Raw genomic sequence first — 53,742 nt, 5'->3', positions numbered from 1 at the left:
AATGGTTCGCATGGTAATCTCAAGACAGGCATTCTCGCCGGGCCACTTGGATGGATCACCGAGCACGGCCGGTCCATCCAGAAGCATGACGCGCTGAATTTCAGGATCGAGCGCCATCTCGATATAGGCGGTCCCCTCTGCAAGCAGTCCTTGCCACAAGCTCGGCGCTTGCTCGCGGGCCGTGCGGAGCCGTTCCGCCATTTCGCTGTCGATCTGCTCAACGACGGCCCAGAGCAGCCCCTTCTTGTCTTCGAAGTTGTGATACAGCGCGCCCCGCGTCAGTCCGACGGAAGCAGTCAGCTCGTCCATCGACGCGGCTGCATAGCCTTGAGTGGCAAACGCCCTGCGCGCGGCCCGGATGAGCTTGGCCCGACTTTCCGCCATCGCCTCGGCGCGCTTCCCCTTCGCCATGCTTCCCAACTCCATTTGCCGACTCTATTGACATACGGTCCGTATGTGATCCATATTCCACATACGCTACGTATATGAACAGCTCGTGGAAATCCAGTGGCAGGCCCTGCCCACCACAGCTGCGACCGCCATCCATCAATCAAGGATCCAGACATGCCCAAGCGCGACGCAATCTTCCCGGCCGGCCGCCACGCCCTCTATGAAGCGCACCGCTATTCGGCCGCGATCCGGTCCGGCGACCTGCTCTTCGTCTCCGGGCAGGTTGGAAGTCGCGAGGACGGCTCGCCCGAACCGGTGTTTGAGGACCAGGTCCGACGCGCGTTTGCCAATCTGCGTGCCGTTCTCGCAGCGGCCGGATGCACGCTGGACGATGTGGTGGACGTCACCACGTTCCATACCGATCCGGCCACGCAGATCGAGAAGGTGATGGCAATTCGCGCTGCGGAGATCGGGCAGGCACCCTATCCGAACTGGACGGCAGTCGGAGTGAATTGGCTTGCCGGGTTCGACTTCGAGATCAAGGTGATCGCCCGCATTCCTGCTGCGGGGTAAAGCGTTCTCGGTGGCGATGATGCCAACGCTCAGGAGTCTCGCGTTATTACTTGGCGTCGTCGGCCAGCATCTTGCGGTACTTCTCGACGTCGCGCGTCACGAGCTTTTGCAGCACCTCGGGCGTGTGCTCGTCGGGATCGGGGGCAACGGTCGAGAGGTCGGCGAACCGTTTCTTCACCGCGCTGGTTTCCACGGCCGTACGCGCGGCGGCATTCAGCTTGGCAATGACCGCCGGCGGAGTACCCTTGGGCGCGAACAGACCATTCCAGCCCTGTGCCTCGAATTCGGGCAGGCCGGCTTCGGCCGACGTCGGCAGATCCGGCAGGGTCGCGAGCCGCACGGTCGAGCCGACCACGAGCCCGCGCGCCAGCTTCTCGTTGATCGACTGCGAGACGGAGGCTGCCGCATCGCAGACGCCGTCGATCTGGCCGCCGATCGCATCGGTGAGCGCGGGGGCGGCGCCGCGATAGCCGACCAGCGTCGCGTCGATCCCGGCGGCTGTGACGAAGCTCTTGCAGATCAGGTAGTTCGAAGAGCCGACGCCGGCATGGCCGAGATTGATCTTACCGGGATTGGCCTTGGCGTAGGCGATGAATTCTTTCAGGTCCTTTGCCGGAAAATCCTTGCGCACGGCGATGATGCCGAACGTCTTCGCCACCATGGCGATCGGCACGAAGGAGTCCGGCGTGAACGGCAGCTTTGGATAGATCGTATAGGTCGCGGCGTTGGTGCCGGCATTGCCGATCGCAACGGTGTAGCCGTCGGGCTCGGCGCGGGAGGCGCGCGCCAGTGCGGTCGATCCGCCGGCGCCGGCGACATTCTCGATCACGATGGTCTGGCCGAGCGCGATGCCCATCTGCTCGGCAACCGTGCGCGCGATCACGTCGGACGTGCCGCCGGCCGCGAACGGCACGATCATGGTGACGGGACGCTTGGGGAAATCCTGTGCGAACGCGGCCGTCGCGAACGCAACGACGGCGACAGCGGCCGGCAGCCGCTTCAGCACGAACGCAATCACGCGGCTTTTTCCAGATGCGCGGTGAGGCCGGCGAACAGGCCGCGACCGTCGGTGCAGCCCATGATGTCTTCGACGTGGTTTTCCGGATGCGGCATCATGCCGAGCACGTTGCCCTTGTCGTTGACGATGCCGGCGATGGATTGCGCGGCGCCGTTGATGTTGCTGATATCGTCGATCGCGCCGTCAGCCGAGCAATAGCGGTAAAGGACGCGACCCTCGCCTTCGAGCCGCTTGATGGTCTCCGCGTCCGCCGCATAATTGCCCTCGCCATGCGCGATGGGCACGCGGATCACCTGCCCGGCATTGTAGCCGCGCGTGAATGGCGTGTCGGAGCGCTCCACGCGCAGATGCACGTCGTGGCAGATGAATCTCAGCCGCGCATTGCGCATCAGGACGCCAGGCAAGAGGCCGGACTCGCAGAGGATCTGAAAACCGTTGCAGACGCCGAGCACGAGGCCGCCCTTGGCCGCATAGTCGCGCACCGCGTCCATCACCGGCGCCCGCGCCGCAATCGCGCCGCAGCGCAGATAATCGCCATAGGAGAACCCGCCGGGCACCACCACGAGGTCGGTGCCATCAGGCAGCGACGTCTCGGCATGCCACACCATCGCGGGCTCGCTGCCCGAGATCAGCCTCAAGGCACGCGCCATGTCGCGCTCGCGGTTGATTCCGGGAAAGACGAGGATGGCGGCTTTCATGGCAGAGGTTCCGAACGAAGATTGAATGGGGCTGGCACGGCTGCCAAATCGTGAGCAGACATATCCATTTGACGGGGATTTTACCAGTGCTAGCCTCGGCCGCGAGCGTTGTGCACAGGCCATAGCCCGCCATCGGCCGATCGATTCGCCCGGGATTAAAGCCATGAATGTCCCCTCGCTGCCCGCATCCCTCTCCGAGCCGGTGTCCACCGAGGGCGTGATCGCCGCCGGTGCCTATGTCGACGGCCGGCGCGTCGCCAATATTGCCATCAGCGAGGCCTCGAGCTGGCGGGCGAAGCCCGGCCACGTGGTCTGGATCGGGCTGCACGAGCCCGACATGGCGCTGCTCAGCGCGGTGCAGAAGCAGTTCGACCTGCACGAGCTTGCCATCGAGGACGCCAACCACGCCCATCAGAGACCGAAGATCGAGCAATATGGCGAGGCCCTGTTCATCGTGGCGCGAACCGCGCAACTGATCGAGGGCCGGATCGCCTTCGGCGAGACGCACATCTTCGTTGGCGAAGGCTATCTGGTCTCGGTGCGCCACGGCGCGTCGACATCCTACACGCCGGTGCGCGAACGTTGCGAAAGCTGCCCGCGAGCGCTCGCGCGCGGCGAGGACTACATCCTCTACGCCATCCTCGATTTCATCGTCGACAACTACTCGCCCGTGCTCGAGAGCATTCACGAAGAGGTCGAGAGCATCGAGGACGACGTGCTCTCCAAGGCGATCAGCAAGGCGCAGATCGAGCGGCTCTATATGCTGCGCCGCGACCTCTTGCGGCTCAGGACCGCGATCGGGCCGCTGGTGGAGGTCTGCCGCCGTCTGGAGCACGACGAGCTTGCGATGGTGCGCGCGACGATGCAGCCGCTGTTCCGCGACGTCACCGACCACGTCCGCAACATCCAGGAGCGGATCGATTCCATGCGCGAGGTGCTGGCCTTCGCCTTCGAAGCGAGCCTGCTGGTCGGCCAGGCCCAGGAGACGGCGGTCTCCAAGAAACTTGCCTCCTGGCTCGCGATCATCGCGATCCCGACCGCGCTTGCCGGCATCTACGGCATGAACTTCAAGCACATGCCGGAGCTGGACTGGGAGTACGGCTATTACACGCTGCTCGGCGTGATGCTGACGGCTTGCGGCGCGCTGTATTGGCGTTTTCGTCGGGTCGGATGGCTGTGAGCCATCCCGTTCACCCGATCAGCTCGACCCGATAATTCTCGATCACGGTGTTCGCCAGCAGCTTGTCGGCGGCGTCCTTCAACGCCGCCTCCGCCTTGGCCTTGTCCGCGCCGGCGAGCTCGATGTCGAACACCTTGCCTTGGCGAACGCTGGCGATGCCGTCGACGCCGAGCGACTTCAACGCACCCTCGATCGCCTTACCCTGCGGATCGAGGATGCCCGTTTTCAACGTAACGGTGACACGTGCCTTCACGTCAGATCCCTCTTAGCTCTTCACCAGCACCGGGCCTGAGCCCGCCGGACGCTCGTTCTCCATGAGAATGCCGAGACGCTTGGCGACTTCGGTATAGGCCTCGAGCAGCCCACCGAGATCCCTGCGGAAACGGTCCTTGTCGAGCTTCTCGTTCGACTTGATGTCCCACAGGCGGCAGCTATCCGGCGAGATCTCGTCGGCGACGATGATCCGCATCATCTCGTTCTCGAACAGCCGGCCGCACTCCATCTTGAAGTCGACGAGGCGGATGCCGATGCCGAGGAAGAGACCGGTGAGGAAGTCGTTGACACGGATGGCAAGTGCCATGATGTCGTCGATCTCCTGCGGTGTCGCCCACCCGAAAGCGGTGATGTGCTCTTCCGACACCATGGGGTCGTTGAGCTGGTCGTTCTTGTAGTAGAACTCGATGATCGAACGGGGCAGCTGCGTGCCCTCCTCGATGCCGAGGCGCTGCGACAGCGAGCCGGCGGCAACGTTCCGCACCACCACTTCCAGCGGCACGATCTCGACTTCGCGGATCAACTGCTCGCGCATGTTGAGGCGGCGGATGAAATGAGTCGGCACCCCGATGTCGTTGAGGTGCTGAAACAGGTACTCCGAGATCCGGTTGTTGAGGACACCCTTGCCCTCGATCACCTGATGCTTTTTCGCATTGAACGCGGTGGCGTCATCCTTGAAGTGCTGGATCAGGGTACCGGGCTCCGGGCCTTCGTAAAGAACCTTTGCCTTGCCTTCATAAATGCGACGCCGACGGCTCATGGGGATGTACCGTGTTTTGTTGAAATCCATGTATTTGGTGTGCTCCGGTTGACGAGACTACGACCCACAGCGGAGCTGCCGTGAACGGCCCGGACCCCTAGAAACAGAACGGGAACCCAGCCTGAGGCAACCTATCCGATTGGCTGTCCCAGCACAATCGATCCGGCCGTCCGGCATCAAACTTATACCGCCTTGCCTGCGGCTTAACGGCTCGTTGTTTTGCCGATTCCTGCCCCCTATCTAGGCATGCACCGGGGCTCTCGCAACGAGGGCCAGCCGGGTCCAGTCAGCAGGGAATTGGAAAAGGCATGAGCACGTTGGACAAGCGCGAGGAAGGCTTCGAGAAGAAGTTTGCCCTCGACGAGGAGCAGAAATTCAAGGCGGAAGCCCGCCGCAACCGGCTGCTCGGTCTGTGGGCGGCCGAAAAGCTCGGCATTACCGGCGATGCCGCCACGGCCTATGCCAAGGAGGTGGTCGCGGCCGATTTCGAGGAAGCCGGTGACGCCGACGTCCTGCGCAAGGTCATGGCCGACTTCGCCGCCAAGAACGTCGCCATCACCGAACAGGCGATTCGGGCCAAGATGAACGAGCTGATCGCGGTGGCGGCGGCCGAGGTGAAGGCCGGGAAATAAGGCGAAGCATCATTCCGGGGCCACGTCTGCGACGCGCCCCCGGAATGCCAACCAGCTATCCCTCCTTGAACCCATATTCCGGCACGTTGCCGCTGGCGCCGTAATATTTGTACGGCAGGAATTTGCCGCTCATCGTGAACTTGACGCGGTCGCCCTTCGGGTTCGCCACGCGTTCGATCGCCATGTCGAAGTCGATCGCGGACATGATGCCGTCGCCGAACTCCTCCTCGATCAGCGCCTTCCAGGCCGGGCCGTTGACCATCACCATCTCGTAAAATCGGTAGATCAGCGGGTCGGTCGGCGGCATCGGCGTGCCGGTGCCGCGCATCGGCACTTCGTTCAGCATGGCGGTCTCCGCCTTCGACAGGCCGAACAACTCGCCGGCGTTGGCCGCCTGCGGCTTCGTCAGTTTCATCTGGCCGAGGATCGCGCCTGTTATCAGCACCTCGGAATAGCCGCCGATCTTTTCGCAGATATAATTCCAGCTCCAGCCCTTCTCGCGCTTGATGTCGAGCAGCTTCTCGGTGAGGTCTTCGCGTTTCATGTCAGGGTCTCCTTGGCTAAGACTATGTCGCGCCGGCTCATTTCCTCGAGGCAGCGGATAGACGCGACGCTTTTTTGTGCCACTTTGGCAGGCACGAAACGTGCCAATGACCGAGGCTCGGATTTACGTGCCTCGCCTCATCGCCTCGGCAATCCTTCCGTAAATCCCCTGATCGCATCGAGCACCGGCCTCTGATCACCCGCGAAGAACCAGTGATCGTTGCCGTCGAGCTCGACGAATTGCGCACCTTTGATCCGGCTCGCCACATCGCGGCCGGCCGCGATCCGTACGGCCTTGTCGTCACGACGATGCAGCACCAGTGTCGGCATGGCAATTTGCGGCAAAAGCTGCCGCACGTCGGCGTCGCGAAACGCCTCGAGCACGGCCGAGATGCCGCCGGGACTGGAGGCCGCGCGCAATAGCCCCGCCCACCAGGCGCGGGCCTGGGGATCGCCGGCAAGGCTGGGTGCGAAGGTCTCAATCCCCACCGGACCTCCCCATTGTGCGATGAGGTGCTTGCTCCAGGCGTCGTACTGGCTGGCGCGCAACGCGTGCGGATAATCCTGCGACCAGCAGCCCTTGGCCAATGCACCGAACAGGATGAGTCCGGCCACGAGACGCGGCTCGTCGACGGCGAATTTGATGCAGGCCGGTCCGCACTCGGATGCGCCGAACAGCACGACGCGGCGCGCATCCGCGGCGCGCAGCACGGTGCCGATATCCTCCGCGGTGACGTCGATATCAGGCGCCGACCCAACCCGGTCGGACAACCCGATCCCGCGACGATCGAACACGATCAGACGCCCCAGCTTCGTCAGTGAGGCCAGAAAGGTTCGGCTCGCCGGATGCTCCCAGGCGCGTTCCACATGCGATACGAAGCCGGGCATGACCAGGATGTCGAGCGGACCGCTGCCATAGGTCTGATACGCCAGATGCACACCGGCGCCCTTGACGTAGCGCGTCGCTGGTACGGAGTGTGCCGCCACAGGACTCATCAACGCCGCGGTCTCGGCTTCCGGCGTAACACCAAGCTCGTCACGCAGCCGCTGCCTCAGTGCCGCATGGTGCCGCTCTGCCGCGCTGCGGTCGCCCGCCAGCAGCAGGCTGCGGATCAGATGCCGGCCATAGACCTCGCTCAAAGGATCGAGCTCGGCCAGACGGGTCGCATGCGTGGCCGCGGCGAAGTAGTCTCCGGCAGCGGTCTTGTCCTGCACCAGACGCTCCAGCGCGTGCATCAGCCGTCCCCGCAGCGCCTCGCGGCGGAAGAACGCCCAGTCGTCGAATTCCGGACAATCCTCTGGCGAGAAGCCTGCGAGGAAATCTCCCCGATAAATCTGGCAGGCCTCGTCAAAGTCACCGCGATCGCAGGCGCTCTCGAACAGATGTGCATCGACCTGCAGCGCGGCTGCCGGAGACCATCGCAGACTGGTCCGATCGGTCTCGAACACTTGCTGGCCGAGCGTCAGCTCGATGCGGTGAAGCAGCCGCCGCAATCGCGCAAGCCCGGTCTCGCGCTCGGCCTCGGGCCACAGCAGCGTGGCCAGGACGTCCCGGGCCACAGCACCCTTGGCCTCCGCGAGATAGACCAGCAGCGCCAGGCCCTTGCGCAAGGCCAACTTGATCGGGCGGCCGTCGGCGTGGACCTCAGGGAACCCGAATGTCCCCAGCGAGAAAGTCGTCATGAAAGTCCTCCCTCCCCTTGCGGCGCCCCGGGGGACGCACAGGGGACGGTCCAGCAATAGCAGTCGGGGCAGATCGAGCCTGCTCGCCAGCGAGCAATTCAGGCTCCTGCATGCGGCACGGCTGCACCAGGCACAATAGGAAAAAACATGATCTCGCGCTTCCTGATCTTGCTCTACGCGATCGTGAGCTACGTCATCTTCACGGTCTCATTTCTCTATGCGCTCGGTTTCGTCGGCAATTATGTCGTGCCCAAGTCGATCGACATGTCGATCGATAAGTCGATCGATGTCGGCAACCCCACGGACCTGAGCTTCGCCATCGTCGTCAACCTGCTGCTGATGAGCCTGTTTGCGATCCAGCACAGCGTCATGGCGCGCCCGGCCTTTAAGCGATGGTCGGCCAAATTCCTTCCCCTCGCCTGCCAGCGCAGCACCTATGTGCTGCTCTCCAGCCTGATCTTGTTGCTGCTGTTCTGGCAGTGGCGTCCGATCCCGACGCCGGTCTGGCAAGCGAGCGGAATAGCGGCCTGGTTGCTGATCGGCGTGCATTGGCTTGGCTGGCTCATCGCGTTCGCCTCGACCCACATGATCGATCATTTCGATCTGTTCGGCCTCCGCCAGGCCTTCGTCGCGTTCCGCGGGAGCGCGATACCAGGTCAATCGTTCAGGACGCCGCTGCTCTACAAGATCGTGCGCCATCCCATCATGCTCGGCTTTCTGCTCGCGTTCTGGGCCACGCCCGAGATGACTGTTGGCCACCTCCTGTTTGCGCTCGCAAACACCGCCTACATCCTGGCCGCGCTTCAGTTCGAGGAGCGCGACCTGATCGCCGAGTTCGGCGCGACCTACCAGGATTATCGCCGGCGCGTTCCCATGCTGCTGCCCCGTCTTTTCGGTCGTCGGCGGGAAGATCGCCAGCCGCCTCGGCCCGCTGGAGCGTCGCAATGAATACAATATCAGCTATTCCCCGGATGTCGGCGGAGGCCGCCACGTTTGCCGATACGCTCGATGGGCTTGACGTCGGTCTTTGTCTCGTTGACGCGGAGGCGCGTCTCATTCACGCCAATACTGCCGGGCAGGACATGATCGAAGCGCGCGACATCCTGCACGAAATCCGCGGGCACCTCGCGGCTTGCGATCCGACGATCAACCGGACCCTGCAGCATTTCTTCGCCGCCGCCGGGAAGGAAAACGCGTTCCTCGGCGCCGACGGGATCGCGGTGCCGATGATCGGGCGGGATGGGAAGCGCCACGTCGCCCATGCTCTGCCGTTGACTTCCGGCGCACGCCGACGTGGGGGTGTCGCCTACAGCGCCGTCGCAGCGCTGTTCGTCCGCAGGGCGGCGCTGATGCTACCGTCTCGTTCCGAAGTGATCGGCAAGGCATTCAAACTGACGCCGACCGAGTTGCGTGTGATGCTCGCGATCGTCGAACTCGGCGGCGTTCCCGAAGTGGCGGCGGCACTCGGCGTCGCCAATACGACGATCAAGACGCATGTCCGGCGCCTGTTTGAAAAGACCGGTGCAGCGCGACAGGCAGATTTCGTCAAGCTTGTCGCGGGATATGCGACGCCGTTACGCAAACCTGCCGAATGCAGACAATCCGTTGGAGCGACACGATGAGAGCAATTCTATGCAGCTCATTCACTGGCCCCGCCGATTTGCGCCTCGGCGATATCGACGAGCCGAAGCCGGCCCGCGACGAGATCCTGATCGACGTCCATGCGGCCTCCGTCAGTTTCATGGACCAGTTGGTGGTCTCGGGTCTCTATCAGATGCGGCCGCCGACGCCCTTCGTGCCCGGCACGGAAGCATCCGGTGTCGTCGTCGCCGTCGGCGACAAGGTCACGGGATTCGCGCCCGGTGACCGCGTGGCGTGCAGCGCCTGGACCGGCGATTACGCCGAACGGATGATAGCGAAGGAATCGAAAACCGTGCGACTGCCGGATGGCGTCGCATTCGAAGCCGCGGCGACGGTGCTGCACAATTACGGCACGGCCTATTATGCGCTGGTCGAGCGGGCCCGGGCGCAGCGCGACGAAACGCTGTTCGTCACCGGTGCGGCCGGCGGAGTTGGCCTTGCCGCGGTCGACCTTGGCCGCCACCTGGGCCTGCGCGTCGTCGCCGGTATCGGCTCCGATGACAAGGCGAACCTGGTGCGCGCCTACGGTGCCAGCGAGGTCATCAACTATCGCACGGAGAATCTGCGCGACCGGATCAAGGCGATCACCGGTGGCGAAGGGATCGATATCGGCTTCGACAATGTCGGCGGCGCGATATTCGAGCAGATGGCCCGGTCGATGAAGTGGGGCGGACGGCTGATGCCGATCGGCTTCACCAGCGGCGAAATTCCACAGCTCCCGATGAACCTCCCGCTGCTGAAGAACTATTCCATCCTCGGCGTCTTCGTCGGCGTCTGGGCGGAGAAATTCTCAGCTGAAGCCGCCCGTATGAACGCCACGCTGATGCAACTGCTGGCCGGCGGAAAAATCCGCCCGCACATCGATCGCGTCCTCCCTTTGGAGGATGCCAGCGACGCCATGCGTGCCGTGGCCAACCGAACGGTTCAGGGGCGAATTGTCCTAAAGATCAGGTAAAGTACACCGGGAAGAGAGAACAAACCGGATGACACAGATCATCATCGACAAACGCTTTTGCGGTCCTCCGAACTCCGGCAACGGCGGCTATGTCTGCGGCCGGCTCGCCCGCCACATTCCCGGCGCCGCGGAGATAACGCTGCGCGCACCGCCGCCGCTGGACACACCGCTCGATGCGGCCGCAACCGACGACGGCACATGGGAGCTTCGCGACGGCGACAAGATCGTCGCGACCGGGCAGCCGGCAAGCGTCGAGCTCAAGCGGCTGGAGACAGCCAGCTTCGAGGAAGCCTGCGCCGCCGAACTGCTGACCCCGGTGAAGCCGCACGAGCATCCATTGCCGACATGTTTCGTCTGCGGTCCGGCAAGGGCGAAAGGCGACGGCTTGCGCATTTTTGCCGGCTCGCTCCGTGGTCACAACGCCGTTCTCGCGGCGAGCTGGACGCCGGATCAGAATCTCGCCGCCGACGACGGCCTCGTCGCGCCGGAATTCCTCTGGTCGGCGCTCGACTGCCCCACCGGTTTTGCCTGCAATTGCGACCCACAGAGCGGCGGCTTCGACAAGGCACCGCTGCTGCTGGGGCGAATGTCAGCACGGATCGAAGCCCGCCCGCGCCCGGGAGAACGCTGCATCATCACGGCCTGGCCCATCGGCCGCGACGGCCGCAAACGCGCGGCCGAAGCTGCGCTTCACGATGAAGCCGGGAGATTGCTGGCGGTGGCGCGAGCGACATGGATTGCGGTCCAGCGCGAAGTGCAGCTCGGACGTCCTTCGTAGAGGGGACATGGGTGCCCGGTACCAGGAGGGCCAGCTTTCCAGCTAACCACGGGAGCACTCCACTTTGGCCACCGTGCGACGCTGCCAAGCCTCGAGAAGCGTTGAACCCACGTTTAATCAAAGATACTCTTGCAGTTGTCGCCAAGCAAAAAAGATCCAAGAGGGTACGCGATGGTCCGCAAGTTAAAGGCATTTGCAATCCTTGCTACGGGCATGTTCATCGCTGGCGTCGCAAATGCCGAGGCACAGCAGCCGGAGCTTAATGCGCCTGACCTGGTCCTCGTTAATGGCAAGGTTCTGACCTTAGACGACCGATCGACCGTCACGGAGGCAGTCGCCGTCGCGGATGGAAAGATCATCGCGACCGGAACCAGTGCTTCGATCAAGGCGCTTGCAGGCGCCCGGACCCGCGTGCTCGATGTGTCTGGCAAGACCGTCATCCCCGGATTGATCGATACACACGCTCACTTCAAGGCCGCTGGTCTGGGCGACTATGTCGTAACCCTGGGCCGAGCCAAGACCGTTGCGGACGCGCTCGAGGCCATCAAATCGTTCGTCACCAAGAAGAAGCCGGGTGAGTGGATTGTAGGTGGCGCGTGGCACCCGCCCTCGCAATTGGCCGAGAAGCGCTATCTCACGAGGCAGGAGATCGATAGCGTTGCTCCGAACAACCCGGTCTATCTTCGCACCGTCGGGCATTTCTCGATGGCGAACACCATGGCTCTACAAGTGGTCGGTGTCGACAAGACCACCTCGGATCCGAGTGGTGGAAAGTTTGAACGCGACGCAGCCGGTGAATTGACCGGCGTGCTCGTGGAGACGGCGATCGATCGGGTCGAGAAGGCCGTACCACCCTGGACAGAAGACGACGAAATGCGGCAATTCACCATCGCCGAAGGTGTGCTGAACAGCTTCGGCATCACCAGTGTGATCGAAGGCGCAACAGAGCCGCGCGATGTCCGCACGCTGCAGAAGCTTGTCGCAGCCGGGAAAGCCACTTTGCGCACCGGCGTGATGTTTCGACCGGAGCCCCCAGCCGATGTGACGGCATGGGAAGCGATCATGTCAGGCAATGGGGCCTCATCAGGCTTCGGCGACGATTGGCTCAAGTTCGCGGGCATCAAGATCTTTTACGACGGCGGCATGACGCTGAAGACAGCGCTCATGCGTGACGTGTATCCCGATTCACACGACAACTATCACGGCATCACGCAGCAGACTCCCGAGCGGCTGAAGCAACTCATCTCCGTCTGCAACCGTTATGACTGGCGTGTCGGTGTCCACGTGGTGGGCGATCTGGGTATTGACCAGGTGCTCGATGCCTTCGAGGCAGCGGATAAAGAAAAATCGATCCGCGACCGTCGCTTCGTCCTCATCCACGCCAGCCTGATCCGGCCAGAACAGATGGAGCGTGCGCAAAGACTGGGAGTCCGCATAGATTTCCAGAACGTTTTCATGTGGGATAAGGCAGCGACCGTCGAACGATTTCTCGGGAAAGCAACCGCCGACCGCGCCGTGCCGACTAGGACGTTGATCGAAAAAATGGGGCTCAACAGCCTCGGCGCCGGGACGGATTTTCCGGTCAACCCGATCAACCCCTTCCTCAACATGTACATCATGGTCACCAGGAAGGACCCCAACGGAAACGTCTACGGCTCGGCAGAAACCATCACGCGCGAGCAGGCCCTCCGGCTCTACAGCAGCGCGGCTTCGCGTTATACGTTCGATGAAGCGCGCAAAGGGACCATTGAGCCCGGAAAGCTGGCGGACATCGTGGTGCTCTCTGCTGACTACGCGGCCGTGCCGGAGGAGCAGATCAAGGACATCAAGGTGGACCTGACCCTGGTCGGCGGCAAGGTGGTCCTCCAGCGCTGAACCGGCCCTGATCGGCCAAGGTGAGCGACAGAGACCATTCGCTCTGCTTCCCGACGAAATCTACACGCTCTCCTCGATCATCCCCTGCAACCGTACCAGCTCCGCCTCGAGATCCCGCTCCACGTCCGCAGCCCGCATCTCGATCACGCGATAATCGCGCGCCTCGAGCCACGCCCGCCGCGACGCGCGATCCGCGACGATCGTCTCGTTCTCGCCCGTGTTCACCAGTTCGATCGCGATCCGGTGCGGGAACGAGACGAAGTCCGGGATATGCCGCCCCACAGGAGTCTGGCGCTTGAACTGGCCTGCGAAGCGGCGGTCGCGTGTAAGGGCCTGCCACAGCAGCCGCTCGGCATCGGTTGGGTTGCGGCGGAGCAGACGGGCGAGGCCGCGCACGGTGGAGCCGCTGTCGGGCACGCCGCCACCCTGCCCGTGCTCGGCCAACAGCGCGCGCAGGCGCGTTGCCTGCTCGCCGTCGAGCACGCCGCCCTTGGCCGGTCCTTTCCGTCCCTCCGCGATCGCCATCACCACGCCGTGCAGGGTGTGCATGTCCTGTTTGGTCGGCTCCATCCGGGTGAAGATGTTGCGCAGGTTCACCAGCATGGTGTCGCGCTTCTCGGCCGGGCGCAGAAATTCGACCCGGTCGAGTTCGCGGATGAGATTGTCGAAGAAGGCCTGCATCTGGTGCTGCGAGGCGCGCTCGGAGCGCTCCGGCATGGCGTGCGGCAGCTCGCCGGAGGTCGCCCGCTTGAACCATTCGTAGCCGACCAGCAGCACCGCTTGGGCGAGGTTGAGCGAGGCAAAGCCCGGATTGACCGGGAAGGTAATGATGCGGTTGGCGAGCCCGACCTCCTCATTGGTCAGGCCCCAGCGCTCCCGGCCGAACAGGATACCGGCCTTGCCGCCGGCGGCGGCGTGCCCGGAAATCTCGCTAGCTGCGGCTTCCGGTCCCACCACCGGCTTGGCCTGGTCGTGGGGACGCGCGGTGGTGGCGAACAGCAGGTCGAGGTCGGCGACGGCCTCACCGACCGTGTCAAACAATTCGACCTTGTCCAGAATATAGTCGGCCCCGGCGGCGGCGCGCTGGGCGGCGATGTTGGGCCAGCCGTCGCGAGGGTTGACGATGCGCAATCGGCTCAGCGCGAAATTGCCCATGGCGCGCGCGGCCATGCCGATGTTTTCGCCCAGCTGCGGCTCGACCAGGATCACGATGGGACCGTCGAGGGAAAGGCCCGCCTTGCTCTTGTCAGTCCCGGACATCTCGTTTCGCTTTCACACTGGTTCTCAAGGTCTTGGACAGGCGCTCTTCATGAACTGATTCAAGGCCGGTCCTGACCTGGTCTTGACTTCGGTCTTGGGCCGGCTGCCCGTTCGCCTGTCGTTTGCCTGTCCTGACAAAATTCTCAAGGGAAATAACGGGTTGGATTCGACTTTTGAATCTCGCCTGATACCTCAGCCCGGTCCCCGCGGCAGGGCTGCTCCCGCCCCCCATCTGCGGAGGCTGGATGAGCTAAAAGTGCATAATCCCTTGGCTTTCGCCGGCCGCGTCCCGGTGCTAAGAGGCGGCGGATATTCCCGTGGCGCGCCACAAGCGCCGTTCCCAAGAGGCTTCCCCGATCATGGCAAAAATCAAGGTGTCCAACCCCGTCGTCGAACTCGATGGCGACGAGATGACCCGGATCATCTGGCAGTACATCAAGGACAAGCTGATCAACCCGTTCCTGGATGTCGAGCTGCAATATTTCGACCTGGGAATGGAGTACCGCGACCACACCAACGATCAGGTCACGATCGACGCCGCCGAGGCGATCAAGAAGGTCGGCGTCGGCGTCAAGTGCGCCACCATCACCCCGGACGAAGCCCGGGTGAAGGAGTTCAACCTCAAGCAGATGTGGAAGTCGCCGAACGGCACCATCCGCAACATCCTCGGCGGCGTGATCTTCCGCGAGCCGATCATCTGCAAGAACGTGCCGCGCCTGGTTCCCGGCTGGACCAAGCCGATCATCATCGGCCGCCACGCCTATGGCGACCAGTATCGCGCCACCGACATCAAGTTCCCGGGCAAGGGTACGCTGACGATGAAGTTCGTCGGCGAGGACGGCACCGTCATCGAGAAGGAAGTGTTCAAGACCCCGGGCGCCGGCGTCGCGATGCAGATGTACAATCTCGACGACTCCATCATCGACTTCGCCCGCGCATCGTTGAATTACGGCCTGCTGCGCAACTACCCGGTCTATCTCTCGACCAAGAACACGATCATGAAGGTCTATGACGGCCGCTTCAAGGACATCTTCCAGGACATCTACGAGCGCGAGTTCAAGAAGGAGTTCGACGCCAAGGGCTTGACCTACGAGCACCGCCTGATCGACGACATGGTCGCCTCCGCGCTGAAATGGTCCGGCGGCTATGTCTGGGCCTGTAAGAACTACGACGGCGACGTGCAGTCCGACACGGTGGCGCAGGGCTACGGCTCGCTCGGCCTGATGACCTCGGTCCTCCTCACTCCCGACGGCAAGACGGTGGAAGCCGAAGCCGCCCACGGCACTGTGACCCGCCACTATCGCGAGCACCAGAAGGGCAAGGAGACCTCGACCAACTCGATCGCGTCGATCTTCGCCTGGACCCGCGGCCTGTCGCACCGCGCCAAGCTCGACAACAATGCCGAGCTCGCCAAGTTCGCCAACACCCTGGAGAAGGTCTGCGTCGACACTGTCGAGGAAGGCTACATGACCAAGGACCTCGCGCTCCTGGTCGGCGCCGACCAGCGCTGGCTCTCGACCACCGGCTTCCTCGACAAGGTCGCCGAGAACCTCGGCAAGGCGCTGGCGGCGTAAGCCGTCCGCAATTTCGCCCGACTGGGCCGGACATCATCACGGGCCGCGTCGCAAGCGCGGCCCGTTCGCTTATTTGGACCTTTGCGCGGAGATGCGACCATGTCGATCAAGCTTGCCGTCCCCTGCCTGTTGCTGCTCGCTGGACCGGCTGTGGCCGCCGACCCGCTTCCCGACGCCATCGCCGCGCCCGGCGAGAGCATCGTGCTCAGCGTCCACGCCGAGGGCGCGCAGGTCTATGAATGCAAGGCCGGCACCGACGGCAAGCTCGCCTGGGCTTTTCGTGAACCGATCGCCACCCTGCTCGCCGAGGGCAAGACGATCGGCCGGCACTATGCCGGACCGAACTGGGAGCATGCCGACGGCAGCGCCGTGGCCGCCAAGGCCGCCGGCAATGCGCCGGGTACCACTGCCGCCGACATTCCCTGGCTTAAGCTGGGAGTGACCGCCCACCGCGGCAGCGGCGTCCTCACGCCCGTTACCACGGTTCAGCGCATCAACACCCATGGCGGCAAGCTCGACGGCGCGTGCGACAAGGCCGGCGACTTCAAGAGCGCGCCCTATTCGGCCGACTACGTCTTCCTGAAGAAGGGCTGAGCCCTCAGCGGTCGGTGCCGTCGCGCTCCACCTGCGCCAGCTCCGCCACTGCAAGGTCGCCGCTGCCCTCCAGCCGCGCCTTTGCCGTCTTGTGGACGTGCGCGGCGAGCGTCGGCATGCGTTCGATCAAGGCGTGAAAGTCCTGGGCGTCGAGCACCAGCAGCCGGGTCTTGCGTGTCGCCGTCACCGTGCCGCTGCGTTTTGTCTTATGCAGCAGCGCGATCTCGCCGAAGAACGTGCCATCCGCGAGCCGCACCTGCTGGTTCGGCAGCGCGATCTCGACCTCGCCGGCGGTGATGAAATACATCGACGAGGCCGCATCGCCCCGCCGCACCAGGATCTCGCCCTGCTCGATCGTGCGCGCCCGCAGCAGCCGCATGATGTCGGCGATCTCGGATGCGCTGAGATGCGAGAACAGCGGCACCCGCGCCAGCATGCCCCAGGTGACCACGAAGTCGCGCCGCTTCAGCTCTTCCGCAAAGGCGGTCGAGATGATCGCGACCGGCAGCGCGATCATGGCAAAGCCGCTGATGATGGTGAAGACGGAGATGAATTTACCGAGCGCCGTCACCGGCACGACGTCGCCGTAGCCGACGGTGCCGAGCGTCACGATCGCCCACCACATCGCCTGCGGAATGGTGCCGAGCTTGTCCGGCTGCACGTCGCGCTCGATGGCGTAGAGCAGCGAGGCAAACGTCAGAACCGCGCCGATCAGGATGACGATGCAGCCGATCAGCGCCCGCCGCTCGGCGTGCACGGCCGCAAGCAGCGAACGCATCGCCGGCGAGTAGCGCACCAGCTTGAAGAACGGCAGCACGCCGAGCGCTGCCAGCGTGGCATGCCGGCCCGTGGCGAGCACGACCGCAGCCGGCAGGAACGCGAGGAGATCGATGATGCCGAGTGCGGAGAAGACATAGCCGAGCCGGTCGGACAGCGCGGACGCCGGGCGCTGGGTATGGCCCGCCACCGTCCACAGCCGCGCCGCATATTCCAGCGCGAACACGATCACGGACAGGATGGTGATGGCCGCGAACAGCGCGCCGAATTGCGCGTCCAGCTCCGGCACCGAGGCAAGGATCATCGCGATCACGTCGAGCACGATGACGCCAATGATCAGCTGGATGAAGCGCGACCCGACCGAGTAGGCCAGCGGATCGTGCTCCAGCAATTCGTAGAGGCGATCCCTCAGATTGGGATCAGTTGAGCCACGTCCTCGCGGAACGGGGCGCACCTGCTTACGCGCCGGCCGATTTTTGTTCAGCCATGGCTTTTTCGATCGCCGTGAGCGCCGCGGCCGCATTGGTGCCATCAGGGCCGCCGGCCTGCGCCATGTCGGGCCGCCCGCCGCCGCCCTTGCCGCCGAGCGCTTCGGAGGCGACCTTCACCAGATTGACCGCATTGAAACGCGAAGTGAGGTCCGCGGTGACGCCGACCACGACGCCGGCCTTGCCATCCTCGGTGACGCCGACGATAGCGACGACGCCGGAGCCGATCTGCTTCTTGCCGTCGTCGGCAAGGCTCTTGAGATCCTTCATCTCGATGCCCTCGACCGCGCGCGCCATCAGCTTGACGTCGCCGACTTCGCGCACACCTGAGGCCGCGCCGTTGCTCGAAGCTGCACCGCTGCCCATCGCCAGCTTCTTGCGGGCGTCGGAGAGTTCGCGCTCGAGCTTCTTGCGCTCCTCCATCAGAGCGGCAATGCGCGCCGGGACGTCGTCGATCGAGGTGCGCAGCTCGTGGGCCGCGGTCTTCGCCAGCGCCATGGTGTCGTTGGCGTGTTTTCGCGCGTAGTTGCCGGTTAAAGCCTCGATGCGGCGCACGCCGGAGGCGACCGCGCTCTCGCCCGTCAGCGTGATCAGCCCGATGTCGCCGGTCCGCCTGACATGCGTGCCGCCGCAAAGTTCGACCGACCAGCCGGGTGCGTTGGCGCCGCGCTCGCGCGCGGTCCGGCCCATCGAGACGACGCGAACCTCGTCGCCATATTTCTCGCCGAACAGGGCGCGTGCGCCGGCCTCACGGGCCTCGTCCACGCCCATGACGCGGGTCGAGACTTCGTCATTCTCCAGCACCACCTCGTTGGCGATGTCCTCGACGCGCGCGAGCTCTTCCGCCGTGATCGGCTTCGGATGCACGAAGTCAAAACGTAAACGATCCGGCGCGACCATCGAGCCGCGCTGGGCGATGTGGTCGCCGAGCACCTGGCGCAGCGCCTCGTGGATGAGATGGGTCGCCGAATGATGCGCGCGGATCGAAAAGCGCCTGCCGTGATCCACTTCGAGCTGCAGCGCGGTGCCGAGCTTCAGCTCGCCGCTCTCCAATGTGCCGACGTGAACGAAGAAATCACCGAGCTTCTTCTGGGTGTCGGTGACGCGGAAGTTGATGCCGCCCTCGCCGGTCAATACGCCGGTGTCGCCGACCTGGCCGCCGGACTCCGCGTAGAACGGCGTCTGGTTCAGCACGATCGCGCCCGTCTCGCCGGCCTTGAGGCTCGTGGCTTCCTTGCCGTCCTTGACCAGCGCAGTCACCACGCCTTCGGCAGTCTCGGTCTCGTAACCCAGGAATTCGGTTGCGCCCAGCTTCTCACGCAGCGGGAACCAGATCGCCTCGGAAGCCGCTTCGCCAGACCCCTTCCAGGACTCGCGCGCCTTGGCCTTCTGACGCTCCATCGCGTCAGTGAAGGAGGCCTGATCGACGCTGATGCCGCGCGACTTCAGCGCGTCCTGCGTCAAATCGAGCGGGAAGCCGTAGGTGTCGTACAGCGTGAAGGCGACGTCGCCGTCGAACATGTCGCCCTTCTTCAAGGACGCGCTCTTCTCGTCGAGAATGGCGAGGCCGCGCGTCAGCGTCTTGCGGAAGCGGGTTTCTTCCAGCCGCAGCGTTTCCTCGATCAGGTTTTCCGCGCGCATCAAATCCGGATAGGCCTGGCCCATCTCGCGCACCAGCGCCCAGACCAGCCGATGCATCAGCGGCTCTTGCGCACCGAGCAGCTGCGCATGGCGCATCGCGCGGCGCATGATCCGGCGCAGCACATAGCCGCGGCCCTCGTTCGAGGGCAGCACGCCGTCGGCGACGAGGAAGGCCGACGAACGCAGATGGTCGGCGATGACGCGGAACGAGGCCACGGTCTTCTCGTCCGGTCCGCTTCCCAGAGCCGACGCGGTCGCGTCGATCAAATGACGGAACAGGTCGGTCTCGAACACGCTGTCGACGCCCTGCATGATGCAGGCCATGCGCTCCAGCCCCATGCCGGTGTCGATCGAGGGACGCGGCAGCGCCACGCGCTCCTCCTTCGTGACCTGCTCATACTGCATGAAGACGAGATTCCAGAATTCGAGGAAGCGATCGCCATCCTCCTCAGGCGAGCCCGGAGGCCCGCCCCAGATGTGCTCGCCGCGATCGATGAAGATCTCCGAGCACGGCCCGCACGGCCCGGTGTCGCCCATCGCCCAGAAATTGTCCGAGGTCGGGATGCGGATGATGCGGTCCTCGGAGAAGCCCGCGATCTTCTTCCACAGCCCGGCCGCCTCGTCGTCGGTGTGGTAGACCGTGACGAGCAGCTTGTCTTTCTTGAGCCCGAATTCCTTCGTGATCAGCGTCCAGGCCAGCTCGATCGCGCGCTCCTTGAAATAGTCGCCGAAGGAGAAGTTGCCGAGCATCTCGAAGAAGGTGAGATGGCGCGCGGTGTAGCCGACATTGTCGAGGTCATTGTGCTTGCCGCCGGCGCGCACGCATTTCTGCGAGGTGGTGGCGCGCTGATAGGGCCGCTTCTCGACGCCGGTGAAGACGTTCTTGAACTGCACCATGCCGGCATTGGTGAACATCAACGTCGGATCGTTGCGCGGCACCAATGGCGAGGACGACACGATCTCGTGGCCGTTCTCGGCAAAGAAATTCAGAAAGGTCGACCTGATCTCGTTGACGCCGCTCATGTTCATCCAATCGGGTGTGCTTGCACCCGCCTTCCAGCCATCCAAACCGCAAGTTTGGGCTGATATCTGCGGGCCAATGCGCTTTTAGACAAGGCCAGCTTCGCTGTCCAGAAACTGTGCAGCCAGATCAAGGCGTTGCCGCAGTCGCGTAATCCGTTGGAAAGCCGCCGATGCCGCGTTGACAGGCTTGGCCGGCCTGTGGTCTTTACCTATCTGTATCGTACGGCCACGTCGGGAGAGACCGGCAATGGTAGCCGGCGCCGAAGGAGCAACCGCCCCGGAAACTCTCAGGCAAAAGGACCGCGTGGCTTTGACAGCATCTGGAAAGAGGCGCCGACGGGCCAAGACCTTTTAAAGGGTAGGTTCGGACAGCGTCCGCCGACGGGATAATACTCTCAGGCACAGCGACAGATGGGGCTTCGACTGGTGTCCACGGGAAATCGTTCCCGGGGAACCGCCGAGGGCCCCCCGATGCTTGCACGTGACGACAAAGATTCCCTGAAACGTACCCCCCTTTACGATCTTCATGTCTCGCTCGGCGGCAAGATGGTGCCGTTCGCGGGCTATGACATGCCCGTGCAATATTTGGCCGGAGTCCTGAAGGAGCACCTTCATACCCGCAACGCAGCCGGCCTGTTCGATGTGTCCCACATGGGCCAGATCGCACTCAGGCCGAAATCCGGCAAGGTCGAGGACGCCGCCCGCGCGCTGGAACGGCTGGTGCCGCAGGATATCTTGGCGATCGCGCCGGGCCGGCAGCGCTACGCCCAGTTCACCAATGCCGAGGGCGGGATTCTGGACGATCTGATGGTCGCCAATTTCGGCGATCACCTCTTCCTGGTCGTCAACGCCGCCTGCAAGGCCGAGGACGAGGCGCATCTGCGCGCGAATCTCTCGGACGATTGCGTCATCGAGCAGCTGACTGACCGCGCGCTGATCGCGCTTCAGGGGCCGAAGGCGGAATCGGCGCTGGCGAAATTGTGTGCAGAAGCACCCGCCATGAAATTCATGGATTCCGGCCCGCACAGGGTTGCCGGCCTCGACTGCTTCGTCTCGCGCTCAGGCTATACCGGCGAGGACGGCTTTGAGATTTCGGTTCCTGCCGGCGATGCCAAACGGCTCGCCAAGGCCCTGCTGGACAATCCGGACGTCATGCCGATCGGGCTCGGCGCCCGTGACAGCCTGCGGCTCGAGGCCGGGCTTTGTCTTTACGGCCACGACATCGACACCGCGACCACGCCGGTCGAGGCCGCACTGGAATGGTCGGTGCAGAAGAGCCGCCGCACCGGCGGCGCGCGTGCCGGGGGCTTCCCCGGCGCGGCAAAGATTCTCGCCCATTTCGACCATGGCGCATCCCGCCGCCGCGTCGGCCTGCGCACCGAGGGCCGCGCGCCGGTGCGCGAAGGCGCGCTGCTGTTTGCGGATGCGACCTCCGCCGAGCCGATCGGAAAGGTCACCTCGGGCGGTTTCGGCCCGAGCCTGAATGCGCCGGTCGCGATGGGCTATGTGCCGACAGCATCGAGCGCGATCGACACAAAACTCTTCGCCGAGGTGCGCGGCCAACGCCTGGCCGTGCAAATCGCCGCCATGCCCTTCGTGAAAAACACCTACAAACGCTGAGGACTGAGAAAATGACCACGACGCTCTACACCTCCGACCACGAATGGCTCGCGATCGACGGCGATGTCGCCACCGTCGGGATCACCGACTACGCGCAATCGCAGCTCGGCGACGTCGTGTTCGTCGAATTGCCCAAGCTCGGCCGCGTGCTGAAGAAGGCGGAAGCCGCCGCTGTCGTGGAATCGGTCAAGGCCGCATCGGACGTCTACGCGCCTGTTAGCGGTGAGGTGCTCGAGACCAACCCCGAGCTCGCGAGCGAGCCGGCGCTGGTGAACTCGGACGCGCAGGGCAATGCGTGGTTCTTCAAGATCAAGATGGCCGACAAGAGCGAGCTCGGCGGCCTCATGGATGAAGCGGCGTACAAGGCCCACACGGCGTGAAGATATGAGCCGAGCCGTCTCCCCATACTCACTGTCATGCCCCGCGAAGGCGGGGCATCGAGTAAACGCAGCCGCTTCGGCTAGAGCCGAGAGGCCGCGGCGTACTGGATCGCCCGCCTTCGCGGGCGATGACAGCAACTCCTAGCGAGGACCCATGATGACCGCGCACCGCAAATCCAACGGCGATACCACGAGCTTCGTTCGCCGCCACATCGGCCCCTCCACGCGCGACGTCACCGCGATGCTCGAGGCCGTCGGCGCAAACAGCGTCGACGCGCTGATGGCGCAGACGCTGCCGGCTTCGATCCGGCAGACTGCTCCACTCGATCTCGGCAAGCCCTTGAGCGAGACCGAGGCGATCGCGCATATGGCCGAACTCGCCGCCCAGAACCAGGTCTTCACCTCGTTGATTGGCCAGGGCTATTCTGGCACGATCCTGCCCGCGGTGATCCAGCGCAACATCTTGGAGAGCCCGGCCTGGTACACGGCCTACACGCCCTACCAGCCCGAGATCAGCCAGGGCCGGCTGGAGGCGCTGCTCAACTTCCAGACCATGATCTGTGACCTCACCGGGCTCGACGTCGCCAACGCCTCGCTGCTCGACGAAGCCACCGCGGCCGCCGAAGCGATGGCACTCGCCGAGCGGCACTCGCGGGTCGAAGCAAAGGCCTTCTTCGTCGACAAGGACGTGCATCCGCAGACGCTCGCCGTGATGCGCACCCGCGCGGAGCCGCTGGGCTGGACCCTGGTCGTCGGCGACCCCCTCACCGATCTCGACAAGACGGACGTGCTTGGCGCGCTGCTGCAATACCCGGGCTCGTCAGGCGCTGTGCGCGACCTCAGGCCCGCGATCGCCAGCCTGAAGGCCAAGGGCGCACTCGCGATCATTGCCGCCGATCTGCTGGCGCTGACACTGCTCGCCTCGCCCGGCGAGCTCGGCGCGGACATCGCCATCGGCTCGGCGCAACGTTTTGGCGTGCCGATGGGGTATGGCGGGCCGCACGCAGCCTATATGGCGGTGCGCGATGCGCTGAAGCGTTCGCTGCCCGGCCGCATCGTCGGCCTCTCCGTGGATTCGCGCGGAATGCCGGCCTATCGCCTCGCGCTGCAGACCCGCGAGCAGCACATCCGCCGCGAGAAGGCGACCTCCAACATCTGCACCGCGCAGGTGCTGCTCGCCGTGATCGCCTCGATGTATGCGGTCTATCACGGCCCCGAAGGCCTTTCGCAGATCGCGCGCAATGTGCATCGCCGCACGGCGGTGCTGGCTGCCGGCCTGCGCAAGCTCGGCTTTGCGCTGCAGTCCGACAGTTTCTTCGACACGCTCAGCGTGGATGCAGGTGGCAAACGCGCCGAGATCGTCGCCCGCGCCTCTGCCGAGAAGATCAATCTCGGTATTGGTGAGAGCGCTCTGCGCATCGCGCTCGACGAGACCACCACGCCCGCGACGGTCGAAGCGGTCTGGCGCGCCTTCGGCGGCCAGCTTGCCTATGCCGAGATCGACGCCACCACGCGCGAGGCGCTGCCGGAGACGCTCAAGCGCGCGACCTCTTTCCTCACTCACCCCGTGTTCCACGCGCATCGCTCGGAAACCGAGATGCTGCGCTACATGCGCAAGCTCAGCGATCGCGACCTCGCGCTCGACCGCGCGATGATCCCGCTCGGCTCGTGCACCATGAAGCTGAACGCGACCACCGAGATGATGCCGCTGACCTGGCCGGAATTCGGCAGCCTGCATCCGTTCGCCCCGCCTGAGCAGGCGAAGGGCTACTACGCGCTGTTCGCGCGGCTGGAAAAATGGCTGTGCGACATCACCGGCTATGACGCGATCTCGCTGCAGCCGAACTCGGGCGCGCAAGGAGAATATGCCGGGCTGCTCGCGATCCGCGGCTATCACGCGGCGCGTGGCGAGACGCATCGCAAGATCTGCCTGATCCCCTCCTCCGCGCACGGCACCAACCCGGCCTCGGCCGCGATGGTCGGCATGGACGTGGTGGTGGTCGCCTGCGAGAAGAACGGCGACGTCGACGTCAATGATCTCCGCGCCAAGGCCGAGAAGCATTCGAACGACCTCGCCGCGGTCATGATCACCTATCCCTCGACCCATGGCGTGTTCGAGGAGCACATCCGCGAGATCTGCGAGATCGTGCATGGCCATGGCGGGCAGGTCTATCTCGACGGCGCCAACCTCAACGCGCAGGTCGGCCTTAGCAGGCCCGGCGATTACGGCGCCGATGTCAGCCATCTCAACCTGCACAAGACCTTCTGCATCCCGCATGGCGGCGGCGGCCCGGGCATGGGCCCGATCGGCGTCAAGGCGCACCTCAAGCCGTTCCTGCCCGGTCATCCCGCGACGGATGGGAAAGCGCCTGTGGGGCCGGTCTCGGCCGCGCCGTTCGGCTCGGCTTCGATCCTCACCATCTCCTACATCTACATCCTGATGATGGGCGGCGAAGGCCTCAAGCGCGCCACCGAGATCGCGATCCTCAACGCCAACTACGTGGCTGCAAGGCTCGATGCGCATTTCCCAGTGCTCTACAAGAACGAGAAAGGCCGCGTCGCGCATGAGTGCATCGTCGATCCCCGCGCGTTGAAGACGACCTCAGGCGTCACCGTCGACGACATCGCCAAGCGCCTGATCGATTACGGCTTCCACGCGCCCACCATGAGCTTTCCGGTGCCGGGCACGCTGATGATCGAGCCGACCGAATCGGAATCCAGGGCGGAGCTCGATCGTTTCTGCGATGCCATGATCGCGATCCGGAAGGAAATCGCCGAGGTCGAGGCCGGCCGCTTCAAGATCGAGGCGTCGCCGCTCCGCCACGCCCCGCACACCGTGCACGACATCGCGGATGACGACTGGAAGCGCGCCTACACCCGCGCCGAGGGCTGCTTCCCCGCGGGCACCTCGCGCACCGACAAATACTGGAGCCCGGTCGGGCGCGTCGACAACGTCTATGGCGACCGCAACCTGGTGTGCTCCTGCCCGCCGGTGAGCGATTACGCGGAGGCGGCGGAGTAACCGTTTTGTAGGGTGGGTTAGCCACCGGCTGCGCGAAGCGCAGTCGCTGGCGTAACCCACCACTTCTGTCTCTGGCGAAATGGAAGAGGTGGGCTACACTTCGCTAACCCACCCTCCGGCACGGAACACGCATTTAGGGCGCAACCAACGAGCGGGTCTCGGGGTCCCACCGCCAGAGTCGCTCGTTGGTCAGGTGAGTGCCGCCCCACCAGCGATCAATCCGGTTGTGCCGGCGAAAATCCTGGTCGCCTCCCAACACCGCCTTTCCGAACTCGGTCAGCGTCAATTGCGACCGCTCGTACCGATCGAACTGACTTGAATCGTCGTGCATCTCTAGCGAAAACGGACCTTGATCCAGTCCCGACACGGCCGGCCTCTCGCACCGCGCAAGGCCGTCAAGCAGCGCTCCAACTTCCCAATAACCATACACATCCAGCCCGTTGCACTTCTGATGGCCCGGAAAGACATCGAAAGGCTGCATGCCGCCTCGCGCGATGAGCTGGAGTATCCGCGCTTCCGTGGCTCCAAGGCCTGAGGCGGGACGCGGAAGTTCGTTGAGCAGAGCCCTCACGTGAGGGGCGAGTTGTGGCAACCAGCTCAAATTGGTCTTGAAGAGATCCCTCCAACTTTGCGGGGTCGGCGCGCGATAGGCCCGCCATGCACGCTTGGCCGATTTGAGTTGACGAGGTGTGATCGCAACAGCCGGCGGGTAGAGTTCGCTTCGCGGTGGGTCGACATCCCTGACACCCAAGAACAGGGAGCGCACGACAAAGTCGGGATTTGCATCGTGTTGGCGGCCCCAATGATCGAGCAGCCAGAGCAGGATCAATTGCGCATTTGGCTCCGGCCCTCGCCAAAACTCGACCGTGTCATATTCCGCGAGCAGTTCAATCAGTCCTCGATCCTTCACGCCTGATTCCTCGAGACGCCAGGACGGCGTATCGTCGAGCCAGTGAAGCCCGCGGGGCTGTGTCGTACGCGGCGCAAAGAATGCGTCCAGCTCTGCATCGGCTGGCAACGGTCCCCAGACCAGCCGGCGCTCGATGGCAATCACGAGGTCGGCAAGGCCCGCCTGTTGAATAGCGCCGGCGATGGACGAGTCGGTCGTGACAATGAGCCGCGTCATGCCGTGGCCTCAAGGCTTCGTCAAAACATTACCGTAACGCCACAGCCGATCATTGGTCAGGTGCGTGCCGCCCCACCAGCGGTCGATCGGATTGTGGCGACTGAAATCTTCCTGATGGGCCAGGACGGCCCTGCCGAACTCGGTCAACGACAACCGGCTGCGGAGATAGACCTCGTGCCGAGCTCTTAAATTTTCGCGATCGATCGTGCGCAGTTCGTCGCCCAACCCGGCCACTACGGGCTTGGGGCCGAGCGCGAGCCCCTCGAGCAACGAACCCAACTCAAATTCTCCGAACCCATATGTGCGCCGTTGCGAGCGCAGGTGAAACAACGCATTCGTGTTTGCAAACCCTCTGGCAAGGAGCTCCAGAAATCGCATCTCGGTCGCACCGAGACCCGTGAAAGGCGACGGCAGTTCTGCCAAGAGATCGAGCAAGGCCGGGCGCAGCATCAGCAATGCACTGAGATCCTGGTGAAGGAGATCGACGCACGCCTCAGGGGTCATCGCGTGGTAGGCCGACCACGCCAACCGGGCAGTCTCGAACTCCTGGGCCCTAACAGGCACGGCATGAATGTGCGGCTCGGACGCAGCGAGATCCTCACCGTGTGCTGTCGTCAGCTCGGATCAGACAAGTCGAAGTCGAAGCTTTGGCACCAGCGAGGAGCAGGAGCTGAGGTGGTCCAGCAGGCAGACGAGCTGCAATTGATCCCGGGGAGCTGGGTCGAACCAAAGTTCAACCACGTCATATTGCTCGCAGAAGTCCGCAAGGGACAAGTCTTTGCGATCCTTGATGCTCTTGCGCCACCGGATGCCCCAATCAGACCAATGATCACCAGGCCCGAGATTCGCCGAACGCGGCGCGAAATAGGCTGCGAGCTTCTCGGGCGAGGGCAGCGGTCCCCACTCAAAGTGAAACGAGGATGAGATGACAAGCTCCGCCAACCCGGATCGTGCGAGCTGGCCTCCGGACGAACTGGTCAAGATCAGACGCTTCATCGCACCACCCGGTGCCCCCACGCCAAACGAAACAGGCGCCGAAGACGTCGGCAACTCAACGTCCTCAGCGCCCGCTCCTCGCGAAAAACTTTACTGTTGAAGCTTACTCGTCCGCCGGCTCCTCGCCGTCGGCGTCACGCTCGGGGCTGCCGGCCAGAATCTGCTCGGCGATCAGGCCGGAGTTCTGGCGGATCGAGGTCTCGATCTTGGCGGTGATGTCGGGGTTAGCCTTCAGGAACGCTTTCGAATTCTCGCGGCCCTGGCCAAGACGCTGGCTGTCATAGGAGAACCAGGCGCCGGATTTTTCGACGATGCCGGCCTTGACGCCGAGATCGAGGATCTCGCCCATCTTGGAGACGCCCTCGCCGTACATGATGTCGAACTCGACCTGCTTGAACGGCGGCGCCAGCTTGTTCTTGACGACCTTGACGCGCGTGGTGTTGCCGACCACTTCGTCACGCTCCTTGATCGCGCCGATGCGGCGGATGTCGAGGCGGACGGAGGCATAGAATTTCAGCGCATTGCCGCCGGTAGTCGTTTCGGGCGAGCCGTACATCACGCCGATCTTCATGCGGATCTGGTTGATGAAGATCACCATCGTATTGGACTTGTTGATGGACGCAGTCAGCTTGCGCAGCGCCTGGCTCATCAGACGCGCCTGCAGACCCGGCAGCGCATCGCCCATCTCGCCCTCGAGCTCGGCCTTCGGCACCAGCGCCGCGACCGAATCGATCACCAGCACGTCGACCGCGCCGGAGCGCACCAGCGTGTCGCAGATTTCCAGCGCCTGCTCGCCGGTGTCCGGCTGGGAGATCAGGAGTTCGTCGATATTGACGCCCAGCTTGCGCGCATAGACCGGGTCGAGCGCGTGCTCGGCGTCGATAAAGGCGCAGATGCCGCCCTTCTTCTGCCCTTCCGCCACCGTGTGCAGCGCCAGCGTGGTCTTGCCCGAGGATTCCGGCCCGTAGATCTCCACGACGCGCCCCTTCGGCAGGCCGCCGATCCCGAGCGCGATATCGAGCCCCAACGAGCCCGAAGAGACCGCCTCGACATCCATCGAACGGTCGTTCTTGCCGAGCTTCATCACCGAGCCCTTGCCGAACTGACGCTCGATCTGGGAGAGCGCGGCGGCGAGAGCTTTACTCTTGTCCATGGAGGATCCTTCGACGATACGCAGGGCAGTGGTGGACATCGGGTCGTGCTCCTTATGACGAGGATTCGCGTGAGGGACAAACGATTGGCGAGGTGGCGCGGCGATAAAAACAATGTACCCTATTTGTTCTAGGTTCGCAATATGTTCTTTTGCGATTTTGGCTGCTTGACGCGCATCAAAGACGGATGCGCTGTGCGCCGTCAGAATTCCGCAATCGTCCGGCACCGAACCTTTCGCGGTCTGCGGCCTTCTCCTGGATAGCCTCTTGGACGATACCGCAACTCTGGGGACTTCAGTCATGACGAACAACACGCATCACGATACGGCCCGGCGCACTCCGCTGCTCGAGGCGGCGCGGGAGGAGCTGAGCAAGTTCGAGCGTAAGGAAAACGAGTTCCGCAAGAAAGATCGCGAAGAGCGTGCCGCCGAACTCCGTTTGCCGCTGGACGCGATCAAGGTTCATTAGGCCGCTGGGACCGCGCTGGCGACGGTGCCGGAGCGGCCGCCCGTTGATCTCAGGAATCGGGATTCGGATAGCCGTGAAAGGCGAATCCGAGCCGATATGGTATCTAAATACTCACCAGTAAGCCATTGACTGGACGGGGAAATTTGTAGGCACACTACTGTGCATGGGGTTGTTTTCGCGTTTTTGAAAGGCGCGCACGGGCCTTTCCACCCTCGGAGCCATCTCCCGCACCCAACAGCGCCTACAGCAGAACCAGCAACCCGATGCCGATTACCAGCACGACGAAGCCAGCCGCCGTCGCGGCGGCGAATGACCGCTCTACGTTGTCCATGATGCCACCCCGTTGCCGGCACGCCACGTTTTCCCCCATGGCAGCACCGTCGCCGCGAAATCTCGCCTGCGGTTGTGTCCTGAGTTGTGCGAACGGATGTCGAAATTGGGACCGGTGCGGGGCCAGTCTGCGGCCCCCGCGCTCCGGCTTTTGCTGCCATCATTGGGCCTTGTCAGGCTGTCGTAAGCTGAACCGGCTAGGGTCGCCCGGCTATGGTGTTGCAGCCCAGCACCTCAGCCTCCAATAACCTTCTCCCCGCTTGGTTCTCCCAAGCGGGGTTTTTTCATTCCGATTTTCACGCCGGCCGGCCGGTTTGCGAACCGCCCTCCTCCTGCGTCAGCCGCAGCGAGAAGGCGCGGATCGCCGGCGCTGCGAGCAGCACGATCGGCAGCATCGCCGCCCATGCGATCAGCCACGACACCATCCAGTGCGCCAGGAAGTCCAGCGCGTTCCCTGCGGGAACGCTGGCGATGCCCGCGGCGATCAGCGAGGTCAGTCCGGACTGGATGATTCCGAACACGAAATGAGAATAGCGGCGGGGAATGCCCGGCATGACGCGTCCATGTTGCTTAGCCGCATCGGGCCAAGCAAGGCACATGCCGCCGCGTTCCGGAAGGCGCCCTTACCCATTCTCGGAACTCTGTTCTTGGCCGGAGAACCACGGGCATGAGGTCTCGCGCCGACGCGCGCGGCCGGCGTCTTTCGAATTTCGATTTCGTATGTTCCGGAGCGCGTGCGTTTGCGCGATAGCCGTGAGCGATCCGGGGCTTACCGACAGGTTTGGCTTTCCCTTGGAATATTATGCCGCCCAGCATGTTCTCAGCATCGGCGAGCAGATCAAGACCGGCAAGACCGAGACCAAGATCGATCTCTTGGCGATCCGACGGGTGCAGCTGCGCATCGATCGGGAGCTGAAGGCGATCGGGCGCAAAACCGCCTGAACGGCCGGACCGAGATCGTCGGCGGCATGGCGCCCCTGCGCGCCGCAGCCGCCATGACTTGAGCGCAGCATGGCTTGCAGGGCGCAAGCCGCGTCCATGGGGCTATTCCGTAGCCGACCGGAATTGATCTGCCGACGGTTTGGGATTGGACTGCCGGGATTATGGCCGTGGGGACGGAGCCATCAGGCGCGATCGGTGCGAACCATGCCGCTCTACTTCTTTCGAATCCGGAACGGCCGCTATTCCGGCTGTGCCGACCAGGCGTCGGAATTTGCCGATCGCGATTTGGCCTGGAAGGAGATGACAAGCGTCTGCGCCGACATGGCCGCCGGCATCGCCCGCAAGCTCCAGGAAAATTCCGAATGGAATATGGAGCTGCTGGACGAGGCCAAGGAGCCCGTATTCCGGATCCGCATCACATCCGAAACCTTCGAATAGGGGCCGGCCCTAATCCGCGCTGGGCAGCCGCCGCATCGTGAATTCGATGTCGCCGCCGGGCAGCTCGCGCCAGGTCTCGACCGCGCTCATATAGCCGGCCTTGGGGTAGCGGGCGAAGAAAGCCTGCGCCCTCTCCCGTGCCGCCGCGCGCGGCAGCGTGAAGGTCTCGCGCAGATAGCCGTCGCCGGCCGTCGGGCCGGGCTTGCCGCCCATTTTTCGCCGGCGCGCCATCCGCTCGGCGAGATCCCGCGGACGATCGGCCATGTTCTGCTCTCCTCGACGCGATACACTCCCGCGCAATGTAGGAAGCAGGCCGATCAAAGAGGAGTCCCGGCCGGAGGCATTCAACCGCCGCCGCTCGGGCGGAAGGTCAATTGGCAGTCGTGCCGGACTTCTTCTTCGGCGCACCGGTTGCGGCCGACGCCTTTGGCGCCGCCGACGGCTTCGGCGGGTCGGAGCGCATGCCACCCCAGGGATCGTTGGACGCCTTGGAGTCTGGAATCTTCTTCAGCGTTTCCTTGTAAGCCCTGTCACGCTCGGCCTCAGCGGCCTTCTCCTCGGGGGTCTTGCCAGGCCCCTCCTGCAGCAAATTGAGATTGGGCATTTGCGCATAAGCCGGTCCCGCCAGCACGGTCGGTCCCGCCAGAACAGCCAGCACCGCGGCCATACGGAAAAGCTTCATCATTGACTCCTTGATCATCCATGGCGGCGCGGGTCGCCCGCGCCTTGTCACCCCTGCCACAACCGCAGGGGCCGCTCGGCCCGCTAGAGCCGGTCCGATCTGCACGATTTCGGCGCGTGGAGCCAGTCGTCCCAGATCGGGCCGCACTTGGTGCACCCGTTCAGCAACAGGCCGAGCCCGGCCAGACAAAACACGAGGACATACCTACGCAACATCACCTACCCATACCCACTCCATGGCATCATACCGGGCGAAGTCAGGCATTTTCAAGCCGACGGGACCCGCGGCAGACCGGCGACTTTGCCGCGCCGGTCCGCTCGAAATGCCGAACATCCGGCAATACAGGAGGGAACGACAGCAATGCCATCGCAGCCAGAAGCCGAGTTCGGCATCAATGAGGCCCGACGCATCCTCGGCGAAGTCTTTGCGCCCTGGGTCCAGGATCTCAACCTGTCGGTCGAGCGCATCGATCACCTGCCGCCGCCGGACGTGCCGGACTGGCAGCCGGCAGCGCTCCTGCGCATGCCGTTCTCGGAGCGGCTGTGCCGCAACGGTGGTGTGGTCTGCGGCCAGGCCCTGATGGCGCTCGCCGACACCGCGATGGTGATCGCGAACCTCGCCGCCAACCGCGGCTATCGTCCGATGACGACGGTCGACCAGACCACGCATTTCATGCGCGCGGTCTCCTCGTCGGACGTGCTGGCCGACGCCCGCGTGGTGCGACTCGGACGCACCATGAGCTTTGGCCGGGTCACGCTGCTCTCGGCCACCGACAACAAGCCGGTGGCGATGGTGTCGAGCGCGTTCGCGATGCTGCCGGGGTGAGCATCATCCGAAAGAAGAAAGCCGCGTGAGCGCAATGCGCACCGCGGCTCTCAATGGCGTCATGTCGAGACGGGAAGCGCGGTTGTGATCGCGCGTCGTGCCGACACGCGGCAGAAATTACTTGCCGAGCACTTCGTCAGCCGCGGTGACAATGCTGACATTGGGATTTTTTCCGCAATAGCTGCCGAACTGCTTGGCGTTCTCGACGAATACGTCGGTGTCGATGATCGCATTCTCTTCGTCGCCCTTGTACCAGCCGTCCATCCAGGTCAGCACCATCTTGATGGTGTCGTCGCCGCTCTCCAGGAACTGCTTGCAGCTCATGGTCGCGAGATCGAGCTTGGTGGCGTGGGCGGGCATGGACGAGAGCGAGAGCGCTGCGGCGAACAGAAGCGAAAACGTGGTCTTCATCAATATCTCCATCGGCGCGTAGCGCCACAAAGGAACGGCTTGGGGAAAAATCCGCGGAGTGACTTCCGCTTCGACGTCGTAAACGAAATCTGAAGCGCTGTGCAAGTAGCGCCAGTATTGAGTTTAGTTCAACGTAATTTCTATGCACTACTTCACAAAGATCATTATGGATTGACGCGGATGATCGAGAAGCGTGCAGCGCAGCGTTACCGTGTTTTCAAGGGTGGAAAGATCACCTTTGAAAACAGCGGCATCACATGCACGGTGCGAAACATGTCGGCGGACGGCGCCGCAATCGACCTCGATGCCCTCGTCACATTGCCGCAATCGTTCACGCTCGCGATCGCGCGCGACAATTTCGTGCGAAAATGCCGCCCTGTCTGGCGTAGCGACAGGCGCATCGGCCTCGCTTTCGTACAGTAGTGCATACGATGTGAACGATCATTCGCATCGCGCGCGTGATGCTGCGTCATGTTCGCGCGACACGACGTCGGCGACGCCAGCGCAGGCTTGCAACCACGAGCGCGACGATCGCGACCGCGATCGCCGATGATGCCGCAAAAAATCGTCCACCGGGGCGATCGATCGTACGCGACCACAGCGACGGCCCCTCGCCCGGCCGTGCCAGGCGAAACGCAACGACGCTGTCGCCGATCGAGGTGCCTGCCTCGGAGTGGCCGCCGGCGCCGATCGCGACATACTGCTCGCCCTTCCAGAGATAGGTCATGGGATTGGCGACGCCGGGCACGGGCAGCCGACCCTGCCACAGCTCCCTGCCGCTGCGCGCATCGAAGGCGCGCAAATAGGCGTCCATCGCTCCGGTGAAGACGAGCCCACCTGCCGTGACCGCGAGCCCGTTGACGAGCGGCGCACCCCACGGCAGCGGCACGCCGAGCGGGGCGAGATCCTCGGTGGTGCCGACCGTCGAACGCCAGAGGATCTTGCCGGCCTTCAGATCGACCGCGACCATCTCGCCCCAGGGCGGCTTGTTGCAAAGAAGCCCGAGCGGCGACATTGCCACCGCACGCGACATCGCAAACGGCGCACCCGTCTGCTGGCCGAAATCATGACCGGGCGGAGGATCGAATCCGACCGCCTCCGCCCGCGGAATCAGCTTGATGAGATGAACGGCCCGGCTGGTGTTGGCATAGAGGACCTGGTTGACGGGATCGAAGGCCGCACTGCCCCAGTTCACTCCGCCGCCGGTGAAGGGAAACTCCAGCGTGCCTTGGGTTGAGGGGGGCGTGTACAGGCCCTCGTTGCGTGCCTCCGCAAACTGCTTCTCGCATGCTGAGCGGCGCAGGCTAGGAACGAGCGAGAGCGCATCCTCAGCCGAGATTTTTTGCGACATCAGCGATGGCACATGCGTCGGGAATGGCTGCGTGGGCGACAGCCGTTCACCTTCCGCGGCCCCCTGCGGGACGCTACGCTCCTCGACCGCCCACACCGGCTTGCCGGTGTCGCGATCGAGCACGAAGACAAAGCCCTGCTTGGTCGGCTGGATCACGACATCGCGCTGACCATCGCCGGCGTCGATGCGCGTGAGCGTCGGTTGCGCCGGCAGATCGTAATCCCAGACGTCGTGATGCACGGTTTGGAATGCCCATACGAGCTCGCCCGTCTCGATGCGCAGCGCGACCACCGAATTGGCATGTTCGTTGTTGCCCGGCCGCTTGCCGCCCCAGAAATCCGGCGACGGCGAGGACGTCGGCAGGAATACCAGTCCGCGCACCGCGTCGACCGACATCGGCGCCCAGACATTGGCGTGACCGGCTTCGATGCCGTCGCGCTTGAGCGGCTCGAACGTCCAGCGCGGCTGACCGCTACGCGCATCGAACGCACGCACCACACCGCTCGGCGCGTCGACGCGGCGGTTGTCGCCAATCGCGGAGCCGACCACGACGACCCCGCGGCCGACCGCCGGCGGCGAGGTGATCTGGAATTCGCCCGGCCATTCCAGCTTCATGCCAATGTCGGGCCTGACCTCACCGCCCTCGCCGAAGCCGGCACAGGGGATTCCCGTCTTCGCATCGAGCGCGATCAGGCGAACATCGTTCGTGCCCATGAAGATACGCGATCGACATGCGGCATCTACAGGCGCCTCATCGTCGATCCAGTAAGTGACGCCGCGGCAGACGTAGCGGTTGGCGGGACGCTGGTTCATCGCGATCCTGGGATCGTAACGCCATTTCTGCGCGCCCGTACCGGGATCGAGCGCGATCACCTCGTTGAAAGGCGAGCAGAAGACCAGGCTGTCCTCGACGAACAGCGGCGTCGCCTGGAATTTGGTTCGCCGCATCACCCCGGGCGGCCGCGCCGCGAGATCGCCCGTGTGGAATTCGAAGGCCCGAACCAGGTTGCCGACATTGTCGGGCGTGATCTCTCGCAATGGCGAGAAGCGCGAGCCACCGGGATCGCCACCCCAGCTCTCCCAGGCGATGCCTGGCCGCGACGAAAACAAGAGGAGCGGGATGAGAGCGGCCAAATAGCAGGAGCGGGTCGCCAAGGGCCGCCTCACCTATTTCGGCTTCTTGCCAGGTTCGGGCGGACGCGCCCCGCTCCACGGATCGTACTTCTCCTTGGACTCGGGAATGCGCTCGAGTGCGGCCTTGTAGGCCTTCTCGTCGACCTTGGGCTTGTTGTCCGCCTTCTGGCCGCCCTCGTTAGGCTGACGCCTGCCACCACCCATCTGCGCCTGCGCGGAGGCAACCGCCAGCGCCAGCACGGCGGCCGCTATGACCAAAATCCTCATGGGCGCAATCCCCCTCGTCTGGGGTACAAACTAGCCGGCAATCATGGAATAGCCAATGCCGCGGGCTCCAGGGCTTTAGGAAATCTTGGCTTCAGCAAATTTTGATCGGCCGGGTCTTCGTCGGATCGCATTCGTGCCTATGTTTTGGCCCGCAGGGGACCTTCACGGATGTTACGGATTATTGCTCATGCCGCGCTGCTGGCCAGCGCGCTCGCGCTCGGGGCCTGCGGGTTTGCCGACAGCCGCGCACCGGTGCCCGAGTTCATGCGCATGAAGGAGGCCGAGCAGCCGCCGCCCGAATCGCCCCCCGACGTCAAACGCGTCGTGCGCGAGCAGATCGAAGTCGTCTTCCTCAGCACGTCCTATCCGCGTGAGGTGCATGTCGCCACACCCCATCGTGAGGTACGAGGACCAGGCTGGACAGCTTGCGTCCGCGCCCAGCTCACCTCGGCGACCGGATCGCCGCTCGGGCCACAGACCTACATCGTGACCATATCAGGCGGAAAGGTGGTCGATCGCCGCCGCGCCGAAGCGGACGACATCTGCGGATCGGAAAGCTACGAGCCGATCTAGGAAACGGATCAAGCCGACGTCCGATCCGGTTCCGGGAAAAACCTGTAATTTTGCCGGAACGATCATGGCCTCCCCTTCTTGTTACCGCCGAGGGCAGTTTCGAGGAGGACATGATGAGGACATTCACGATTGCGTTGCTGGCTGGCGTCGGAGCCTTGGCAGCGGTGGGCGGCGCGAAGGCCGCCGACGTCTATACGACCAGCGAATACACCGGCCCCGATCTCGTCCAGCAAGTGCGGCTGGTCTGCGACGATTCCGGCAATTGCTATCGCACCCGCGGCGGCTCGCGTGTGATCGTGCGCGACTCCTACGCGACGATGCCGCGTGACCGCTACTATGAGCGCCGCACCTATCGCGACTGGGACGATGGTCCGCGCGGCGGCGTCGGCATCCGCGCACCCGGCGTCAGTGTTGGCGTTGGTGTCGGCGATCGCTGGTAGTCGATGAAGCCATGAAATGCAGGACCGGACGAGATAACTCGCCCGGTCCTGTCCATGTCAGATCTCGAGCGGTTTTCCCGGCGTGACAATACGCGTTGCCGACGGGAGCTGCGCGATGAAGCGGGCGAGCACCATGCCGGCACACATCGCGACGACGAAGATGAAGGCGGAGGCCGAGCCAAATCCGAGCGCGGTCAATGCCGGGCCTGGACAAAAGCCTACGAGGCCCCAGCCGATACCGAAGATGGCGGGACCGGCGATAATTCTCGGATCGATATCGTTTCGCGTTGGGACATAGAAGCGGTCGGCGAAGACAGGCCTTGCGAGTTTCAAGACGCGGCTGAAGCCAATGAAGGTCACCGCGACCGCGCCAGCCATCACCAAGGCCAGGCTCGCGTCCCACGTTCCTGCCGGGATGCCGCCAATGTTCAGGAAATTCAGGACCTTTGCAGGGTTCGACATGCCTGAGACGATGAGACCAAGGCCAAAGACCACACCGATCGCGAACTGAATGAGGATCGTCATCGCGGTCAGCTCCAGTGCCGCATCACGAAGACGGTCGCCATGCCCGCCGCCATGAACGTCATGGTCGCGACTAGCGATCGCACCGACAACCGCGACAAGCCACAGACGCCGTGGCCAGAGGTGCAGCCGCTGCCCCACACCGCGCCGAAGCCGGTGAGCAATCCCGCGACGATCAGAAGCGGCGTTCCGGCGCCGATCGTTTGCGCCGGCAGGCCTCCCGTGACAAGGCGCACCAGAACGGGCGCGACGATAAGGCCCGCGACGAAGGCGAGCCGGCCGGCGAATTGCCGATCCTCGTAAGGCGGAAACAGCCGCGCCGCGATACCGCTGACCCCGGCGATCCGTCCCGTCGTCCACATCAGCAGCACGGCGGACAGGCCGATCAACGCGCCCCCAAGGAGCGACGCAATCGGCGTAAATGGTGTGGCGACCATGATGATCCTCCGGCTCGAGAGCAATTCTGGCGTCCATCGGCGCATCCGGCCGGCTCGCGGCCGGATGCTCAACGAGACGTTAATATTACCACTCGAATTGAAGCGGTGTCCCAACTGTATTTTCCAATCTTTGCGCTAAGCATGGCCTCCTGAACGGGGACGACGGGACGTGGTCGATATCGCGCACCAGGCTGCGATCAATCCGGCATCGGCAAAGCATGCCGCGACGGCGCGCGCGCGCGTCCCGCTCACGGCGATTGAACCCGGCCAGTGGCGCGCACTCGCGCAGCGCGCGATCGAGCCGAACGGATATTACCTGCCGGGCTGGGAGCTCGCTGTCAGTGCAACCGCGCGCGGCCGCACCGATGCCTCGGCGCTTTCCGCATACGATGGATCGCGGCTGATCGGGCTGATGCCGGTGATCTCGCTCTGGCGGGCATGGAAGATCCCCCTGCCCGCGCTGGTGAGCGCGCATCCCTATGGTACGCTGTGCAGCCCGCTGATCGACCGCGATGCCCCGATCGAGGCAGCGGCGCGCCTGTTGCAGCAGGCCCGCGCAACCGGGGCGCATGCGCTCGTGCTGAACGATGTCGCGCTCGATGGGGCGGCAATGACCGCCCTCAGCCAGGTTCTGAATCGCGACGGCCTGAAGCCGCGCCTCCTCAACTCCTACATCCGCGCCAGCCTCGACGCGACCCAGGACGGTGAGACGCTGCTACGCGACGCGCTCGGCACCAAAAAGCTCAAGGAGCTACGCCGCCAACGGCATCGCCTCGAAGAACACGGCGCAATCGTGTTCGACGTCGCGCGCAGCCCCGACGAGATCGGGCCGGCGCTCGAGACATTTTTGCAGCTCGAAGCCAGCGGCTGGAAGGGGAAGCGCGGAACCGCGCTGGTCCAGCACGCGGGCGATGCAACCTTCATCCGCCGCGCCGCTCGCGCGCTGGCGGAAACCGCGCAATGCGAGATCGTCACCCTTCGCGCCGGCGCGACGCCGGTGGCCGCCGGCATCGTGCTGCGACATCAGGATCGCGCTTTCTTCTTCAAGCTCGGCATCGACGAGCGCTTCGCAAGATATTCGCCGGGCGTGCAGCTTACACTCGAGCTCACCCGCCGCCTCTGCGCCGATCCAGCCATCGCCAGCGCGGATTCCACGGCGAGCGCCGATCACCCCATGATCAACCCGATCTGGCGTGGGCGCTTCGCCGTCGGCGACGTGCTGATAACGTTGCGGCGGAACGACCCCATCGTGGCGCTCGTTCACGGAGCGCTCGCGGCGCACGGCATCGCCTACGCGGCGGCGCGTCGCGCAGTTCGCCTGCTTCGTAAATAGGATAGCTCCTACTCCGCCGCCTGGGCGTTGATCTCCGCCGAGACCTCGCGGATGGCGCGCGCGAGCATGTTGGGATCCTGCGCGCCGGAGACGGCGTATTTTTGCGCGAACACGTAGGTCGGCACGCCGGAGATGCCTTTCTCAGCGGCTTCTTGCGCGTCCGCCGATACGCGCGCGACGTCCTCGTCGGTGGCGAGGCGCCGGCGCACGTCATCGGCATCGAGGCCGACATCGGCAGCCGCCTGCACAAGCACGTTCAAATCGGTGAGGTCGCCGCCGTCGCGGAAGTAGAGCTCCATCAGGCGCTGCTTCATCTCGGGCGTCTTACCGATCGCCTCGGCCCAGAGGATCAGGCGGTGGCAGTCGGTGGTGTTGGGCTGACGCGCGACAAGCTCGGGCCGATAGGCGAGCCCCTCTTCGCCCGCGGCCGCAACGACGCGTCCCGCAATACCCTTGTAGGCCTCGACCGAGCCGAACTTCTTGGTGAGATACTCCTCCCGGCTGATGCCCTCGGACGGCACCCAGGGATTGAGGAAGAAGGGACGGAAATTGAGCTTGACCGGAACATCGGGCACCAGCGCCAGCGCACTCTCGATCCGGTGCTTGCCGATATAGCACCAGGGGCACACCACGTCGGAAACGACGTCGATCTGAAGCGGTTTTAGGGTGCTCATGAGCGCCTCCTTCGGGCGTTGCGGGTTTGTGGCCAAAGATAAGCCGAACCCATGCCGAGGCAAGGCCGCTAGCTCATCGCTGCTGCCATTTGTCGGAGCCGCTCGGCAGTGCGCTCGTCGGCCGGGAAGAAGGTTTCCAGAGCCAGCTCCGACAGCGTGATGTCGACGGGCGTACCGAATACCATGGTGGTGGAGAAGAAACTTAGTATCTCCCCCTCGTGGCGCAGCTTGAAGGGGATCGCGACATTGTCGCTCGACAGCGGCGCCGCGCGCGCCGGGATCGGATAACTCTTCAAGTCGTTATACAGTTTGATCAGCTCGGGATCGGCCGTGGCCTCGCATTGCCGGTGCAGCCGCTCCAGGAGATGTCCGCACCATTCCGCGAGATTGACCGTGCGCGGCGCCAGCGCCTCGGGATGGAAGGCAAGCCTCAGCACGTTGAAGGGCTGACCGAGCAGCCGCTGCGGGATGCCGGCGAGCAGCGGCGCCAGCATGCGGTTGGCGGAGACCAGATTCCAGTGCCGGTCATAGGCCAGCGCCGGATTCGGCTCATGCGCCCTGAGGACGAGGTCGATCGCCTGGCGGGCTGATTTCAAGGCGGGATCCTCCAGCGTGCGTTGCGGAAAGGCCGGGGCATAGCCGGCGGCGACCAGCAGCACGTTGCGTTCGCGCAGTGGCACGTCGAGACGCTCGGCGAGTCTGAGCACCATGTCGCGCGAGGGCGCGGCGCGGCCGGTCTCGACGAAGCTCAAATGCCGCGCCGAGATTTCGGCCTCACCGGCGAGATCGAGCTGGCTCATGCGGCGGCGCTGCCGCCATTCGCGCAAATGGTCGCCGATATGGACCGGCTGGCTGCGTTCGGCCTGTGCGGTGGATGCATGTGCGTTCATGGTCGAAAACCTAGCACGCAGATTTCGGCCCTTCCATTACGTCGGAGGTAATCGAATTGGGGCTCGGGCCGGCGCATCTTGGGTCGCAACAGGAGACGACCATGATCGCATTGCTGCTCTACCGGACCGTCACAGACCAGCTAGTTCCCTGGGCCATGGCGCTCGCAACCCGGATGCTGGCGCGCAGCCTCAACATGCCGGAGCCGCTGGTGCATTCGACCGGCGACTACGTCGTCGCGCAGGTCACGGCCTTCGAGCACAGCGTCGGCAGGAGCCTCTGCCCGTTCCGCCTCGCCCGCCTGCTCCGCGCCTGGTGGCGTGGATTGCACTGAGTTTCACCTCGAGCCCACCCCAACCATGGAGACCCACGATGATCGACGCATCCACCTTCCTTCGCCGCGCGCTTCTTGCCGACGCGATCTTCAGCGGCGTGGCCGCTCTCGGTTTCACGTTCGGCGCCAGCGCGTTCGCCTCGCTGTTCAACCTACCCGAAGCGCTGCTACGCGAGACCGGCCTGTTCCTGATAGCCTACACGGCGCTGGTCGGCTGGCTCGCCTCACGCGCCTGCGTGGCAAAGCCGCTCGTGCTGCTGGTCGTGGTCGGCAACGCGGCCTGGACCGTCGGCAGCATTGCGCTGCTGCTCTCGGGCGCGGTGTCGCCGAACCTTGCCGGCGAGCTCATGGTCGTGGCGCAGGCGATCGCGACCGGCGTGTTTGCCGAACTGCAATATGTGGGATTGCGCAGGAGCGGGAGTGTGCTGGCTGCCTGAGGCCACATCACTCGCTGTCGTTGCCCGGCTTGACCGGGCGACCCAGTATTCCAGAGGTAGTCGTCGCAGACGGAGCTGCGGCGTACTAAATGCCCCGCTTTCGCGGGGCATGACAGTTATGCCAGAAGCTCGAACTCAGGCTAGGCCCGCGCGCGGCCCTTCGCCTTGCCGACGGCATGACCATTAAGCTTCTTCTTTTTGGCGGACTTCACGCTCGCCTTCTCGGCCTTGCGCTCCGTGCGCGCCTTCACCTTGGCCCGTTCGGCCCGCGCCTCGGCGCGCAGCTTCTTGCGCTTCTTCTCGCAAGATTCGCACTTGCAGCCGATCGGCTTCAGGTAGGCTTTGAAATAATCGGTGCCGTAGTCGTAATTGATCTCGTCGCCCGGCTCGATGTTCTTGATGGCGCGGATGAAAACCTTGCGCTCGCGCGGCCGCACGTCGGATTCGGCGTTGGGCCTGCACGAATGGTTGATGTAGCGCGCGAGGTTCTTGCGCACGGAGCCGTCAATGGTCCAGCGACCGTTGAGCTCGAACAGGTATTTGTTCTCGATGTCGTCGTGCTCGGGAATCCGGGAGTCCAGGATCGGTCCGTAATAACGGATGATCCGGGTGCCCTTCTTGATCGGCTTGGTGGCGAAGAGGCCGAGCCCGGTTTTCGAGCGGCCGACGCGATAAGGTTTGTTGGACGAGGTGGCTGGCATGATCACGAAAAACGAGGACGCGAACGAGGCTGAAAGAGCCCAAGCGAAGCCGCTCTTCTAGAACGATTCCGCGCCGCTGTCAGGTGTCTGTTGACCCCGTTTGAACCTTGCCCACAATCAAGACGTCTGATGGTACGGAGTTCCCACTCGATCAAAGGCGTCGTCATGTTCCGCATCACCACCGCAGGCTTAGCCATATTGCTCTTGGCCATGTTGCTGATGTGCAGTGGTCGCGACCGCGCCGACGCCCGATCCGTGGGCAGCCAATATACCTCGACGGCCCCGAAGGATTGCCGCCAGATCGGAAAGCCCAGCGAGCTCGACGGCAGCACCACGCGGGTCTGCAAGGGCAAGGATGGCCTCGTGGTCCTGATCGCCGAAGACGATCTTCGCGAAATCGTCTCCGTCGGCCGCAATCGCGAGGCCGCGGCCGAGGAACCGGCGGCTAAAGTCTGGTTCGCTCCGTTCAACTCGTCCGAAACCACCGTCGAATGGCGCACCGCTGGGGCCAAGCCGTTTGCGATGATCCAGCGCTGGCACATCGCCGATGGCACCGATCCCGACAAGCAGGGGCGGCCGAACACCAAGGCCATGCTCATCGTGACCCGTCTGCCACCCGGCCCCGTCTGCCACGTCGCCTATGTCGACGCGATCGCCAACCCGAACGCCAATGAGCTCGCGCGCAAGGCCGCGGACGAGTCCGCCCGCAGCTTTACCTGCGGCAAGGACGAGGTGAAGATCATAGGCGCACGCGGCCGCGCGGTCGAGCTCGCGACGATGCGCTAGGCGCTCGCCGGCAATCGATCAGGGGCCCGGCGGCTTCCCCGTCACGGGCGACATCAGCATGGCCTCGAGCAGGCGTTCGGGAGTCGTGCCCTCGGGCAGACGCCCCAGAATATCCTCCAGCCGTCCATCGAGCAGCAGCATCGTAAAACCGTGCACCATCGACCAGGCGCGCGCGATCGCAGCGCCCTGATTGAGCGTCAGCGCGTCGCCGCGGATCTGCTCCTGCCGCATCATGCCGACGGCATTGGCGAGTCCCGCAAAGGACGCCTCGGCGGCCTCGTGCAGCGACGGCCTGGAATAGTCGAGGCGCTCGGTACGGAACATGATGCCGTACATGCCGGGATGAGCCTGGGCATAGGCAACATAGGCTTTCGGCCGCGCCAGCGCGTGCTCGAGCGGGGTGGTGGCGGTGTCAGAGGACGACGCCATCGCCGCATTGAACTGGCGGAAGCCGACCGCCGCGAGCTCGCTGAGAAGCCCGGTGAGGTCACCGAAATGATGGGTGGGCGCGGCATGCGAGACGCCCGCCTCGCGCGCCACCGCGCGCAATGTCAGGCCGGCGAGCCCGTCACGCTCCAGCACCCGTTCGGCGGCCTGGAGCAGCGCCTCGCGCAGCGCGCCGTGGTGATAGGGCGCCTCGGACTTGACGCTCGCCGGTCGTCGCGCGGAACGCGCCGGCGCGCTCGCCTTCTTCGAAATGCGCCCACCGCGCGCGGTTTCTGTCCTGATCTCACTCTTGCCCATGGGCCAGCTATAGGACGCAATATTGACAGTGTAAAGATTTCACTTGACCAAAACCCCTCGTACGGCTATTTGATCTTTACGATGTAAAGATAAGGAAGGGATACGCCGTGAAGCAGGACGCCGTTGCCGAACGCCGCCACAACCTCGGTCCAATTCCCTTCGAGGCCGACGCGCCCTTCCTGAAAATCATCGGTGAATTGCCGCGCGAGCTGAACGGCACGCTCTATCGCAACGGCCCCAATCCGCAGTTCGACTCGCCCGGCGCGCACTGGTTCGTCGGCGACGGCATGCTGCACGCCTTTCACCTCGAGAACGGCCGCGCCAGTTATCGCAACCGCTGGATCCGCACGCCGAAATGGCTGGCCGAGCACGATGCCGGCCGCGCGTTGTTCGGGGGCTTCGGCCGCAAGCTGCCGGATGCGCCGCAAGAGCTCACCGACGGCGGCGTCGCCAACACCAACATCATCCTCCATGCCGGCAAGCTGCTTGCGCTGGAAGAAGCCCATCTGCCGACCGAGATCGAGCCGGGCACGCTCGAAACCCGCGGCTATCACAATTATCAGGGCCGTGTCGCCGGCAGCTTCACCGCGCACCCGAAGATCGATCCCGTCACCGGCGAGCTGGTGTTCTTCGGCTACAACGCCGCGGGACCGCTGACGCCTGCCCTCTCCTACGGGTCGATCGACGCGTCCGGCAAGGCGACGCGCTTCGAACGATTCGAGGCGCCCTATGCCAGCATGGTGCACGACTTCATCGTTACCGAGAACCACGTGCTGTTTCCGATCCTGCCCATCACCGGCAGCATGGAGCGCGCGATCAGCGGGCGGCCGCCCTATGCCTGGGAGCCGGACAAGGGCGCCTATGTCGGCGTGATCAAGCGCAAGGGCAGCGCGAAGGACATCGTCTGGTTTCGTGCTGAAGCCTGCTACGTCTTCCACGTCATGAATGCGTGGGAGGACGGTGACCGCATCATCGCGGACGTCATGCAGTTCGAGGAAGCACCACTATTTACGCATCCCGACGGCACGCCCACCAATCCCGAGAAATCCTTCGCTCGCCACTGCCGCTGGACCTTCGATCTTGCCGGGAAGACCGACCGCTTCCAGCAGACCTATCTCGACGATCTCACCGGCGAATTCCCGCGCATCGACGACCGCCGCGCCGGATTGAAGAGCCGTCACGGCTGGTACGCCTGCGCCAATCCGAAGCTGCCGATGTTCGGCGCGCTGTCCGGCGTCGTCCATGTCGATGGCAATGGAACGCGCCTCGGCCATCATCTGCTGCCGGCCGGCGACACCATCTCCGAGCCGGTCTTCGTCGAGCGGTCGAAGGATGCCGCGGAAGGCGACGGCTGGTTGCTGGCGGTGGTTTGGCGCGCGCGGGAGAACCGCAGCGACCTCGCCGTGTTCAATGCCAAGGATGTCGAGGCCGGCCCCGTCGCGCTGGTGCAACTCGGCCATCGCGTGCCCGACGGTTTTCACGGCAATTGGGTCGGCGCGCGCTAGCCCTCCTCTCGACATCGCTGAGGTCACCAAAAGGTCTCCCATGCATCTGCCCTCGATCACCGCGGACCGCCTCGCTGTCCTGATCCTGTTCCTGATCTGCGCCGGGATCACGCTCCCGATGATCCGGCCGCGGCGGAGCGGCCAAACCGTCTTCAACGGCGGTATCCTGCTTGCCTTCGTCCTCTCGATCGCCTGCGCGTTACCTGTGCTGCCGCACCTGTCCTGGGCCGGCTTCATTGATGAGATGGCTGACCAAGCCGTTGCAGCAATCCAATTTTTGGAAGTCGCTTACGTCATTTTGACACTGTAAAGATTCTACTTGACCCCGCCTCGCTCCTGACATATTGATCTTTACATCGTAAAGATAAAGCCTGACCGAGGCGAACCATGGCGATTTTCCTGATCCTCGCGCCCTACGGCGCCTTCACTTTCCTGATGCTGATGACGTCTGCCACGATCAGCGTATTCGTAGCCTCGGCAACCTGTCTGGCCACCGTGGCGATCGATGTCGTGCGCGGTCGCTCGGTGAAGATCCTGGCTATGGGCTCGGCGCTGCTATTCGCCGCAATCGGCCTCCACCTCGCGCTGTTCGACCCGGCGCTTGGCACGCTCGGTGTCAAGCTGTCGGTCGACATCGGCATCTTCGTCATCTCGCTCGGCTCGATGCTGGTCCGGCGTCCCTTCACGCTGCAATACGCGGTCGAATCCGTGCCGGCCGAGACCGCGGCAATGCCCGGCTTTCTCTATGCCAATTACGTCATCACGGGCGCTTGGACCGCGGCTGCGCTGCTGATGGCGGCCGCCAATCTCGTGCTGCTCTATGTCCCCGGCCTGCCGCTCTGGTCGAGCCTTGCGGTCGCCTTCGCCGCCCGCAACAGCGCGATCTATTTCACAAAATGGTATCCCGAATATCGGCAGATCAAGTACGGTGCGCCGGCCAGCCCAATGTCCAACTCCCGCTGAACAGGATCGACGATGAAGGACGTATTCGCCCGCCTCGCCTCCGACCTCTTCTCTGCCATCGTCTTCCTGGTCATCTACATCATCACCGACAACGTCGTCCTGGCAACGTCGGTGGCGATTGCCGGAGCGATCGCGCAGGTGATCTACGCGCGCGTCAAGGGGCAGCAGCTCAATTACATGACCTATGCGAGCGTCGCGCTCGTCGTCGTGCTCGGCACGGTCACGCTGCTGACCAACGATCCCCGCTTCATGCTCGCAAAGCCCTCGATCGCGCATTTCGCGATCGGCGCCATCATGCTCAAGCGGGGCTGGATGCTGCGCTACATGCCGCCGATCGTCGTCGAGACCGTTCCGGAATATGTGACGGCTGCAGGTTATGCCTGGGCCGCGCTGATGTTCGTAATCGGCGCCGGCATGATCGCCGTCGCCTCCACAGGCGATCTGAAGCTGTGGGCGTTCTACATCACGGTGGTCGCGGGCGGCGCCAAGATCCTCGCCTTCGCCGTGCAATACGTCGTGCTTCGCCTCATCGTCACCAGCCGACGACGCGCCGCCGCCCGCGCCTAAATGCCTCCAACGGAGCGTTAGGCGCGAGCGGCGAGTTGCGCTATACGCTCGGCCGGGACTGGCCCGCGGATCGTCGCGGTCCGCCGGGATCTTGGGAGACGCGAATGGCCGTCGACGGCAACTGGACTCTGACCCTGACGACCCCCATGGGCGAGCGCAAGGCGACGCTGAGCCTGACGGCTGCCGGCGGCACGCTCACGGGGACGCAGGGCGCGGAAGGCGATACAGCCGAGATTTTCGATGGCACCGTCAGCGGCGATGCCGTCAACTGGAAGGTCTCGATCACCAATCCGATGCCCTTGACGCTCGAATTCATCGGAACCGTCTCCGGCGACAGCATGAGCGGTGAGATGGGCATCGGCCCGATGGGCAGCTTCCCGTTCACCGGCACGCGCGCCTAAGCCGCGCGGCAACCGTGCGCGCGCTCGGTCTCATCGCGGCGACGATCCTGTGTGTCGCGACACAAGCGGCTAGCGCGGACGACGCCGAACCGGCGTGGCGGGCAAGCGCGCTCGCCATGCTACCGGCAGGCTATGTCGCCGGCACGGCCTATCGAACCGAAGGGTCGACGGGCTACCTCGCCGTCTATCCGATCTCGTCGAACGATCCGAAGTCACCTGCAAGCGTGTTCGCCACGCGCCAGACTCTCGTGGTCGCGCTGACGCCGGATGCGACGCGCGCAGTCTCGGTCGCATTGAAACCGCGTAGCGGGCCCGATCCTGACACCGACGACACCGACTTCGCAAAGCTGCATGCCGATCTCGCCGCGAAGCGCTCGACGCTTCCCGACGGTACCGAGCCCTGCGATTTCGGCGCCTGGTCCGTCGACAAGGATCCTGATGGCCTCAACGTGCGTGCCGAACCATCGATCAAGGCGCGTGTGCTCGGCACGCTTCCGCCGCCCTACCGGCTCAAGCTCGGCGGCAGCGAGAACACGCCCGATGGCGGCTGGCTCACCGAATTCCGCATCCTCGGCTTCAAGAACGGCTGGTTTCTGATCGAAGGCGCCAAGCCGCCGGGCAAGGACTACGAGGACGACAAGAAATATCCGCGCAGCGCGCCAAAGCCCTATGCCGGACGCGGCTGGGTCGCCTCCAACAAGGTCGGCGCGTCCTACGCCAATGGCGCGACACGCATGGGCGGTCTGTTCCAGGCGCCCTTCGTTGATGCGAAATGGATGCCCGCCCAGCGCGAACTCGGCGGCGCGATCGACACCGACGGCGGACCGAAGCACATCTTTGCCTGCAGCGGCCTCTGGGGCTTGGTCGAGAGCCAGGACGGCGTCCGCGGCTGGTGGCGCGGGCTGTGCTCCAACCAGGTCACGAATTGTAGCTGAGCGAGTAAGTCTCGTGTCCCGGACGCGACGCAGCGCGAAGCGGTGCATCGCAGAGCCGGGACCCATGCCCGCCACGGGGACCCCGGATCAGCAGCGCATCATTTCATGCTGCGCAGCGTCCGGGGAACGCGGCCTCAGCCCAGATTCAACTCCTTGAAGAAGTCGTTCCCCTTGTCGTCGATGATGATGAACGCCGGGAAGTCGACGACCTCGATGCGCCAAATCGCTTCCATGCCGAGCTCGGGATATTCGAGCACCTCGACCTTCTTGATGCAGTGCTCGGCAAGATTCGCCGCGGCACCGCCGATCGAGCCGAGATAGAAGCCGCCATACTTCTTGCAGGCCTCTCGCACGGCCGGCGCGCGGTTGCCCTTGGCGACCATCACCATCGAGCCGCCGGCGGCCTGGAACTGATCGACAAAGGAATCCATACGGCCCGCAGTGGTCGGGCCGAACGCACCGGAGGCGTAGCCCTCGGGCGTCTTGGCCGGGCCCGCGTAATAGACGGGATGGTTCTTGAAATAGTCCGGCAGCGGCTCGCCCTTGTCCAGCCGCTCGCGCAGCTTGGCATGCGCGGAATCGCGCGCGACGATCATGGTGCCGGTCATCGATACCCGCGTCTTGGTCGGGTACTTCGAGAACGTGGCAAGGATATCCTTCATCGGCTGGTTGAGGTCGATCTTGACGACCTCGCCGCCGAGCGACTGCTCGACCTCAGGCAGATACTGCGCCGGGTTGTGCTCGAGCTCTTCGAGATAGACGCCGTCCCTGGTGATCTTGCCGAGCACCTGGCGATCGGCCGAGCAGGACACGCCGAGCCCGATCGGGAGCGAGGCGCCATGACGCGGCATGCGGATCACGCGCACGTCGTGGCAGAAATATTTTCCGCCGAACTGCGCGCCGACGCCGAGCGACTGCGTCATCTTCAGAATTTCCTGCTCCATCTCGAGATCGCGAAACGCATTGCCGTCGGGCGAGCCGTGGGTCGGCAGCGCATCGAGATAGCGAGCCGACGCCAGCTTCACCGTCTTCATGCAGAGCTCGGCCGAGGTGCCGCCGATCACGATCGCGAGGTGATAGGGCGGGCACGCCGCGGTGCCCAGCGTCAACACCTTCTCCTTCAGGAAGGCGAGCAGCCGGTCCTTGGTCAGCACCGAGGGCGTCGCCTGGAACAGGAAGCTCTTGTTGGCGGAGCCGCCGCCCTTCGCCATGAACATAAACTTGTAGGCGTCATCGCCTTCGGCGTAGATCTCGCACTGCGCCGGCATGTTGTTGGCGGTGTTCTTCTCCTCGTACATCGACAACGGCGCGACCTGCGAGTAGCGCAGATTGCGGCGCAGGTAAGCATCGCGCGCGCCTTCCGACAGTGCCGCCTCGTCGTCACCATCGGTGATGACGTTGCAACCCTTCTTGCCCATGATGATCGCGGTGCCGGTGTCCTGGCACATCGGCAGCACGCCGCCTGCAGCGATGTTGGCGTTCTTGAGGAAGTCCAGCGCGACGAACTTGTCGTTCGGGCTCGCCTCGCCATCCTCCAGGATCGCGCGGAGCTGCTTCAGATGACCCGGTCGCAGATAGTGGTTGATGTCGCCAAAGGCCGCTTCCGACAGGGCCCGCAGCGCGTCGCGGGACACCACCAGCATGTCCTTCCCCAAAACCTTCTCGACCCTGACGCCCTCGGCCGTGATCTTCTTGTAAGGCGTCTCGTCCTTGCCCAGCGGAAACAGCGGCGTGTGCTTGTAGGGCGGAACGGGCTTTGCGGGATCGGGAAAGGCGGTAGGAGCGTTCATGGCGGGAATCTCGGGGTTCTGGAGCCCTCGCATGGGCCCCTTTCATAGAAGCGTTCTAAGCTTTTTTGCTGCAAAGGGAAGGCGCTCTGGTGCGGTCGGGGCATCCCGATTCGGCGACACGGTGACCTATTTTCGGCGGCTGTCGGCGGACACCAAGCTCTCATGATGCCGGTGAAGACCCTGGGTGCACCCCTTGCGCTACGCGCGCGACGACGGTTGAATGCGCCCGCTAAGGGGCTTTTCATCATGACATTGAACTTGCACGTCCGCGGCGCGATCCTGGTCGCCGCCGCCATCACCGGCCTTGTGACCATCGCCTCGCCCGCCCGCGCGGACCGCTGCGATGACAGCGCCAAGGAGCTGGCGAACCAGGTCGATCGCCTCAAGGTGAATTTCCGCGCCGCCAACGTCGTCTACCTGACTCATCCGGCGGCCAAGGAATTGTCCGTGGCCTGCCGTGGCGACAAATATTCGATCGAGCTCTATGCAAAGGGCGATCGCAAGCCCAAGCCTGAGTTCTTTGCGCTGGTGGGGTCGATGGCGGCGATCGTCTTCACCGTGACCAAGGACGATACGACGACGGGCGCGACACGCTGCCTGAAGCGGATGGGGCTCTTGCGCGGCGACAAGATCAGCATGCGTTACCGGCGTCTCAACATGGAATGCGCCCGCACCAAGACGGATGCGTCCATCGCGATCACGCGCGGCAAGGACGAATAGGCGGTCCCCGCGCGGTGTGCGCCTGACAGCACACCGCCCACTACGGACCGTCATTGCGAGCGTAGCGAAGCAATCCAGAATCCCTCCGCGGAGACAGACTGGATTGCTTCGCTGCGCTCGCAATGACGAGGAGAGGTCTGTCCTCTCGCGGAAACAGCGCTTTTGGCGACACGAAAGCGGCCTCCTCCACCGCACCGGATCCCTCGCATTTTAACGATTGGCTTGAATGAAATTTCGCTCCTCGCGGCGCAGGGTCAATTGTTTCCATGTGTGAGGATTTGTGGATGAGCGTTTCTACCGTTTCGCCGCCGCCGATCGCGATCGTGGTGCCGAGCTACGACACGACCAAGCAGCAGGACGATCAGATCAAGACCAAGGACAACGACCCGACCTATAAGCCGCCGCCGCCCGCGCCGCTGCCGCCGGGTCAGGGCACGCGGATCGATCAGCTCGCCTGATCAGCCGCGTCGAAGATGAAATGCCCGATCCGGTCGATCGGGCTTTTCGCGTGTCCGGCCGCATCTTCGCCGGATAGCTGCACCAATATCATGCGCGGCTACCCTGAGACCTGCGCATGATCGCAAGACTCCTGTTGCAGAGCACGATCACCACCGCCGCCATGGGCGCGCTGCTGTTCGCGTCCGCCGGGACCCTGCATTGGCCTTCGGCCTGGGTGTTCCTCGCGACCTCCGCCCTGCTCGGCCCGCTCGGCGGCTGGTGGCTTTACCAGGTCGACCCCGCACTGCTCGCCGAACGCCTGCGGCCGGTCCTGCAAAAAGACCAGCCCGCTGCCGACAAGGTGTTCATGACCGTCTTCGTCGTCGCGATGCTGGTCTGGCTGGCGGCGATGGGGCTCGACCGGCGTACGCTGTCCTCCGACATGCCGAGGGCGCTGCAGATGCTCGGCCTCGCCCTGTTCCTGCTTTCGACGCTGTTCATCCTCTGCGTTTTCCGCGAGAACTCGTTCGCGGCGCCCGTGGTGAAGCTGCAAGCCGAGCGCGCGCAGCGCGTGATCTCGACGGGGCCTTATGCCCATGTACGTCATCCCATGTACAGCAGCATGATCCTGTTCTTCGCCGGCGTGCCGTTGCTTCTGGGCTCATGGTGGGGACTTATGATGGTGCCGCTATTCCTCGTCTTGTTTGCGGGCCGCATTCGCATCGAGGAGCGTACGCTGCGCGAGGGCCTGCCGGGCTATGCCGACTATGTGACGCGCGTGCGCTATCGCCTGCTGCCTGGCGTGTGGTGAGCGCACGCATCAGTCTGCAATTTGCGGAAAAGCGTTTCCTCCGATCGACTGACGTCGCCCGAAGCGTTCGCAGGCGCTCTAGCCATCCAACTCGCGGTAGCGGCGGAAGATGCCCTGCTCGTTGAAGGGAATACGGCGCTCGCTTTCGAGATAAGCCTTGATGTTCGGGCGCGCCGACACGCGGTCGTGCAGGCCGACGAGGCCTGGGATATCTGTCTCGAACGCCTTCATCCGCTTCGGAAACGCATAGCGTAGTCCCGCGACGAGCTGGAACAGCGAGAGATCGACATAGGTCAGCTTGCGGCCGGTGACATAGGCGCCGCCATTGTCCGCGAGAAGCTCTTCGAAATAGCCGAGATATTTCGGCACGCGCTCGCCCCAGAAGTCGGCGGTGCGCTTCTTTGCCGGCGGTTTCTGATCTTCGTAGTAGAGCGAGGGCCCGAGCGGGTGATGGGTGTCGTGAATCTCGACCACGAAATCGGTGATCGTCAGCTGGAGCTGATGCACCCAGAGTTGACCCGCCTCCGACTTCGGGGCGAGGGCGTGGCGGGCGCCGAGATAGAGCAGGATGTTCGCGGTCTGGCCGATGACGAGCTTGCCGGCTTTGAGGAACGGCGGCGCAAAGGGCGGCGTGCCCCTGTGCGCGTCCATCATCTTCATCATCGCGGCTGTGCCGCGTGGGCCACGCGCCACGTCGACGTATGCCGCGCCCGCCTCCTCCAGCGCCAGCCGCACATATTCACCGCGGCCCTGGATCTCGGGCCAATAATAGAGCTCGTATTTCATGGAGGGTCCGTGAGCGTGGAAGCGACAGGACCAATCTATCACGCGCGACAAGGTTCCGTCAGGATGGGGCTGAAGGGCGGCACCACACGCTCCGTCATTGCGAGCGCAGCGAAGCAATCCAGACTGTCACCCTGGAGGGACTCTGGATTGCTTCGTCGCTGCGCTCCTCGCAATGACGGAAGCCTCAATTCGATGCGAAGCAATAGAGCAAGCCGCCGCCGCCGGTGCTCTTCAGATCGGCCTGCGAGCAGCCGCCATCGGGTCCGCGCGAGGGGTGTGCGGTGTTCCAGGATTTGACCGTCGGGTTGGTCGCAGGGCCGTTGATGTCGGAGTGGCCGAGCATCGCCGCGCCTTGCGTACTCGACGTCCAGTTTTTGCAGGTGCGGTCGTCGGGACCCGCAAACGCGGTGCCGTCGGACTGCGATCCCGTGAGAATGTCGTGCCGGTTAGGCTGGTCGCCATAGCCGTTTACAATCTCGCCCTTCTCGGTCAGCGCTGTCTCCTTGCTGATCTTGTTGGCGCTGTGCAAATCGGCCACGTCCTTGGCGATTTCCACGCCCTTGGCGTTCTGCCACGGTCCCTTGCCGATGCGGTCGCGCGCGTTGACGGCCGGCTTGCCGTCGGCGGCCTGCGTGGAGAGATAGGCGCGCCAGGTCTTACTGCCGGCGCCGCCGGCCTGGGCCAGCTTCTGGCACTGCGCATCGGCCCCCTCCAGACCGCCGAGATCGGCGCCTTTGCCAGGACCGTTGGAAGTCACGAAGAACGTCATGTTGGCCGACTGCGCCTGCGCCGATGGCGCCGCAAGCAAGGCCGCAGCGAGCGCGAGGCCTGAAATCGTCATGGTTCTCTCAATGCGGATCATCCTGTCCTCCATTTGTGTTGTCGTTGGCCGCCAGATTTCAACCCGACGCAGGCCCGCTTATTCCGATGCCGCGATGCGAGACGCCCAAAAGAAAAAGGCCCCGTGCAAGAAGCACGATGCCCTGGTTTTTCATGTCGTCTGCGATCAGTTGGTCGACGGGATCGCCGACGATTCCCAGCCGCTTCCCGACTGCCATGTCGATTAATTGCTTCCCGGGACAATGGTGCCGGGCGAGCATACCAAATGGGCCGATCCTCAAGTGATCGTCCAGGGGAGGACGCGGGGGACTGTGGCGGGACCGTTCAGGGCGGTATCCGCGATCACATCGGGGCTGCGTAGCGCGCGGCGCAAGGGGAGATCGTTCATGCACCGGACCACAATCCGCCCAATCACGACAATTGCCGGCCGCGCCACCCTTTGCTGCCTTGCCGTCGGTCTTGCCCTGGGTCCGAACTGCGCCTTGGCCGCGGAACTGCTCAAAGCCCGGCTGGCGCAAAATCTCGCACCGATCTCCGGCCTTGCGATCGTCGCCAAGTCGAAGGGAATCTTCGAAAAGCACGGACTTGACATCACGGTTTCGAACTTCACGTCCGGCA

64 protein-coding genes and 1 riboswitch (2 of these 65 only partly in view) are annotated in these 53,742 nt (G+C 64.1%); of the genes, 35 read left to right on the top strand and 29 right to left on the bottom strand.

Annotated features, from left to right (window positions below; translation table 11 throughout):
- A protein-coding gene (locus tag IVB13_RS31170) for a TetR/AcrR family transcriptional regulator (RefSeq protein WP_085349363.1) crosses the window boundary here: on the bottom strand, positions 1–411 show its 5' portion. Its footprint begins 186 nt before the window's first position; the window shows 411 of its 597 coding nt (coding positions 1–411); it begins with the start codon at positions 409–411; the stop codon falls past the left edge of the window.
- 153 nt (positions 412–564) lie between these two features.
- Between IVB13_RS31170 and IVB13_RS31165 the strand changes: the two genes are divergently transcribed.
- Entirely contained in the window at positions 565–963 is a 399-nt protein-coding gene (locus IVB13_RS31165) for a RidA family protein (protein ID WP_085396070.1), read from the top strand.
- Between the two features lie 46 nt (positions 964–1,009).
- Here the strand turns inward: IVB13_RS31165 and IVB13_RS31160 are convergent, their stop codons facing one another.
- Both IVB13_RS31160 and purQ read right to left on the bottom strand, forming a co-directional pair.
- On the bottom strand, positions 1,010–1,981 hold the full coding sequence (locus IVB13_RS31160; RefSeq protein WP_085396068.1) for a tripartite tricarboxylate transporter substrate binding protein BugD: 972 nt from the start codon (positions 1,979–1,981) through the stop codon (positions 1,010–1,012).
- Entirely contained in the window at positions 1,978–2,679 is a 702-nt protein-coding gene (gene purQ / locus IVB13_RS31155; protein ID WP_247491199.1) for a phosphoribosylformylglycinamidine synthase subunit PurQ, read from the bottom strand. Before purQ ends, IVB13_RS31160 begins: the two co-directional genes overlap by 4 nt.
- A gap of 163 nt (positions 2,680–2,842) precedes the next feature.
- Here purQ and IVB13_RS31150 point away from each other — a divergent pair, with 163 nt between their 5' ends.
- Positions 2,843–3,859, top strand: a complete 1,017-nt coding sequence (locus tag IVB13_RS31150) for a magnesium and cobalt transport protein CorA (protein WP_018455523.1) — start codon at positions 2,843–2,845, stop codon at positions 3,857–3,859.
- 10 nt (positions 3,860–3,869) lie between these two features.
- On the opposite strand, the gene purS is transcribed toward IVB13_RS31150, so the two are convergent.
- Complete coding sequence (gene purS / locus IVB13_RS31145) at positions 3,870–4,112, bottom strand: phosphoribosylformylglycinamidine synthase subunit PurS (protein WP_247392670.1); 243 nt, start codon at positions 4,110–4,112, stop codon at positions 3,870–3,872.
- Positions 4,113–4,124: 12 nt separating this feature from the next.
- Complete coding sequence (gene purC / locus IVB13_RS31140) at positions 4,125–4,892, bottom strand: phosphoribosylaminoimidazolesuccinocarboxamide synthase (protein WP_008974302.1); 768 nt, start codon at positions 4,890–4,892, stop codon at positions 4,125–4,127.
- A 308-nt stretch (positions 4,893–5,200) separates the two neighbouring features.
- Between purC and IVB13_RS31135 the strand changes: the two genes are divergently transcribed.
- On the top strand, positions 5,201–5,524 hold the full coding sequence (locus IVB13_RS31135) for a DUF1476 domain-containing protein (protein ID WP_007602260.1): 324 nt from the start codon (positions 5,201–5,203) through the stop codon (positions 5,522–5,524).
- Positions 5,525–5,579: 55 nt separating this feature from the next.
- Here the strand turns inward: IVB13_RS31135 and cynS are convergent, their stop codons facing one another.
- Positions 5,580–6,068 (bottom strand): cyanase, encoded by a 489-nt coding sequence (gene cynS, locus IVB13_RS31130; RefSeq protein WP_247491197.1) that lies wholly within the window; start codon positions 6,066–6,068, stop codon positions 5,580–5,582.
- 137 nt (positions 6,069–6,205) lie between these two features.
- Positions 6,206–7,750, bottom strand: coding sequence for an alpha/beta fold hydrolase (locus tag IVB13_RS31125; RefSeq protein WP_247491195.1), 1,545 nt, complete (start codon positions 7,748–7,750; stop codon positions 6,206–6,208).
- A gap of 147 nt (positions 7,751–7,897) precedes the next feature.
- Here IVB13_RS31125 and mddA point away from each other — a divergent pair, with 147 nt between their 5' ends.
- The 5 genes from mddA to IVB13_RS31100 all read left to right on the top strand — a co-directional run bounded on the left by mddA (position 7,898) and on the right by IVB13_RS31100 (position 12,999).
- Complete coding sequence (gene mddA, locus IVB13_RS31120; RefSeq protein ID WP_247491193.1) at positions 7,898–8,698, top strand: methanethiol S-methyltransferase; 801 nt, start codon at positions 7,898–7,900, stop codon at positions 8,696–8,698.
- A 134-nt stretch (positions 8,699–8,832) separates the two neighbouring features.
- Positions 8,833–9,372, top strand: a complete 540-nt coding sequence (locus IVB13_RS31115; protein WP_247491191.1) for a helix-turn-helix transcriptional regulator — start codon at positions 8,833–8,835, stop codon at positions 9,370–9,372.
- A complete protein-coding gene (locus tag IVB13_RS31110; RefSeq protein ID WP_247491190.1) occupies positions 9,369–10,346 on the top strand; it encodes an NADPH:quinone oxidoreductase family protein in 978 nt (325 codons plus the stop codon). Before IVB13_RS31115 ends, IVB13_RS31110 begins: the two co-directional genes overlap by 4 nt.
- Before the next feature lie 28 nt (positions 10,347–10,374).
- A complete protein-coding gene (locus tag IVB13_RS31105) occupies positions 10,375–11,124 on the top strand; it encodes a hypothetical protein (RefSeq protein WP_247491187.1) in 750 nt (249 codons plus the stop codon).
- Positions 11,125–11,295: 171 nt separating this feature from the next.
- Positions 11,296–12,999, top strand: a complete 1,704-nt coding sequence (locus tag IVB13_RS31100; RefSeq protein WP_247491185.1) for an amidohydrolase — start codon at positions 11,296–11,298, stop codon at positions 12,997–12,999.
- A 60-nt stretch (positions 13,000–13,059) separates the two neighbouring features.
- Here the strand turns inward: IVB13_RS31100 and IVB13_RS31095 are convergent, their stop codons facing one another.
- Positions 13,060–14,259: a TrmJ/YjtD family RNA methyltransferase gene (locus tag IVB13_RS31095; protein ID WP_247491183.1), complete on the bottom strand. Its 1,200-nt coding sequence runs from the start codon at positions 14,257–14,259 to the stop codon at positions 13,060–13,062.
- Between the two features lie 359 nt (positions 14,260–14,618).
- Between IVB13_RS31095 and IVB13_RS31090 the strand changes: the two genes are divergently transcribed.
- Positions 14,619–15,833 (top strand): NADP-dependent isocitrate dehydrogenase, encoded by a 1,215-nt coding sequence (locus IVB13_RS31090; RefSeq protein WP_018456365.1) that lies wholly within the window; start codon positions 14,619–14,621, stop codon positions 15,831–15,833.
- A 99-nt stretch (positions 15,834–15,932) separates the two neighbouring features.
- Complete coding sequence (locus IVB13_RS31085) at positions 15,933–16,427, top strand: DUF3455 domain-containing protein (RefSeq protein ID WP_247491181.1); 495 nt, start codon at positions 15,933–15,935, stop codon at positions 16,425–16,427.
- A gap of 4 nt (positions 16,428–16,431) precedes the next feature.
- Here IVB13_RS31085 and IVB13_RS31080 read toward each other — a convergent pair whose 3' ends face one another.
- Together IVB13_RS31080 and alaS are read right to left on the bottom strand one after the other, a co-directional pair.
- A complete protein-coding gene (locus tag IVB13_RS31080) occupies positions 16,432–17,658 on the bottom strand; it encodes a cyclic nucleotide-gated ion channel (RefSeq protein ID WP_247491179.1) in 1,227 nt (408 codons plus the stop codon).
- A gap of 4 nt (positions 17,659–17,662) precedes the next feature.
- Positions 17,663–20,356, bottom strand: coding sequence for an alanine--tRNA ligase (gene alaS / locus IVB13_RS31075; protein WP_247491177.1), 2,694 nt, complete (start codon positions 20,354–20,356; stop codon positions 17,663–17,665).
- Between the two features lie 222 nt (positions 20,357–20,578).
- Positions 20,579–20,668: riboswitch (glycine riboswitch) on the top strand.
- A gap of 159 nt (positions 20,669–20,827) precedes the next feature.
- Between alaS and gcvT the strand changes: the two genes are divergently transcribed.
- From gcvT to gcvP, 3 genes are all read left to right on the top strand, one after another.
- Positions 20,828–21,976: a glycine cleavage system aminomethyltransferase GcvT gene (gcvT, locus tag IVB13_RS31070; RefSeq protein WP_247491175.1), complete on the top strand. Its 1,149-nt coding sequence runs from the start codon at positions 20,828–20,830 to the stop codon at positions 21,974–21,976.
- Between the two features lie 11 nt (positions 21,977–21,987).
- Positions 21,988–22,356, top strand: a complete 369-nt coding sequence (gene gcvH, locus IVB13_RS31065; RefSeq protein WP_085349374.1) for a glycine cleavage system protein GcvH — start codon at positions 21,988–21,990, stop codon at positions 22,354–22,356.
- A gap of 157 nt (positions 22,357–22,513) precedes the next feature.
- Entirely contained in the window at positions 22,514–25,378 is a 2,865-nt protein-coding gene (gene gcvP, locus IVB13_RS31060; RefSeq protein ID WP_247475907.1) for an aminomethyl-transferring glycine dehydrogenase, read from the top strand.
- Between the two features lie 133 nt (positions 25,379–25,511).
- On the opposite strand, the gene IVB13_RS31055 is transcribed toward gcvP, so the two are convergent.
- The 4 genes from IVB13_RS31055 to recA all read right to left on the bottom strand — a co-directional run bounded on the left by IVB13_RS31055 (position 25,512) and on the right by recA (position 28,692).
- A complete protein-coding gene (locus tag IVB13_RS31055; RefSeq protein ID WP_247475863.1) occupies positions 25,512–26,504 on the bottom strand; it encodes a hypothetical protein in 993 nt (330 codons plus the stop codon).
- 9 nt (positions 26,505–26,513) lie between these two features.
- Positions 26,514–27,032: a hypothetical protein gene (locus IVB13_RS31050; RefSeq protein WP_247491173.1), complete on the bottom strand. Its 519-nt coding sequence runs from the start codon at positions 27,030–27,032 to the stop codon at positions 26,514–26,516.
- A gap of 96 nt (positions 27,033–27,128) precedes the next feature.
- A complete protein-coding gene (locus tag IVB13_RS31045) occupies positions 27,129–27,500 on the bottom strand; it encodes a hypothetical protein (protein ID WP_247491171.1) in 372 nt (123 codons plus the stop codon).
- Positions 27,501–27,603: 103 nt separating this feature from the next.
- Entirely contained in the window at positions 27,604–28,692 is a 1,089-nt protein-coding gene (gene recA / locus IVB13_RS31040; protein WP_026233157.1) for a recombinase RecA, read from the bottom strand.
- A 259-nt stretch (positions 28,693–28,951) separates the two neighbouring features.
- On the opposite strand from recA, the gene IVB13_RS31035 reads away from it, so the two are divergent.
- On the top strand, positions 28,952–29,119 hold the full coding sequence (locus IVB13_RS31035; protein WP_018456375.1) for a hypothetical protein: 168 nt from the start codon (positions 28,952–28,954) through the stop codon (positions 29,117–29,119).
- A gap of 626 nt (positions 29,120–29,745) precedes the next feature.
- Here the strand turns inward: IVB13_RS31035 and IVB13_RS31030 are convergent.
- Positions 29,746–30,003 carry a DUF2798 domain-containing protein gene (locus IVB13_RS31030; protein WP_247491169.1) on the bottom strand — a complete coding sequence of 86 codons (258 nt, stop codon included), beginning with the start codon at positions 30,001–30,003 and terminating at the stop codon, positions 29,746–29,748.
- 199 nt (positions 30,004–30,202) lie between these two features.
- Between IVB13_RS31030 and IVB13_RS31025 the strand changes: the two genes are divergently transcribed.
- Both IVB13_RS31025 and IVB13_RS31020 read left to right on the top strand, forming a co-directional pair.
- Entirely contained in the window at positions 30,203–30,391 is a 189-nt protein-coding gene (locus IVB13_RS31025) for a hypothetical protein (protein WP_247491420.1), read from the top strand.
- 204 nt (positions 30,392–30,595) lie between these two features.
- Positions 30,596–30,829 carry a hypothetical protein gene (locus IVB13_RS31020; protein WP_018456379.1) on the top strand — a complete coding sequence of 78 codons (234 nt, stop codon included), beginning with the start codon at positions 30,596–30,598 and terminating at the stop codon, positions 30,827–30,829.
- Positions 30,830–30,838: 9 nt separating this feature from the next.
- Here the strand turns inward: IVB13_RS31020 and IVB13_RS31015 are convergent, their stop codons facing one another.
- Positions 30,839–31,093 (bottom strand): hypothetical protein, encoded by a 255-nt coding sequence (locus tag IVB13_RS31015; protein WP_007612182.1) that lies wholly within the window; start codon positions 31,091–31,093, stop codon positions 30,839–30,841.
- A 106-nt stretch (positions 31,094–31,199) separates the two neighbouring features.
- On the bottom strand, positions 31,200–31,511 hold the full coding sequence (locus IVB13_RS31010) for a hypothetical protein (RefSeq protein WP_026233159.1): 312 nt from the start codon (positions 31,509–31,511) through the stop codon (positions 31,200–31,202).
- Positions 31,512–31,871: 360 nt separating this feature from the next.
- On the opposite strand from IVB13_RS31010, the gene IVB13_RS31005 reads away from it, so the two are divergent.
- A complete protein-coding gene (locus IVB13_RS31005; protein WP_247491167.1) occupies positions 31,872–32,336 on the top strand; it encodes a PaaI family thioesterase in 465 nt (154 codons plus the stop codon).
- Positions 32,337–32,453: 117 nt separating this feature from the next.
- On the opposite strand, the gene IVB13_RS31000 is transcribed toward IVB13_RS31005, so the two are convergent.
- Entirely contained in the window at positions 32,454–32,747 is a 294-nt protein-coding gene (locus IVB13_RS31000) for an HdeA/HdeB family chaperone (protein WP_007602202.1), read from the bottom strand.
- Positions 32,748–32,927: 180 nt separating this feature from the next.
- Here IVB13_RS31000 and IVB13_RS30995 point away from each other — a divergent pair, with 180 nt between their 5' ends.
- Entirely contained in the window at positions 32,928–33,170 is a 243-nt protein-coding gene (locus IVB13_RS30995) for a PilZ domain-containing protein (protein WP_247297240.1), read from the top strand.
- A 46-nt stretch (positions 33,171–33,216) separates the two neighbouring features.
- Here the strand turns inward: IVB13_RS30995 and IVB13_RS30990 are convergent, their stop codons facing one another.
- The gene (locus tag IVB13_RS30990; protein WP_247491403.1) at positions 33,217–35,232 is read right to left on the bottom strand and encodes a pyrroloquinoline quinone-dependent dehydrogenase; all 2,016 of its coding nucleotides are present in this window, start codon (positions 35,230–35,232) and stop codon (positions 33,217–33,219) included.
- 33 nt (positions 35,233–35,265) lie between these two features.
- On the bottom strand, positions 35,266–35,499 hold the full coding sequence (locus tag IVB13_RS30985) for a hypothetical protein (protein WP_018456385.1): 234 nt from the start codon (positions 35,497–35,499) through the stop codon (positions 35,266–35,268).
- Positions 35,500–35,667: 168 nt separating this feature from the next.
- Between IVB13_RS30985 and IVB13_RS30980 the strand changes: the two genes are divergently transcribed.
- Together IVB13_RS30980 and IVB13_RS30975 are read left to right on the top strand one after the other, a co-directional pair.
- The gene (locus IVB13_RS30980; protein ID WP_018456386.1) at positions 35,668–36,072 is read left to right on the top strand and encodes a hypothetical protein; all 405 of its coding nucleotides are present in this window, start codon (positions 35,668–35,670) and stop codon (positions 36,070–36,072) included.
- Positions 36,073–36,182: 110 nt separating this feature from the next.
- Positions 36,183–36,512 (top strand): hypothetical protein, encoded by a 330-nt coding sequence (locus IVB13_RS30975; protein WP_247491165.1) that lies wholly within the window; start codon positions 36,183–36,185, stop codon positions 36,510–36,512.
- Between the two features lie 57 nt (positions 36,513–36,569).
- Here the strand turns inward: IVB13_RS30975 and IVB13_RS30970 are convergent, their stop codons facing one another.
- Together IVB13_RS30970 and IVB13_RS30965 are read right to left on the bottom strand one after the other, a co-directional pair.
- Positions 36,570–37,037 carry a DUF6691 family protein gene (locus IVB13_RS30970; protein ID WP_247491163.1) on the bottom strand — a complete coding sequence of 156 codons (468 nt, stop codon included), beginning with the start codon at positions 37,035–37,037 and terminating at the stop codon, positions 36,570–36,572.
- 5 nt (positions 37,038–37,042) lie between these two features.
- Positions 37,043–37,471, bottom strand: a complete 429-nt coding sequence (locus IVB13_RS30965) for a YeeE/YedE family protein (RefSeq protein ID WP_247491161.1) — start codon at positions 37,469–37,471, stop codon at positions 37,043–37,045.
- A 169-nt stretch (positions 37,472–37,640) separates the two neighbouring features.
- Between IVB13_RS30965 and IVB13_RS30960 the strand changes: the two genes are divergently transcribed.
- Positions 37,641–38,804 carry a GNAT family N-acetyltransferase gene (locus IVB13_RS30960; RefSeq protein WP_247491159.1) on the top strand — a complete coding sequence of 388 codons (1,164 nt, stop codon included), beginning with the start codon at positions 37,641–37,643 and terminating at the stop codon, positions 38,802–38,804.
- An 8-nt stretch (positions 38,805–38,812) separates the two neighbouring features.
- On the opposite strand, the gene IVB13_RS30955 is transcribed toward IVB13_RS30960, so the two are convergent.
- Together IVB13_RS30955 and IVB13_RS30950 are read right to left on the bottom strand one after the other, a co-directional pair.
- Complete coding sequence (locus tag IVB13_RS30955; protein ID WP_247491157.1) at positions 38,813–39,478, bottom strand: DsbA family oxidoreductase; 666 nt, start codon at positions 39,476–39,478, stop codon at positions 38,813–38,815.
- A gap of 68 nt (positions 39,479–39,546) precedes the next feature.
- The gene (locus IVB13_RS30950) at positions 39,547–40,368 is read right to left on the bottom strand and encodes a helix-turn-helix transcriptional regulator (protein ID WP_247491155.1); all 822 of its coding nucleotides are present in this window, start codon (positions 40,366–40,368) and stop codon (positions 39,547–39,549) included.
- A 101-nt stretch (positions 40,369–40,469) separates the two neighbouring features.
- On the opposite strand from IVB13_RS30950, the gene IVB13_RS30945 reads away from it, so the two are divergent.
- Both IVB13_RS30945 and IVB13_RS30940 read left to right on the top strand, forming a co-directional pair.
- Positions 40,470–40,700: a hypothetical protein gene (locus tag IVB13_RS30945; RefSeq protein WP_026233166.1), complete on the top strand. Its 231-nt coding sequence runs from the start codon at positions 40,470–40,472 to the stop codon at positions 40,698–40,700.
- A 38-nt stretch (positions 40,701–40,738) separates the two neighbouring features.
- Positions 40,739–41,137: a hypothetical protein gene (locus IVB13_RS30940; RefSeq protein WP_247491153.1), complete on the top strand. Its 399-nt coding sequence runs from the start codon at positions 40,739–40,741 to the stop codon at positions 41,135–41,137.
- Between the two features lie 140 nt (positions 41,138–41,277).
- Here the strand turns inward: IVB13_RS30940 and IVB13_RS30935 are convergent, their stop codons facing one another.
- Complete coding sequence (locus tag IVB13_RS30935) at positions 41,278–41,838, bottom strand: SET domain-containing protein (protein WP_247491151.1); 561 nt, start codon at positions 41,836–41,838, stop codon at positions 41,278–41,280.
- A gap of 165 nt (positions 41,839–42,003) precedes the next feature.
- Here IVB13_RS30935 and IVB13_RS30930 point away from each other — a divergent pair, with 165 nt between their 5' ends.
- On the top strand, positions 42,004–42,624 hold the full coding sequence (locus tag IVB13_RS30930) for a hypothetical protein (protein WP_247491402.1): 621 nt from the start codon (positions 42,004–42,006) through the stop codon (positions 42,622–42,624).
- 18 nt (positions 42,625–42,642) lie between these two features.
- On the opposite strand, the gene IVB13_RS30925 is transcribed toward IVB13_RS30930, so the two are convergent.
- Positions 42,643–43,368 (bottom strand): TetR-like C-terminal domain-containing protein, encoded by a 726-nt coding sequence (locus IVB13_RS30925; RefSeq protein WP_085349392.1) that lies wholly within the window; start codon positions 43,366–43,368, stop codon positions 42,643–42,645.
- Positions 43,369–43,475: 107 nt separating this feature from the next.
- Here IVB13_RS30925 and IVB13_RS30920 point away from each other — a divergent pair, with 107 nt between their 5' ends.
- The 6 genes from IVB13_RS30920 (at position 43,476) to IVB13_RS30895 (ending at position 47,739) form a co-directional block, all read left to right on the top strand.
- A complete protein-coding gene (locus tag IVB13_RS30920) occupies positions 43,476–44,873 on the top strand; it encodes a carotenoid oxygenase family protein (RefSeq protein WP_247397353.1) in 1,398 nt (465 codons plus the stop codon).
- 40 nt (positions 44,874–44,913) lie between these two features.
- Entirely contained in the window at positions 44,914–45,183 is a 270-nt protein-coding gene (locus IVB13_RS30915) for a hypothetical protein (protein ID WP_247397356.1), read from the top strand.
- 77 nt (positions 45,184–45,260) lie between these two features.
- Positions 45,261–45,836, top strand: a complete 576-nt coding sequence (locus IVB13_RS30910) for a hypothetical protein (protein ID WP_247397359.1) — start codon at positions 45,261–45,263, stop codon at positions 45,834–45,836.
- 12 nt (positions 45,837–45,848) lie between these two features.
- On the top strand, positions 45,849–46,403 hold the full coding sequence (locus tag IVB13_RS30905; protein ID WP_085349396.1) for a septation protein IspZ: 555 nt from the start codon (positions 45,849–45,851) through the stop codon (positions 46,401–46,403).
- A gap of 104 nt (positions 46,404–46,507) precedes the next feature.
- The gene (locus IVB13_RS30900; protein WP_007602176.1) at positions 46,508–46,804 is read left to right on the top strand and encodes a hypothetical protein; all 297 of its coding nucleotides are present in this window, start codon (positions 46,508–46,510) and stop codon (positions 46,802–46,804) included.
- 14 nt (positions 46,805–46,818) lie between these two features.
- Positions 46,819–47,739 (top strand): SH3 domain-containing protein, encoded by a 921-nt coding sequence (locus IVB13_RS30895; RefSeq protein WP_247397361.1) that lies wholly within the window; start codon positions 46,819–46,821, stop codon positions 47,737–47,739.
- Positions 47,740–47,873: 134 nt separating this feature from the next.
- On the opposite strand, the gene IVB13_RS30890 is transcribed toward IVB13_RS30895, so the two are convergent.
- The gene (locus IVB13_RS30890; RefSeq protein ID WP_247491148.1) at positions 47,874–49,529 is read right to left on the bottom strand and encodes a fumarate hydratase; all 1,656 of its coding nucleotides are present in this window, start codon (positions 49,527–49,529) and stop codon (positions 47,874–47,876) included.
- 246 nt (positions 49,530–49,775) lie between these two features.
- Between IVB13_RS30890 and IVB13_RS30885 the strand changes: the two genes are divergently transcribed.
- The 3 genes from IVB13_RS30885 to IVB13_RS30875 all read left to right on the top strand — a co-directional run bounded on the left by IVB13_RS30885 (position 49,776) and on the right by IVB13_RS30875 (position 51,498).
- Positions 49,776–50,249, top strand: a complete 474-nt coding sequence (locus IVB13_RS30885; protein ID WP_026233168.1) for a hypothetical protein — start codon at positions 49,776–49,778, stop codon at positions 50,247–50,249.
- A 284-nt stretch (positions 50,250–50,533) separates the two neighbouring features.
- Positions 50,534–50,707 (top strand): hypothetical protein, encoded by a 174-nt coding sequence (locus IVB13_RS30880; protein WP_007612258.1) that lies wholly within the window; start codon positions 50,534–50,536, stop codon positions 50,705–50,707.
- 116 nt (positions 50,708–50,823) lie between these two features.
- A complete protein-coding gene (locus IVB13_RS30875) occupies positions 50,824–51,498 on the top strand; it encodes an isoprenylcysteine carboxylmethyltransferase family protein (RefSeq protein ID WP_247297225.1) in 675 nt (224 codons plus the stop codon).
- A gap of 78 nt (positions 51,499–51,576) precedes the next feature.
- On the opposite strand, the gene IVB13_RS30870 is transcribed toward IVB13_RS30875, so the two are convergent.
- Positions 51,577–52,284 (bottom strand): glutathione S-transferase, encoded by a 708-nt coding sequence (locus IVB13_RS30870; RefSeq protein ID WP_247297224.1) that lies wholly within the window; start codon positions 52,282–52,284, stop codon positions 51,577–51,579.
- A gap of 184 nt (positions 52,285–52,468) precedes the next feature.
- Positions 52,469–53,146, bottom strand: coding sequence for a lectin (locus IVB13_RS30865; protein WP_247297222.1), 678 nt, complete (start codon positions 53,144–53,146; stop codon positions 52,469–52,471).
- Between IVB13_RS30865 and IVB13_RS30860 the strand changes: the two genes are divergently transcribed.
- The gene (locus tag IVB13_RS30860) at positions 53,136–53,351 is read left to right on the top strand and encodes a hypothetical protein (RefSeq protein WP_247491145.1); all 216 of its coding nucleotides are present in this window, start codon (positions 53,136–53,138) and stop codon (positions 53,349–53,351) included. The two genes, IVB13_RS30865 and IVB13_RS30860, sit on opposite strands and share 11 nt — an antisense overlap.
- Before the next feature lie 255 nt (positions 53,352–53,606).
- Positions 53,607–53,742: the 5' portion of an NrtA/SsuA/CpmA family ABC transporter substrate-binding protein gene (locus IVB13_RS30855; protein WP_247297220.1), read on the top strand. Its footprint extends 782 nt past the window's final position; only the first 136 of its 918 coding nucleotides appear in the window; it begins with the start codon at positions 53,607–53,609; its stop codon lies beyond the right edge, outside the window.

Source organism: Bradyrhizobium sp. 17, from assembly GCF_023073515.1.
GTDB classification, from domain to species: Bacteria; Pseudomonadota; Alphaproteobacteria; order Rhizobiales; family Xanthobacteraceae; genus Bradyrhizobium; species Bradyrhizobium canariense_D.
This window is presented reverse-complemented; position numbering and strand designations above follow the sequence as displayed.

Excerpts from the sequence above, each read along its gene's own strand:
- IVB13_RS31165 (WP_085396070.1), top strand. The coding sequence starts at position 565 with ATGCCCAAGCGCGACGCAATCTTCCCGGCCGGCCGCCACGCCCTCTAT.
- purQ (WP_247491199.1), bottom strand. The coding sequence starts at position 2,679 with ATGAAAGCCGCCATCCTCGTCTTTCCCGGAATCAACCGCGAGCGCGAC.
- IVB13_RS31150 (WP_018455523.1), top strand. The coding sequence starts at position 2,843 with ATGAATGTCCCCTCGCTGCCCGCATCCCTCTCCGAGCCGGTGTCCACC.
- purC (WP_008974302.1), bottom strand. The coding sequence starts at position 4,892 with ATGAGCCGTCGGCGTCGCATTTATGAAGGCAAGGCAAAGGTTCTTTAC.
- IVB13_RS31135 (WP_007602260.1), top strand. The coding sequence starts at position 5,201 with ATGAGCACGTTGGACAAGCGCGAGGAAGGCTTCGAGAAGAAGTTTGCC.
- cynS (WP_247491197.1), bottom strand. The coding sequence starts at position 6,068 with ATGAAACGCGAAGACCTCACCGAGAAGCTGCTCGACATCAAGCGCGAG.
- IVB13_RS31125 (WP_247491195.1), bottom strand. The coding sequence starts at position 7,750 with ATGACGACTTTCTCGCTGGGGACATTCGGGTTCCCTGAGGTCCACGCC.
- mddA (WP_247491193.1), top strand. The coding sequence starts at position 7,898 with ATGATCTCGCGCTTCCTGATCTTGCTCTACGCGATCGTGAGCTACGTC.
- IVB13_RS31115 (WP_247491191.1), top strand. The coding sequence starts at position 8,833 with ATGATCGAAGCGCGCGACATCCTGCACGAAATCCGCGGGCACCTCGCG.
- IVB13_RS31110 (WP_247491190.1), top strand. The coding sequence starts at position 9,369 with ATGAGAGCAATTCTATGCAGCTCATTCACTGGCCCCGCCGATTTGCGC.
- IVB13_RS31105 (WP_247491187.1), top strand. The coding sequence starts at position 10,375 with ATGACACAGATCATCATCGACAAACGCTTTTGCGGTCCTCCGAACTCC.
- IVB13_RS31100 (WP_247491185.1), top strand. The coding sequence starts at position 11,296 with ATGGTCCGCAAGTTAAAGGCATTTGCAATCCTTGCTACGGGCATGTTC.
- IVB13_RS31095 (WP_247491183.1), bottom strand. The coding sequence starts at position 14,259 with ATGTCCGGGACTGACAAGAGCAAGGCGGGCCTTTCCCTCGACGGTCCC.
- IVB13_RS31090 (WP_018456365.1), top strand. The coding sequence starts at position 14,619 with ATGGCAAAAATCAAGGTGTCCAACCCCGTCGTCGAACTCGATGGCGAC.
- IVB13_RS31085 (WP_247491181.1), top strand. The coding sequence starts at position 15,933 with ATGTCGATCAAGCTTGCCGTCCCCTGCCTGTTGCTGCTCGCTGGACCG.
- alaS (WP_247491177.1), bottom strand. The coding sequence starts at position 20,356 with ATGAGCGGCGTCAACGAGATCAGGTCGACCTTTCTGAATTTCTTTGCC.
- gcvT (WP_247491175.1), top strand. The coding sequence starts at position 20,828 with ATGCTTGCACGTGACGACAAAGATTCCCTGAAACGTACCCCCCTTTAC.
- gcvH (WP_085349374.1), top strand. The coding sequence starts at position 21,988 with ATGACCACGACGCTCTACACCTCCGACCACGAATGGCTCGCGATCGAC.
- gcvP (WP_247475907.1), top strand. The coding sequence starts at position 22,514 with ATGACCGCGCACCGCAAATCCAACGGCGATACCACGAGCTTCGTTCGC.
- IVB13_RS31055 (WP_247475863.1), bottom strand. The coding sequence starts at position 26,504 with ATGACGCGGCTCATTGTCACGACCGACTCGTCCATCGCCGGCGCTATT.
- IVB13_RS31045 (WP_247491171.1), bottom strand. The coding sequence starts at position 27,500 with ATGAAGCGTCTGATCTTGACCAGTTCGTCCGGAGGCCAGCTCGCACGA.
- recA (WP_026233157.1), bottom strand. The coding sequence starts at position 28,692 with ATGTCCACCACTGCCCTGCGTATCGTCGAAGGATCCTCCATGGACAAG.
- IVB13_RS31035 (WP_018456375.1), top strand. The coding sequence starts at position 28,952 with ATGACGAACAACACGCATCACGATACGGCCCGGCGCACTCCGCTGCTC.
- IVB13_RS31030 (WP_247491169.1), bottom strand. The coding sequence starts at position 30,003 with ATGCCGGGCATTCCCCGCCGCTATTCTCATTTCGTGTTCGGAATCATC.
- IVB13_RS31020 (WP_018456379.1), top strand. The coding sequence starts at position 30,596 with ATGCCGCTCTACTTCTTTCGAATCCGGAACGGCCGCTATTCCGGCTGT.
- IVB13_RS31015 (WP_007612182.1), bottom strand. The coding sequence starts at position 31,093 with ATGGCCGATCGTCCGCGGGATCTCGCCGAGCGGATGGCGCGCCGGCGA.
- IVB13_RS31010 (WP_026233159.1), bottom strand. The coding sequence starts at position 31,511 with ATGAAGCTTTTCCGTATGGCCGCGGTGCTGGCTGTTCTGGCGGGACCG.
- IVB13_RS31005 (WP_247491167.1), top strand. The coding sequence starts at position 31,872 with ATGCCATCGCAGCCAGAAGCCGAGTTCGGCATCAATGAGGCCCGACGC.
- IVB13_RS31000 (WP_007602202.1), bottom strand. The coding sequence starts at position 32,747 with ATGAAGACCACGTTTTCGCTTCTGTTCGCCGCAGCGCTCTCGCTCTCG.
- IVB13_RS30995 (WP_247297240.1), top strand. The coding sequence starts at position 32,928 with ATGATCGAGAAGCGTGCAGCGCAGCGTTACCGTGTTTTCAAGGGTGGA.
- IVB13_RS30985 (WP_018456385.1), bottom strand. The coding sequence starts at position 35,499 with ATGAGGATTTTGGTCATAGCGGCCGCCGTGCTGGCGCTGGCGGTTGCC.
- IVB13_RS30980 (WP_018456386.1), top strand. The coding sequence starts at position 35,668 with ATGTTACGGATTATTGCTCATGCCGCGCTGCTGGCCAGCGCGCTCGCG.
- IVB13_RS30975 (WP_247491165.1), top strand. The coding sequence starts at position 36,183 with ATGATGAGGACATTCACGATTGCGTTGCTGGCTGGCGTCGGAGCCTTG.
- IVB13_RS30970 (WP_247491163.1), bottom strand. The coding sequence starts at position 37,037 with ATGACGATCCTCATTCAGTTCGCGATCGGTGTGGTCTTTGGCCTTGGT.
- IVB13_RS30965 (WP_247491161.1), bottom strand. The coding sequence starts at position 37,471 with ATGGTCGCCACACCATTTACGCCGATTGCGTCGCTCCTTGGGGGCGCG.
- IVB13_RS30955 (WP_247491157.1), bottom strand. The coding sequence starts at position 39,478 with ATGAGCACCCTAAAACCGCTTCAGATCGACGTCGTTTCCGACGTGGTG.
- IVB13_RS30950 (WP_247491155.1), bottom strand. The coding sequence starts at position 40,368 with ATGAACGCACATGCATCCACCGCACAGGCCGAACGCAGCCAGCCGGTC.
- IVB13_RS30945 (WP_026233166.1), top strand. The coding sequence starts at position 40,470 with ATGATCGCATTGCTGCTCTACCGGACCGTCACAGACCAGCTAGTTCCC.
- IVB13_RS30940 (WP_247491153.1), top strand. The coding sequence starts at position 40,739 with ATGATCGACGCATCCACCTTCCTTCGCCGCGCGCTTCTTGCCGACGCG.
- IVB13_RS30935 (WP_247491151.1), bottom strand. The coding sequence starts at position 41,838 with ATGCCAGCCACCTCGTCCAACAAACCTTATCGCGTCGGCCGCTCGAAA.
- IVB13_RS30930 (WP_247491402.1), top strand. The coding sequence starts at position 42,004 with ATGTTCCGCATCACCACCGCAGGCTTAGCCATATTGCTCTTGGCCATG.
- IVB13_RS30925 (WP_085349392.1), bottom strand. The coding sequence starts at position 43,368 with ATGGGCAAGAGTGAGATCAGGACAGAAACCGCGCGCGGTGGGCGCATT.
- IVB13_RS30915 (WP_247397356.1), top strand. The coding sequence starts at position 44,914 with ATGCATCTGCCCTCGATCACCGCGGACCGCCTCGCTGTCCTGATCCTG.
- IVB13_RS30910 (WP_247397359.1), top strand. The coding sequence starts at position 45,261 with ATGGCGATTTTCCTGATCCTCGCGCCCTACGGCGCCTTCACTTTCCTG.
- IVB13_RS30905 (WP_085349396.1), top strand. The coding sequence starts at position 45,849 with ATGAAGGACGTATTCGCCCGCCTCGCCTCCGACCTCTTCTCTGCCATC.
- IVB13_RS30900 (WP_007602176.1), top strand. The coding sequence starts at position 46,508 with ATGGCCGTCGACGGCAACTGGACTCTGACCCTGACGACCCCCATGGGC.
- IVB13_RS30890 (WP_247491148.1), bottom strand. The coding sequence starts at position 49,529 with ATGAACGCTCCTACCGCCTTTCCCGATCCCGCAAAGCCCGTTCCGCCC.
- IVB13_RS30885 (WP_026233168.1), top strand. The coding sequence starts at position 49,776 with ATGACATTGAACTTGCACGTCCGCGGCGCGATCCTGGTCGCCGCCGCC.
- IVB13_RS30880 (WP_007612258.1), top strand. The coding sequence starts at position 50,534 with ATGAGCGTTTCTACCGTTTCGCCGCCGCCGATCGCGATCGTGGTGCCG.
- IVB13_RS30875 (WP_247297225.1), top strand. The coding sequence starts at position 50,824 with ATGATCGCAAGACTCCTGTTGCAGAGCACGATCACCACCGCCGCCATG.
- IVB13_RS30870 (WP_247297224.1), bottom strand. The coding sequence starts at position 52,284 with ATGAAATACGAGCTCTATTATTGGCCCGAGATCCAGGGCCGCGGTGAA.
- IVB13_RS30860 (WP_247491145.1), top strand. The coding sequence starts at position 53,136 with ATGCGGATCATCCTGTCCTCCATTTGTGTTGTCGTTGGCCGCCAGATT.
- IVB13_RS30865 (WP_247297222.1), bottom strand. The coding sequence starts at position 53,146 with ATGATCCGCATTGAGAGAACCATGACGATTTCAGGCCTCGCGCTCGCT.